A 54223-nucleotide genomic window follows, 5' to 3' on the forward strand; every position below is an offset into this window, starting at 1 on the left:
ATGGAGCCGTTTCCTGCAATCTGGACGGGGCAAAAGGACCTGTTCGACTGACGTGAACGGCCCTCAGCCGACGCTCACCCTGCTTGGCTTGCTGACCCACACTGAAAGCTAAGTTTAGCGAAAGTTTGAAAGGAGCTTGAAACCGCTTCCAGTCTTCGACCGCCACTTGATTGACGACATTACTATCTCTGGTTTAATCCCAAATCCAAAGCTGTCGAGAATTTCGAGATGGGTTGCCGTTTCGGTCACCGCTACGGCGCCCTTGGCTTGAGTGCCTAAAGCTGCGCTGATTGATCCAGAAGGCCTTCTCGGAGGGCAAACGCCAAAAGCTCCGCGACGGAATGGACGCCGAGCTTGGCCATCAGCCGAGTCCTGTGATTGTCCACGGTTTTCGCGCTGATCGAAAGGCGTTCTGCGATCGCGGCGTTTGAGCAGCCCTGAGCGATAAGGTGCAGAACTTGGCGCTCGCGGGCAGTCAGCACTTGGATTTCGGCTTCGCCTTCGAGGATGCCCGCCACGTCCCGGGCGATGAAGCGCCCGCCGCGCAGGATTGCCTCCAACCCGCGATGCATCACGTCCGGGTCACAGGATTTCAAGAACAGCCCGTCCACCCCGGCGTCGATCCATTCCGACAGGGTTCGCGCGGAGGTAAAACCCGTGACCACGGCAATCCGGGTGTCGGGCGACCATCGGCGCACCTCGCCATAGACCTCCATCCCGCGCGACCGCGGCATGCCCGCGTCCAGCGTCATAAGGTCGGGCCGGATCTGACGCCCCAGCGCGATCGCCTCGAACCCGTCCGCCGCCTCTCCCGCGATCTCAGCGCCATCGATGCGGGAAATAATATCTTTGAGACCCGACCGAACCAAGGCATGGTCGTCGGCGATTACGATTTTCCAGGGACCCGATGCAGGAACCAAATCCGAACTCCAAGGCGAAACGCACGGCGCGCGTGCTGGTACTGGCGACAATCGCCATCATGGCTGCGATCCTGACGTGGCACAATACGTTGCGGCCGCAAGCCAGCGAGCCGGTGCCCAGCGGTGACTTGGTGGAGCTTGTACCGGGTGAAGCCGTCGGCGACCTTTACCGCCGCATGGTGCGCGTTCCCGATATCAACACGCCCTGCCCGGGCCCCTTGGGCGTTGCGCTGCTGGAGACCGAGATTCTGCCCCCCGACGGTTGGGCCTGCCTCAGGTTGGTCAACCGCTCAGAGGATCCCGGCGTCTGGCGCATCGACATGAACGGCATCAGCACCGGTTACGTTGTTTTCCACATCGTGCGCAAAACGAGCGAACAGCAGGTCCTGACCCATCTGCCGGAGACCGCCATTTCCGATCGTGAGACCGGAACAAGAAGGCTCGCGTCCGCGCCGTTTGCCGTGGCCGGTGGCGAAATGATCGAGATCTGGGCAACCTTTCCCAATCCCGGCAATTTTCAAGTGACGACGCCAACGTTGCGGCCCGAGCTGGATTTCGACGCCGAGATGGTGGCGGACGCACACACTTACGGCGGTCTTATGGGCGCGTCCGGGTTGCTGGCGGCGTTCTTCATTGCGTTCGCGGCTCTGCTGCAATCCAGACCGGCGCGGGTGTATGCCCTGTATTTCGGCTTACTGCTCCTGTTGATCGCCGTGCAGACAGGCTATCTCGCGAGCGTGCTGTCATTGCCGCTGGGACTAGCGACCGGCCCGTGGACACTGCTCATTGGCATCATCATCGCGCTCGTTCATCTTCGGTTCGTCGCGGCGTTCGTTTTCGAAGCCTTGCCGGGCCATTATTTCGCACTGGTGGGCCGGCGGTTGCACCGCATCGCGCTTGTGCTTCTGGGCCTCAGCATCCTGATCATGCTCGCCGTGGCCGGGGTTGCCATTCTGACGCTGCTTGATGTGCTGACGTCGGTCGATCCGAATGTAGCGACACAGATTTTGTCAATTACCGTTCAGCTTTCCTCGTCCGCGGTTAGCGGCGGGTTCGCGCTGCTTGGCGCGCTCCATGCGATCTGGGCGGGGCGCGTGCTGATTGGCGAACGCGCTCCGGGTGCGGGCCTGTTTGCTCTGGGCGCCGTGATGCTTCTGGGCGCGTCCATCATGGTGGCGCTCGGTCCTGTCCTCTCACCCGTCATTGATATTCAGATCGCCTTCTCCGTCATGCTCTTTGCGGATGCGCTGGTGTTTGCCGCCGCCATAGTGTTGCAGACGTTCGGTCTGCGGAGCCAGCGCGACAACGCAATGGAGGCGGAGTTGGCCGCCTCGCAGGAGCAGCTCCGACTGTCCGAGACGCTGCTGGCGGCGCATCAGGACCTCGACCAGGCCCGACGCCTCGCGGAGACCCATCGCACCCGCCTTGCCCATACGAGCCACGACCTGCGACAGCCCCTTATGTCGCTACAGCTGGCCCTAACGGAAGCCGACACAGCGCCGTCGGCCCTGCGCGAGCGCCTTTCAAGTGGTCTCGACTATCTGCGCGAGGTGCTGAGCGAGAGCATGACCGACGGCCGACCGGACACCGCAGTCAGTGGGACCGGCACCGACGGGTCCGCCGAGCCAGTGCCCTTGTCCCTGCTCATGACGAACGCCGTGCGGATGTTCGGCGATGAAGCGCGGGCGAAAGGCCTGACCCTCCGCGCCGTTGACAGCGAACTGTCCGTTCGTGCCGATCCCGTAGCGTTGATCCGGATGCTGTCGAACCTGGTCTCGAATGCAGTGAAATATACCGACAAGGGCGCGGTGCTGATCGGGCCGCGGCGGAAGAATGGTTCGATTGCAATCGAAGTGCGAGATAGCGGGCCGGGAATGAGCGCCGAGGAAGTCGTGGCGATCCGCGAAAGCTACACACGCGGCGCACAGGCCCATGCCGCCGACGGGGAGGGGATCGGGCTGGCCAGCGTAGAGGCGCTGACGCGCGAGAACGGGCTGTCCCTCACAATTCGCAGCGCTCCGGGGCGAGGCACCTGCATGGCGATCGAGGGGCTTGCAGCGGTCGACGAGCAGGAGGAGCAGGACGCGGGCGCAGCGGTCCAAGCGCTCAGCACCTAGCGTTACGCGAGGTATCGGCTCAAAACGACTGCGGCGCGGAAGATCCGCGTCGCAGCGATAGTCTGAAATGTCTGGCGTGCCCGCCTCAGGTCAGCAGCGGTGCAGCCAGATCGTCCGGCTGCCGTCCTGCCAGGAGGCGTCCCCGTTCGAGAAGAACGAATAGATCGCGCCGGTTTCGCCGACATAGCGATGGGTGTTGCGGACGCGGTCGTAGTAAAGCGAATTGCCCGGGCGACCGGCGGGATGTGCCCGGAAGCCCTCGCTCATATCACCGACGAAGACGTTGATGCCGTCGTTCTCGTAAAAGCAATATGTCTGCGCCTGCTGTGCCTGGGCGGGATCGGAGGTCACGGCAAGGCCTGCACAGGCGAGACAAGCGGCGACAGCGATGTTGCGGATCATGTTAAGGGTGGTCATCTTGGTTTCTCCATTGATTGAATGTTGCGATGACACTTTTCTAAAGATCGCTCGCTGAGCAGGGTATAAGGTCAACACCCTAATCGATCGGGCTTTCCTGAGGGAGCCACCCCCGCCGTCGCCGCAATTCGAAGCCCATCCCGGCACCATCGCGCTTTGACGGGCCAGCCTTCGTGCCCTGCGCGTCGGGATGGGTCGTAAGCGGGGCGGGGCCACCATCTGATAGCCAAAGTGCACTCCAGAAAAACGGAGCACCGCATTCCGGTGTCGGATCAGGGTGCGCAATAACGCAACGATCCCACGGCAGTGCCGCGGGACCGGAACACAGGACGTTGGTGCGATATCAGGGCTGCTGCGCGATGATCTCGCCCGTTGTCCGGTTTACGGTGATGTCCAGGGGGCGGCGGACGAAGTCTCCTCCGCTCCCATTACCCGGCTGTTGCACGTCGATCCGTAGGATCACCTCCGAGGGCGACGAAAGATGCAGGTCGAGCGTGTCGAAATATAGGCCGGAGAAGCCGAAGTTCGGACCGAGCCCGACGATTCCGCAGGCCTCATGGCCAGACTCCCCTCCGATCTCCACGAGCCGGACCGTCACCATCACAAGCGCCCATCCGAGGGCCGGCTCCCCGATGTCCAAGCCGATGACCCGCACCCCCACATCGTCGAACGCGCTTTGGAACGCGGGGCCCATGGTATTCTGGGCGCTGGCGATCCGACCCTCGCAGGGCAGGACCACGGCGTCGTTGGCCGCAGCGGCGCACGGCAGCGCCAGAGCGGTTAGGATCGTGGCGAGAAAGCGTTTCATGGCAAATCCGTTTCGGTTGATGTGTTCGGTCCGGTCCCGCGATTTGACGGGGCGGATCCTGATGGGACAGGCGGGCCGCCGAAAGACAGGCGCGACCAGTATGATGTCAGTCGCAGTCCCTTGTTGCGAAACACCGGAGGGTGGCGGCGCTTTGCAAAGGCGTGCTGAGCGGGCGGATCGACCCACCGCAAAGGCCGCCATACCCGATCAGACCGTCTTCGCCCTCCCACAAGATGAACGTGCGCAGTTGGAAGCGCCTGGGTGCGTGACCGCAGTATCCACTCTCGCAGGTCACATCCACGGTCACATCGACAAGGGCAGGCGTGGTTAAGCCGCCGTCGCCGGTCCGAACCCCCAGAAGGCGGTAGGTGACCGCGTAGGTTTGCATGTAGGGACTTGGCGGCGCCTGGTCGGTAACGCGCGCCTCCCCCCAATTGACAATCGACACCGGTATTCCGGAGATGACCACCGGCTCAAACCCCGCCTCGAAGAGATCTCCGATCATCGCGGGTGCACCGTACATGCCGCAAATGGTGGCAAGAGCGGGCATCGGCGATAGAGCGAGTAGAAGGATCACTGCCTGTGCGGCTTTACGTAGCCCCATGGATTGGCTCCTGGTTTCGGCTCCGGGATGACCCGGGAGGGTTGCGATCGACTGCGACACGCGCAGGGCATTTCGAAGCAACGTCGCGGGCGGCATCGAGTTTAGCCCTTCGTACGACGGCACGATGTAAGATTACGGGGCCGGGCTCCGCCAAACGATGAGGCTGCTCCCTCATACTGGCGGCTCATTCACCAACTCGGTCCGTAGGCCTGCGCAACCGGAGTCAACAGCGGGAAATCTAGGACGCGGTACTCTTTGTTTCGGGCTCAATCCCGATTTACTACGCGGCGCGGCATCGCACCCGTAAAGGGCCGGTCTCCATGCCGACCCTCTCGAGGTCAGTGGTCCAGGTCGACAACCACTGGGTGATCGCATCCGGACTTGTCGTGACCTTGGACTCAGCCACGATTGCTCCATCATGGTCTACCACGCAAATTGCCGTCTCATCCTGCGACACGTCGAGCGCTGCAAATATTGCCATCGTAACCTCCGAGTTTGATGCCTCGGCACCGCACCGAAGCAATAATCCCATCCTGAACCAAAAGTCGCAGAAGGGTGGATATGGCGATTACACTAAGTGGTGTAATTCCGACGGTAGCGCGGGCTGAGCGGAGCCACGCGTAGCTCAGGCGAAGCCCGCGCGGGTTGCTGAGCGGCCATGGACGTTCTCCGGTAGGGATTGGGTTGCACATGGGAACCTCCTGTCTGACGGTGGGAAAGACCCCAATCGTCAGCCCAGAAAGGCTAGCCACAAAGAAGAACAACGAAATGCACCCTAACGCTGCGACTGGACGCCAATGCCGCGGAGCGGCTTAGTCCTCCCGCCCCTCGTGTCGAATGCTGCGTCGCAGAAATTCGATAAAGCCGCGTCATGGCCGTTGTTGAGATGTGTTCCGATTTCAGTTCCATTTGACCGAACGAGACTGGCATCGAAGTCAGTTTGGACAATCAAAAAAATTGTTCCAAAACAAAACTTTACAACCTGAACACCAAAAAGACGTAGTCATCAGCTTCAGAGAACATTGGCCAAGAGAGAACAATTAAACGCCATTCCCAGCATTGGCGGTGCTTAGCCCCTCCCGCATAACCCTCGAAAACAACGGAAAAATCCGGCCGCAGCCGGATCAAGAGAACACTTTCGCGAGGGCAAGTGGCGGAGGGAACGGAACTGGCGGCCAACCCTCTCTACCCATTAAGTAATTGTAATCGTTGATTCTTATTAAGTTCGAACCTCATCCGAGGTCGAACAACCCTCGCAGCGAACCAATCCACAAACGCTGTCACAACAACAAAAAAACCTTGTGCGTAGCGTGTACTGCCGATCTTGTTGCAGCGCTATGCAAATTGTAGTAATGAGGCTACATGTGTTTTGGAGGATGCGATGGGCGTACATACAGTCTCGAGCCGAGAGCTCAATCAGAATATCGGCCGAGCCAAGCGCGCAGCCGAAGAAGGACCCGTAGTTATTACCGACCGCGGGCGGCCGTCTTATGTTTTGCTCAGCTGGTCAGATTATCGTCGCATGAGCGGTGGCCCTCGCAACCTGGCAAAGGTTTTGGCAGCACCGGATCTGGCGGACATTCCGTTTGCGCCCGAAAAATCGGGGTTGAAGGCCCGCGAGGTTGACTTCAGCTGATGTATCTTCTCGACACGAACGTGATCTCCGAACTCAGAAAGGTCGGGGACGGCAAGGCTGACGCTGCCGTTTTGGCATGGGTCAGCGGGATTGATGCGGGTGAAATGTTCATCTCGGCTTTGACCTTGATGGAGTTGGAAATCGGCATTCTGCGTATGGAACGGCGAGATGCGACGCAGGGTGAGCGGCTCCGTGCATGGTTCGAAACCCAGGTCTGCCCCGAATTTAAAGATCGGACGCTTAGCATCGATGGTGCCATCGCCAGGCGCTGTGCCCAGTTGCATGTTCCCAACCCTAAATCCGAGCGGGACGCGTTGATTGCCGCGACGGCGTTGGAGCATGGCCTGACTGTCGTCACACGCAATATGGCGGATTTTGCAGCAACGGGGGTTTCCTTGATCAACCCGTGGCAGGATGTCACCGCATAAGCTTGGATCGCCAAGGCTGGCATTTTCCTCGGTCTTGAGGTCGCGCGGCAGTGTTTCAAAGAGTGAGCGAAATGAATGAAATGGTGAGTATCCCCAAAGACGAATACATCCGCCTAAGGGCGATCGAGGAGGATATGGCCGACTTGAATAGTGTGGCCAAAGTCTTGGCCCGCATCAAAGCGGGAACCGAGGAGTTGATCCCGTCCGCTGTCGTCGATCGGATACTGGACGGTGATGCGCCCCTTATGGTTTGGCGCGAGCACCGCGGGTTGTCTCAAGCTGAATTGGCGCGCCAGTCGGACGTTAACCGCATCCAGATCATCGACATCGAAGCAGGTCGCAAAACTGGGTCCGCCGCCACCCTCAAGAAACTGGCCACTGCGCTGCAAGTCGACATGGATGACCTGTTTGATGCCCAAGGCTAATGAGTTGAGCAAAGGCACCACTTCACTACTGCAAGGTAAGACCTAAAGCTCGATGGACACCCTTTTCTTCATCTTTTCCAAGCTGGTTGGCCTATGCTTTCAAATCGAAACTTGGCTTGCTGTCACCCTGGCAATTGCTGCTTTTGCCGGTTTACTGGGCCGCAAACGTCTTTCAGCTTCACTCTCAGCCGCAGCTTTTGTCGCCGTGACCTTTATCAGTATTTTTCCGGTTGGCGAAGTTCTCCTCGCTCCGCTTGAGGCGGAGTATGTGGCCCAAAACATTCCAGAGCACATCGATGGGATCATAGTTCTCGGTGGCGTGGAATCCCCACGAAAAACGCTCCGATGGAACCAGCCGCAACTGAATGATGCATCCGAGCGCTTGATAGCGACAGCGAGCTTGGCCATTGCTCATACCGAAGCCAGGATTGTCTATGCTGGCGGAAGCGGCAGATTGCTGGATACTGTTTCTGGGCGCGCACCTCTTCCACCAATCGCGATTGAAGTCTTCAGTTCGCTCGGGATCTATCCTGAGCGCATCATTTGGGAAGATCAGTCTCGGAATACAGCGGAAAATGCTCAGCTTTCATTCGACTTGGTCCAGCCGGCGCCAGGTGAAACTTGGATCCTGGTCACAAGCGCTTTTCACATGGGCAGAGCAATGGCGAGCTTCGAGGCCGCAGGCTGGCTTAACGTCGTTCCCTATCCCGTGGATTATAGAACAGGCAGTTTTACGGGCGGGATGGGTTGGGATTTCTCGTCCAACCTGGAAGACCTGAACACTGCCATCAAGGAATGGGTCGGCCGACTGGCCTATCAGTTGACGGGGCGCTGACGCTCAGACCAACCCGTCCCGTTGCGCCACGTGCATGATGGCCTGCAGGAACCCTTTGACAGACCCACAGTCAAAACGCTGGCCGTTGAGCGTCACGGCTTCAACTTGGCCAGCGGCGGCCTGCGTGTTGATGGCATCAGCCAGCTGGATCTCCCCACCCGCGCCGGGCGCTTGTCCACGTAGGATCTCGAAGATGTCGGGCGTCAGGACATAGCGACCGATAGATGCCAAGTTTGATGGTGCCTGCTCAAACGCGGGCTTTTCCACGAGGCCAGCGACGCTGCCAGCGGCTGCGCCAGGCTGTACCACACCGTATTTCGAGATATCGGGGCCAGTGACCTCCATGACCGAAAGCTGCGTCCGACCGGAGGCCTCATATCTTCCGCGTCAAGTCCAAGCGCCTGTAGGGCCCGGCTCTGGCCTGCCGTGGCGGCTTCGCCCTTTGTGAGCGCGGCCCCCATGTTGCGGAATGAGGTCGCAGCGACCTCGCTCTGCGCACCAGCCGCCAGCATCGCCGAAGCGAAGGCAGCTGTCTGCTCAGCCGTGAAGCCAAACATGGTCGCCTGCGCGCCCACACGCTGGACCACGTCCAGAATATCCGCCGCACTTGAGGCCTGGCTGTTGGACAGATGGTTCATCGCATCCGCCAGCGACACCGTCTCGTCGATGGTGAGCCCGAGCGCCGTCATCAGGTTGGCCATCGAGCCACCCGCCTGCCCGGCGCTGATATCAAACGCCACCCCGATCCGGGCTGCGGCATCCGTGAAGCGGATCAGGTCCTGCCCGGCAATCCCGGCCTGACCCGCCGCCGCGGCAATCTCCGCAAGGCCCGTCACCGCGATGGGAATGTCGCGCGACAGCGCAAAAAGATCCTGCTGGAACTGCGCAAAGGCCTCAGGGCTTGGAAAGTCCACCACCTTGGCCACATCGGCCATGGCGCTTTCAAAATCCGAGGCCGCCTGGATCGGCGCGCCGATCGCACCGCGCAGGGCATAAAAGCTGGCCACCGCATCCACCAGCCCACCACGCGCGTCAGCAAGCGCACGGTTGTTGCGCGTGATGGCCGCGTTCAGGCGATCCCCGAAGGTGATGGGCTGGCCATTGCTCTCGCGGACCGTGTTCGAGATGCCCGCCAGCGCATTGGCCGCCCGACGCGCCGGGCTGGTCACCCGGTCCAGCAGTTCGATGACCAGTTGGGATGTGAGCTGTGTCATCTGATCACCTCATCTTCGCCGCCCGCGCGAGACAGCCTCCACGGCGTCGCGTCACCTCATTTTCGCCGCCCGCGCGAGACGACGGGCCTCGGCGTGCCAGAGCACCACCTCGGACCAGTCCATCTCGTCAAAAGCCGTGAGCGGCGTGTTCAGCCAGTGGGCGACCTCGGCAACGACCGATCGCCAGGAGGCGAAGCCGTGCCCTTGGGGAAAAAATCCGCAATCACCTCCGACAGCGCGGTGAAATCATCGGTGTCCAAGTCCTCGATCATCTCGACCGGATAGCCCGTCAGCGCCGAGGCCATGACAATGCCCTGGTCCAGGCGATCAGTGATGCCGTCGAGCGCGGCATTCATCCGCTTGAGGTCTTTGACCTTGGGCTTGGCGATGCGGATCTCGGTGATTTCGCGGCCCTCAAAGGTCACCGGCACGGACAGGGAAACGGTTTTTTGTTTTGCTGCGTCAGTCATGGGTCACCTCAAAAGCCATTGGGAAGGCGCAAGATCGCGCGCTCATCTGCGTTTTGAGATGTGCCGTTGACGCGCCAATCGGTGGTGAAGAAGTCCCAGTAGTATTTCTCGGCCCCCTCGAAATAGAGTTCGTAATGCAGGATTTCGTTGATGGCGTAGTCAAAGCCCTGCAACTCACCACGCTGGAACGCCTCCGGATTGGCCGTGCCCAGACGCCCCTCCAGCACCGCCTTGGCCTCGATGGCCACGCCGTTGCGCTTATCGCGCACCGAACCGTAAGCGGTGAACTTCTTGCGCGCCGTGGCCCCAAGACCAAACTGCGTCAGCAGGTCCGGATCCCAGCCCGCCAGCTTGAAGCTGGCCTCGAGCTTCTGGATGCCGAGCGCGACCTCGATCTGCACGCGCGAGCCGCCGGGATGATGGTCCTGAAACATCTCCTGCAGGTTGGGCAGCTGCAACTCGGTCAGCGTCAGGTGCTTGGAGGCCGTGGGGTTCTCATCGCCGCAAAACAGGTTTGCGGCCTCCATGATGTAGATGTTGCTCATGGTATTTCCCTTTATCCAGTAACGGTGCCGACCTGCGCCAGCAGATCATCGAGCAGCGCATCAAGCGCCGGGCGGTAACGCGCAGACTGAATGCCGAGATAGCGCAGCACTGGCGCCTCCTCAGCGGCAAAGCTGACCGTGAAGCGGCCCTGGCGAAGTTCCTCGGGCGTGTTCTGATCGCGGGTGAACTTCATCTCGAAGCCAAGGATATCGCCATCGGCCTTGAGATTGCGCAGGCCGGTTTCCATCGTGTTCAGGATCGCCTGGATGGTTTGGCCCGTGATGTTGAAGCGCCCGAGATAGAACCGCAGGGTGCGCAGCAGCATCAGGTGGATGAAGTCACGCCCGCGGGTCACGTTGTAAAACCGCCAGAGATCATCCTCGCCCGCGTTATCTGTGCCCACGAAGATGAACCCACCCTGGCCGATGGCACTTTCCACGCCCATTTCACCGCGCAGGAGCACGCCGACATTGGCCGACAGCAAGCGCTGCGCTTCGGTCGCGCCATCGGTGAGCGAGAAGTTGATGGGACGTGAGGGGCCAACAATACCCTGCACCGGCTGGTTGGCCCAGCTGTGGAACGGGCGGCCCTGTTTTTCGTGGTCGCGGCGCACGCCGATGCCGATCACCGCAGGCGACAGCGGCTGAACGACACTCACCCCACCGTCAAACACCTTCACTGCAGGGTCGACTGGGATCAGGCGTTGCGAGGCAATCGTCTCACGCCAGTCGATGGCGTCCTGCTCGGTGGTGGCGGGGCCATCGACGACCGCATGCGCCAGAAGCTTTTCGCAGATCGCGGGCAGTGCCGCACAGACCGGGTTGGCCTCACCGACACCGCGCTGGCTGGTATAGCCCGGGGCACAGATGAGGCGCGGGATGATGCCCAGTTCGGGACCTGCGGCGATGAACGCCTGCAGGCCGGTAGCGACACCGTGGCCGACGATATTGGAAATGGTCGCGTCCGTATCAGCGCCCTCCTCAACGCGCACGACCACGACCTTGGCGGCCACCTGGAACTCGCTAAGCTGCGCGTTGATCAGCGTGAGCGCATCACGCAGCGTGCCCGTTACGCCAAGCGCTGCCAGCTTGGTCGCGTCGTCCGAATAGAGAAAGACCGGCGTGTCAGCTGGGAACACCGATGCATCGGCATCGGGCGCCGTGCCGATCAGGCCCACAACGGACATATCGCTCCAGACGGGCGGGCGCGGCTCAGTATCAATCCGCGTGATGGAAATCCCGAAGGTCGGGTCGGACATGAGAAGGTCTCCTTGAATAGCCAAAACCCCCACGCGGCCCTCAGGCGCGCATGAAGGTATATTGGATGCTTGGGATCGGCGGCTGGCCGAGGTTCAGAACGACAGCGTCGGTGTCGTGATATCGAGGTCAGTTTTCGTGTCGGACTGGATCTGGACCTCAAGGATCAGCACCGGGCCAGCAGATGCTGTGGGTTCCCCGAAGACCCGGATCGCGCGGACAAAGCCACCGGCACCGTCATCGACAACCTCACCCACCTGCACATCGCGCACATCGGTGATTCCCAGCTTGGTGCTAATCTGTGTCAGGTCGGATCGCATTTGCACCTCCTCCGTCAATACGTCCCGCCATCGACCAGATCGATCCGGCCTTGCAGCGCCGTCAGCGTTGATTGCAGGTTGGAGACCTGCGCAATCGTATGACCATGGCTGCTGGCCGCTTTGCTCGCGAGCTGCGCCGTGAGGTTCGGAATATCCCCGATCCCAAGCGCCACTTCCCCGGCTTGGCCATTCACGGACGACACCGGCCCATTGGCCAGCACGCTTTCGGCAATATCCGCCGCGGCGGCCGCATCCTGTGCCGCCTGCTGGGCCAGGGCCAGAGCGCTCGAAACTGCAGCGGCCGTCTCGATCACGGAAGCTGCAAGGCCCGCGCTGGCAGAAATCACCCAATCGCCGTGCACGGCCGCCCCAATATCACCGTTGACGGCCACCACTTCGCCCGCCAGTCCGCCATTGGCGCGGGTGTAGCTATCGACCCGAAACACCGCCCAATCATTCAGGCTATCGTCAACATCGCGCGTCAGCACGACATAGGGCGTAGGCGCAAAGAGCGCCCGCGCAGGCGTGTCGTCGATCTCGAAGGTGGTCTGCAGGCCCACCGACACAGTAAGCGGCGTCGAGGATGTCGCCACCAGAAAGCCGTTTTCCGCTGCAGCTTGAGCCGCCGCCAGAGCCGGTCCAAGAACCTCGTTGACCCGCAACAGCCCCAGCGTCACCAGATTGTCACTTGCCGCATTCAGCCGTGCCAGCTGGCCATCGAGATCGCCAAGGCTCTCGGCAATCAACCGATACCGCCGGTTGAAGAAGTCCCGATCAAGACTTTGCCTGTCATTGACCCGAAGGTCCTCGAACCTCAGCATGACGTCACCCCTTGTTCATCGGCTCTGCCGTGGCGATCGCCTCTGGGTGATCTGCCTTCAGCCCATCGTAGATTGCGGTCGTGACAACATAGCGCGCGCCCGGGCGGAACCGCGCCCCGGCAAATTCAAGGGGACGGTTGACCGTCACCCGGTAGTGGGTCGGTTTGGATGCCATGAGGCTGCCTCCAGAATTGGATGATACGTTGGTGACGTCATTGCGTGGCGGGATCAGGACTGCGCGTATTCGATCAGCTCTCCGACCAAAAACGGCACCGCAGCACTCACCGTCGAGCCCACGATCTTGACGGCATAGGTGCTGACCGAGGTCACGTTGAAGATCGAGGTCCGCCGCACCGAACCATCTGGCAGAACCATGTCCTCAACCACATCGGCCGCCTCCACGCCGTCCAGCGTGGCCCCGGTCAACAGTGTGACCGTGCAATCGTGGGTCACGTCATTAAAGTGCTGCAGGTCCGTGACCACCTTGACGCTGGTTGTGGGCGAGCCGAGCGTGCGCGCCTCCGACACCCAGGTAAAAGCCGTCTTGGGCCGCGTCACCACCGCTTGCGAGCCCGCAAGCCCAAAGCCGGGCATCAGGTCCGTGGTTCCGGTCAGGGTCATGCGCACCGGCAGCAGCGCTGGCAGGCCCGACAGGTTCGGGCCATTGCCCTCACCGTCCAGCGCGACCCAGGCCCCATTGACCTGAACCTCGATATCAATCCGGCACGCAGGCGGTGTCACGCCCGGATGCAGCACGTCAAGATCGAGGATACCGCCTGCGAGCTGGAACGCGGTCAGCTCGACAGAAACACGCGGGCGTTCAAACTTCGCAAAATAAAGACGCAACTTCAGGTCGTCGACAAGGTTGCCCGCAAAGAAAGCCCCGTCGGTTGAGACAAAGAAGGTGCCCTGAACCACCCCGTTGTCGGTATTGGTCATGGCGACATAGTGATCGCCAGTGGTAATCAGAACAATCGCGTAGCGCCGACCCGCCGTCAGGAAGGTCGGCGTGATCGCCAGCCGCGTCTCAACCAGCGAGGGCAGCCCCGCTTGGGTGGAAACCGCGCCCACCTGAATGTCCGTGGCCGGCAACGTTGTGCGCGAGATCACCCGCGACAGGTCTGGCATGCCAAAGGCGGTCTCGGTCACCAGAACCGTCACATCCCCAGCAGCGGCCTTGCGCGAGACGTAGAGCCCGATCTGGCTGAGCCAGCCGTCCTGGCTGTTAAGGAACGTCTGCGCGACCTGCTGGCCGTTGATCGTTTCGGTCGTTGTGACACGGTCCCAGTATTGCTCCTCATAGGTATCGATCCAGAATTGGCGCACCCGGATCCAATGCACATTGCCATTGGCCACCCGCGCGCCGTTGGGCATCTGGTCGGGCACGCCGTTGGTGACTTCCCAGGTCTCGCCTTCAGCGCGAAAGATGTTATTGGCCAAATCATACGTACCCTGCCGCCACCAGCGGGCATTGGTGCACACAATCTTGCTTTCGCCATAGCGGCGCCGGGTCCGGGCCCGGCTCAGTCGACGGATTTGCGTCGCTTCAAAGGTATATTGGGCAAGCCGTGTTTCGGACGCGTAACCGGTCAAATCAAGCCGGAGCGCATGAGTGTAGTTGGGCAGGACAAAGCCGTCATTTTTGCTGACATAGACGTTATTGGGGTTCAAAAGCGCCAGCTGAGACGTCTGCGCGCCTGCACGCGGAAACCGGATGCCCTCCTCGACCACCGCATCAAACTCCGGATGATCGATCTGCGAGCCCTCGGCGGTCAGAAAGTGGTTTGTGCCATAAAAAATATAGGCCCCCGGTGCGTAAAGCTCCTGGCGCACCTCTTCGAGCTGCTCGGTCAATTCGACGATTTCGGCCTTGGTCGCATACCCCGCCATCCGGTCGGCCAAGGCTGAGAGGTCGGTGCGCAGCGTGTCCACCTGACCGCTGATCTGCCCGCGCCAGCTTTCGAGTGCGATTGTACGCTGCGAGATGTTGCGCAGGTTTGGCAGCTGCGTCGCCTGCCACTGCTCGATCGCCACGATCCCGGTGGTATCGAGCAAGACATAGGCGATGACGGTGACATTGGCATCGGTCGCAGGATAGCCGGGATCGGGGCCTTCGGTGCCAGCCACGGTGGAAATCTCCGCGCGGCGCAGGCTTTCCATCGCGACTGATTGCGGCTCGGTGGTCCCGGTCTGTGCGTCGATCAGAAAGTCGCGCGGCTGGATATCGGTCTCGACCTCCTGGCCGAAGGTGACGATGGCCACACGCTTGCGCGTGACCAGGGGCAGCACATTGAACATATCCACGATGATGTCCTCGCCGCGCGCATAGACCGCACCACCCGCGTAGAGACGCCCCGAGGACAAGGTGATCTCGGTGGCCGCAGTCTTGGTGGCCGAAAAGCCGGAATAGGCCTTGCCGCTTTCAACCGCGTCCTTGACGATGTGATCCATGGCCGCGCGCATGAAGTCTTGCGTGTTGTTGAGATCGGCGGATTGGAGCTCCTGCCGGTCGCGGTAGATGACGGTGCTTTGCATGGCTCAGACCTCTGTAAATGTGCCGATTGTGATCTCGCCGACCACGCGGCGGTCGCCCGCGCGGGGCAATCGATATGTCTTGGTGTTGATCAGGATTTTATCCCGAAGGGATTTGGCGACCATCACGGCCTCACGTGCATCCGCGATGGGTGCTTTGCTGGCCGCAACGATGTATCCGTTCACAAAGGCCCCTGCCGTGCGGGGATATCGCCGTCCCTTGATCCGCGTCAGGACCTCGGCATGGTAGGGCGGCATGCCCAGCCGTGTGGTGCCCAGATGGGTGGAGCGCTTGCGCGCATCCAGGCTTCGCTCCGGGTCATGGATATGCCAGCGCTCAAAGAGATGCTGCCAGGACAATGTCTGCGGCAGGCAGGCGCCGAGAATGCGCTGGCCGTCTGCCCCGGGAAACACCGAGGCCGATTGTGCCGGGTGGGTCTCGGCGATCATTTGCGGGCGCACATCGATCAGATCGCCTTTTGGCCATACGGTTGTGTATTGCTCGCGGCCCAGCCGGTAGCTGTAGGTCGTGGCCCGCGGGATTCGGACAATGCGTTGGCGCACCCCCATATCATCGATGAGGAACGCGCGGGCTTTGGGCGCGGCATCAAGATGGATGGCTGCCGTGGGTTTTGGCGCAAGGACCACCTCGTCATAGGCAATCGCGTTGAAATCCCCAACGCGTTCTGGCGTTACCGAGCGGAGCGTCAGAGTCGTCTCGCGGCCGTGATCATGCAGCTTTGCAGTGCGCACATAGCGCGTGCCCTGCACTGAGACCGGATTGTTTGGCCCGGCAAAGGCCGTGCCCGGGCCGTCTGGGGCTGACAGATACCGGGTGTTCCGGCCGGAGACGCCGCGCTTGATGAAGGGATAGACCCGGAGTTGCGCGAAACGGTCGAGATAGGCGGCGCGTTCCTCATCCCTGAGCGCCTGTGTCATGAACGTCTTGGCAGGCGGCACGATGAACCGCCGCGCCTCGGCCCCCATGACGGCCAGAGCTTCCGCGAAGGCGGTCTGTGTGCCCTTGATCGCGTGAAACGGCAGTGATCGCGCGGTGCGCGCGCGTTTTGTCTCCTCCGGCCAGTCCTTGTCCCACAGATCGACCGAGAGGCCCCAGGCGAGCCAGGGCAAATGGCTGCTCGGGATCTGATGCGGTTGCACCAGCGGACGCAACCCGATGGGCAAATCGGCAATGCGCGCGCCGGTGAGATCGACAGCCTCCTCGAAGGCTGTGCGGTTGTCCGGCAGCAGGGTCTCGCGGCTCATGGGCAGGGATCCTATTCATCGCGCAGGGCCGCGATCGTCACGGTGATCGCCTCCACCGCGTAAACCTCGGTCGGCCCGAGGACGATATCAGCGGCGGGCGTAACAAGATCCACCGAATGCACGCCTTCGACATGCAACTTCGAGAAGATTGCCGAGCGGCGCAGGTTCATGCCAAGCATCCGATTGGTTTCCACCCAGTCAGATAAGGCTGACAGGGCGCGGTCGCGCACGACATTGCCATCAGGACCCGGATACAGCGTCAGCTTTGCCTCCACTGAGATCCGGTGGACCCGTGGCCCCAAGACCTCGACCATGTCGGTCAGCGGGCGCACGTCATTGTCGATCAGCGACAAGCGGATGGTTTCGCGTTCCGTAAGGCTGGGCACCGGATCAGGTCCCGCCCGCAGGATCGTGACGCGCACCCGACCGGGCGTCGTCATGATGGCCGTGGCATCGCGTGCCCAAGGGGCCGCGGTGAGCGCATGATAGACATACGCCCCTTCAGGTCCGGCCACGGAGAACGCCTCCGGGGCCAGCTGCACGCGACGGCGCAGGCGATCATCGTCCTCAAGCACCAGCACGCCGGTGTCGTCCTCGACCTGCATCCGCTGCGTGCCAAACAACGCCGCGAGGTGGTCGAGGTTCGAGCCATAGGCCGAAGCCAGTAAAACCGAACGGGCCGCATCATTGATCCGCGCGCGCAGCAGCATCTCGCGATAGGCAAAGGCCTCGATCAGCTTGCGCGCGGGCTCACTTTCGAGATCAATGACGCCTGCGATGGCCGGAAACCGAGCGACCAGATCATCGCACATTTCAGTGACGATCGCCTCGTAGTCCAGCGTCTCGATCACGTCGGGCGGCGTCAGACCGGAGAGGTTGATGGCGGTGAAACGGCTCATGGTTGGGCCTCGCGTTCCTCGATCAGCACCCCATCCGGGTTGGCATAGGCATTGATGCGGCGCGCGCCTTCAACCGTGAAGTCGCCATAGGTGGCCCGTGGCCGGTACTCGCCCTCGAGGAAGAATTGCAGCCGTCCGTCGCGTGTCACCTCAACGATCTGAATGCGGGTCACGCGGTAGCGCGGCTCGAATTGCTCGATCGCAGAGGTCACCGCGGCAAACCACGGCGTCACCTCATTGGGCGTGATGGTGCGCCCCAGCAGGTTCGGGACAAACGATCCGTACCATTCGCGCATGATCCGAGCCCCAAACCGCGTGGTGAAGATGTCCTGCAGGCTCTGGGCCACGTGTGGCCAGCCCTCAATCACACCGCCGGTGGCGGCGTTGAGACCGACGGACGGGTTTATGCTGCGCGTGGCCACCGGTTAGCCCGCATCATCAGCAGTGGCATGATCCGCACCAAGATCAGGTTCGATGCGCGATGGTTTCTTGGGCTTGCTTACCTTGGCCGCGGGCGTTTCTGCCAGCGCTTCATCTGTCTCTGGTTCGGCCGTCACCTGCGGCACATCGAGCCGACGCAGCGTGCCGAGGCGCAGCTCATGCTCCGCCTGCTTGGCAGTCAAGGTCAGGACTGTCCCGACCCCGGTGTTGTTCTGCCCGGCGACGAAGCGCCCGGCCTTCTCGGTGATAGCGTAACGCGGCATTAATCTTTCCCTTCTGTTCAGTTGGCGGGAACGCCTGTTGTAGATGGGCCCGAAATCACCCCGCCGTGTATGTGTGTGGCGCCGATGTTCTTCCCGTTGTGCGTAACCGTGCCGCCGGTGATCTCCACGCCAGCGCGAGAGACGCTGAAGGTCACGTCGCCAACCGTGATCTGCGCCTGTGCGCTGGTGAACTCAAAGGTCAGCCCGCCGACTTCGCTGCGAACAAGATCGTCTGCCAGCGTCATGATCACGTTCCCGTAGGTCATGACGTTCTGATCTGCCGCTTCCGACGGGCTCGGGTTGCTGGCGTGGTGGGTGAGTGGCACCGCCACGGCCTGCTGGAAGTCGCCGGTGGGCGACATGGCCGTCAGCTGCTGGCCGACGGTCGGCGGCGTGTGAACCTTTAAGGCTCCAGAAAACTGCGCGTAGGGCACCCACGGGGAAAGGAACTGCCCGTCCCGGCCATGTGCCAGGCCAAAATTCAGCCGGACCCGTTGCCGGGCAGGATCGACCTCGGCAACGGTGCCGTGGCGCATCATACCGGCAAGACGGCGTTCCAGATCGGTGACCCGCGCGACAAGCTCGACGATTTCGCGGATTGCCATGGCTATGATCCTTGCGGCTCAAAGACGACTGTCTGGTCAAAATCCAGAAACGTGATGTCCACGAGCGGTTGCGGATCCGCATCGAGGTCCTCGACCGGCCCGATGCCGATCTGGTTTGCCACTTCCAGCGGGACACCAAGGGTTTCCGCAGCCAAGCGCCAATCGGCAAGTGGTGTGCCATCCATCTCCGCGCGCAGTAGGCTTGCGATATTTGCCAGTATGGGATCGGCCTCCATAAGAGCCAGCGCATCCCCCCACGCGCTGTTCGACGTCACAGCCCCGCCAGAAACCGGCGTTTCCACCAGATCGCAGGTCAGCACCAGCTGCCGCGCAGCAAAGCGCACGCCGTTTTCGGCCGATGCGCCGCGCCGGGAGAGGCTGCGCGTGATCCGGGGGACCAGTTTCATCCAGGCGCGCGACCAGGCGGTGTCATCGCGGGTCAGGGCGCGGACCACCTGATGCTCCATGATGTCGAGCGTTAGCTCCATCCCTTCGTCCGTGTGCGGAATGGCAATGGTGATTTGACCGCCGTCCCCATCAGACGCGGGCACTTCGACCCGGGATGCAATGGCGATCTCGATTACCAGCTCGCAGCGATGGTTGCCGCTGCCGAGATCGCGCCCCGTCACCTCAAGCTCGTGCTCGTCGGTGGTGAGCACGATCAGCGGCTGGCGCTGTTCAGCGATGGTCTGGTCAATCGGGTCGACCGCGCTGTCGAAAACCCGCGGCCCGGCCAGGGTCCGGTCGAGCAGCGCACGGGCGGCCGCGAGGCGCATGGCAAGGCGGGTCAGGCTCATGACGGCAGGTCCTCCCAAACGAGAATAAGGTTCAGGTCGCCCATATCCGTGTGCTGGACTGAGGAGACCGCATAGGTCGGGCTGCCAGCCCGGCTGGTGAGTCTGATTGTATCGCCCTTGGCCGGAAGAGCGGTCAGCGCATCGACCTCGGCCTTGGCGATCCAGAACTCGGCGCTGGCCGATGCCACACGCGTCGTCCCCGAGAATTCGGAGCCCCGGGCGATCCCCTTCAGCCCGTCATCTGCAGGGCCAGCGGAAAACACCCCATGGATGAGATGCTGCGGCCGCTCCGGGTCGACTGCACGCTCGGTGTATTGGGCCGAAACGCGCAGGCGTGAGTTTAGGTAATCTTTACAACCACTTCAGCGGAAAACACGCCGTTTTGGCAGAAGTCGCTACCCTGGAGCGCGAAGAGTTGCAGCCGTTCATCTCCGAGTTGAGGAACGATGTGGCACCATTGGAGGTTCTTGAAGATTTTGTGCGCAACTATCTCATCCACCTATCCGCACCAGAGAACGTGATTCTCAGCCTTGAGATCGCTAGCGAGGCAGTGCGGAAGCCTGACATCGCCAAAATGTTCTTGGAGAACCAAAATGCGTTGCTTGATGCATTGGCTGCCCTTTTGACGCGCGGAGTAAAAGAGGGTTGCTTCCGTTCGTTGCCTAACACGCGAGAGGCAGCGAGTTTGATCCTGGACGCGATGGAAGGCAAGGCGCTAAGGGCAACCTTGCAGACCAATAAAACTACAATTGATCACGCAGAGCTGTGGAACTTCATCAAAAGTGCCGTGATTAATCCGCGTGACTCACCGAATTGAGCTTTCCAAGCTGCAGCGTTTTTGTCGTTTGATCCGGTTCATAGTGCATTGAACTTTTTTTGAGCTAGTGAAGCGGAGTTTTGTTGACGTTGCAGCATCATGTATTTTGGGCTCTTCTGAGTCCTTCGCCGTGCTCTGCACGAACGACTGCGACGCGCTAGCGTAGGATTCCACACTCTCCCGCAAACGACCCCAGGTACCTCCCCTTATTGGGGCAACAACGAGGTTGAACCTGATCGGGCCATTATTTCAAGACAAGCGGGCAAATTAGCCAAACTTGATAGATTCGCCACAGCCGCACGCCTCGGTGACGTTGGGATTGCGGAACTTGAACCCGGATTCTAGCAGTGATGTCTCATAGTCGATTTCCGTGCCAAACAGGGACATCTGCGCCATCGGCGCGATCAGAACCCGTGCACCGTCTTGTTCAATGACTTCGTCATTGGCATCCGGTCCGTTCACGTATTCCATTGTGTATTCCATACCCGCGCATCCGCCCTTTTTGATTCCAATGCGAAGTCCCGTATGACCCGCTGAGGCCATCAGCTTGCTGATATGCTGGGCGGCTTTAGATGTGATGGTAACGGCTTGCTTTCCTGGGGTCGTAAACATTATTGATACTCCTCTTGCTGGAAAGATAGGCGTTGGCCAGCATTTCTCAAGCATTGGCGTCAGAATAAGTTTGCAGGAAGTCAGGGGCGTTCTGTCACAAATTTTGTAGCAGGCTGAGACTACTTGATCAGCAGCTAAGGCGATGCAGCGAGCGCTGCAAATTGCTGAAACGTGCAAGGATATTTCGCCGCAAACTTGCCCTTTCGGATCATGTGGGTAACCTCGATCCCAACAATGGTTGCTGTGGCAAAAATGGAAGACTTTGAAGCCCATTATTGGGCGGATGATACGTTTGATGAACCGATTTGAGCTGCTTCGCAGTGCATACGATCGCAGCATCGCTTCTTTAACAGGGACCGGAACGTAAGCGCGACAAGACCAGACTTCATAACGAGACAATGAACTGATGGCCGAAGCAGCACATGACGCGTTTTGATCACCGCCGTGCGCCACCACCCAGGCAAGGGGGCGATGCGGGTGCTTCTTGTGAAATGGACCATTCCTCTTTGGTCATCGTGTGCAACGCCAGCGCATGAATATGGGTGGAAAGGGTTTTTGCGAGAATGCCGTTGAGCAGCCGGTGGCGTGCCACCAGCTTCTTGCCTTCAAAGGCAGAGCTCACGATCACCACCTTGAAATGTGATTCTGCCCCCTCCGGCACATTGTGCTTGTGGCTTTCATTGATGACTTCCAGATGTTCAATCGACAATCCGAGACCGAGTTTGTCGATGATGTCCTGCCGTATTGTCATGCTTCCTCCGAAAAATTGTTCTTTTACAGCGTGCCCTCATACGTCGATCCGTACAACAACGCCCCTGAGCTCAGCCGCCGGTATGGCTCATGTGGCGGATGACCTGCCCGTCGACCTTCTGTCGTGAATAGTCGAAATCATGCCCTTTTGGTTTGCGGAGGATCGCGTCGCGGATCGCCTGCTGCAACATGGCATCATCAGCATGATCGCGCATCGGTTTGCGCAGATCTGCCATGTCTTCCTGCCCAAGGCACATGTACAATTCTCCGGTGCAGGTGAGTCGCACGCGGTTGCAGCTTTCGCAGAAATTATGCGTCAGCGGCGTGATAAAGCCGATTTTCTGGCCGGTCTCGTTGATCCGGACATAGCGGGCCGGGCCGCCTGTCTGCTCTGACAGGTCAGTGGTGGTAAAGCGCGTTTCAAGCTGCGCACGCAGGTCCTTCAGCGACCAATACTGGCCGATACGGTCCTCGTTCCCGAGATCGCCCATCGGCATCACCTCGATAAACGTCAGATCCATGCCTTCCTCGGCGCACCAATGTGCCAGCGTGAACAGCTCGTCCTCGTTGAAGTCCTTAAGTGCCACGGTATTGATCTTGACCCGCAAGCCCGCCTTTTGCGCGGCGCGGATGCCCGCTAGCACTTGTGGCAGACGGCCCCAGCGTGTGATCTCGGCGAATTTCTTCTCGTCCAGCGTATCCAGCGAGACATTGATACGCTGCACGCCACAAGCCGCCAGATCGCTCGCAAATTTCTCCAGTTGCGATCCGTTTGTTGTGACGGTCAACTCTTTCAGTGCGCCGCTTTCAAGATGCCGCGTCATACCCTTGAAAAAGGTCATGACATCGCGACGCACCAAAGGCTCGCCCCCCGTTATCCGCAGCTTTTCCACTCCAAGACCGACAAAGGTAGTGCACATACGGTCCAGCTCTTCCAGCGTCAGCAGTTCCTTCTTGGGCAGGAATGTCATGTTTTCGGACATACAATAGACACAGCGGAAATCGCATCTATCAGTGACAGATACGCGCAGGTAAGAAATCGCGCGGCGAAACGGGTCGATCAATTTTGGTTCCATAGATAGTATCTCCTATGATAGTCAAACGGCCGTTTTCTGAACAACTTTGCATTCAGTGGTGCCATTTTTTAGGCATGTAATTGCGCTCTGCGACAGAACATGGCTGTCTGCCTTTAGATGAAGTACTCCAGCTCCAGATCTCGTTGCCCCATGGTGGTTCTCAGCCTCTCAAACCCGCGTTCGCGCAGCTGCCGCACGCGTTCCTTTGAGATTCCGAAGTGAATTCCGAGAGTTGTCAAAGTAGCCGGTGGGTCTTGGAGCTGCGTCGCTACTATGATCTCGCGCTCACGGTCGGGCAGAGCGCCAATCATCTCGACAAGAAGAGCGCGCAGCGTCTTGATATCGTGGCGGTTCATAGTATCTGCATCTTCCATGCTGACTGGATCGACGAGCCGCGCTATCCGGTCCTCTCCGTCATCACCGACCGATGGTACGTTCAGCGAGAAGTCAGCACCGGAAACCTGCTCACGCAGATCGTTCAGCCTTCGGGGGCTAACGCCAAGCGCCCTGGCAACGCACGTATCGGCGTCGGCCCTACTGATAGTTGGATTGTTTAAAACGGTCTCGTCAAGCCGCGATAGGTTGGCGATGGATTTTCGGAGATCGACCGAATTTGGGCGCCGTACAATCGATCTGTTTGCCAGCTTGTAGTCCTGAATTTCTGCACGGACCCACCAGACGGCATAGGTTGAAAAACGGTAGCCTCGGTCAAGATCAAAGCGGTCTGCCGCCTTCATCAGTCCAATATTTGCCTGCTGCACAAGATCGAATTCAGCCGTCTGCGACCCTGCCAATGCCCGTTTTGCCATTGCGCCGGCCATCGGGCTGAAGGCTGTGATTACCTTGTCGCGTGCGCGCTTGTCACCACGTTGTTGCCACGCCCGCAAAAGATGCAACTCGTCGCCGGCTCTGAGCATGTTCGGAGTGCGCTTGCGGCGCGGCTGTGTCCCCCAGTTTGATATTGGTTTGTTCATTGCACCGCTCAACTTAGTTTCGAAACAAAACTAACTTACTTCAGGCCATCTTGTCAAATTGATTTCGTTTCGATACTAAATATTATGAACCATGGGTTGCCGTAAGGGGCAGGATAACGCAGCAAGAAATTCCAACCTTGCGGAAATCCACCCCACGAACAATCTGCTCAGGCGACTACTCTGAAGCAGTTTCCTGAATTTTTTCGAGCGTGGATGAGACTTCACCTAGAAGCCGTTCGTGAAAAGCACGGTCAGTTTCGCCATCCATGGGTCCACGTTCCAACGTCTGCGCCAGTTCAAAAAAGCCCTTGCCGGGGAGTTCATCCCCGCCGCGGCTGACGGCCCGCGCTGCGATGAAGGGTGTCGCTAACGCAGCATCCACGCGCATTGTGGCCTCGAGTGCGGAAGTCACTTTGGCGATCGAACCCGGTGCCCAATATCCAAGCGCGCGTGCAAGTTTTCCGTAGGTAATTGGCACTTTGTCTTCGGGCAGGTTCTGGAGGTATCGTCGAACTTGGTCAGCCAGCGTTTCCCCGACGGTGGCTTGAATTGGCCTTGCACGCGGCGGCGGAGCTTCGCGGGCTGTGCCATCAGCAAACACTTCTGCCGCCCAGGCTCTGACGGGGGTTCGCACTGTGATGCGTGTCTTTCCTGCGTGCTCTTCAGTCCCGGTTTCGGAGCTGCTGACGATGTCACCGTTGCGCATGCCTGCGCGCAAGGTGTCTGGCGTCAGCCCAAGTTTCGGTGCGAGGTATTCGGGATCTATGATGATCTGTCCGTCTTCCCAGTCGATCGTCCCAGGTGGCAGTGGCCGGTTTAGAGTTGGCGTATTTCCCGGTGTGCCAGTGTAGAAAGGGTTGGCTCCGGCTTCGTGGTCTGTCAGGTCGATGATTTCGCGAATTGCGGGAAGACCGGCGCGCAGCATGGTCTCAATACCCTGACGCAACGTGGCGGATGACGCGGCACATCCCTGACAGCCCCCAGACATGCGCAGATAGACATCACCGTTCTCAACGCGCTCTACGGCGACGCTACCGCCGTGGCTGGCGATCGCTGGGTTCGCCTCGCGGTCGAGCAGATCAGCGACGGCCAGCAAAAGAAGCGCGTCTTCACCCTTAGGCGCTTCGCTCCGTTGTCCCAATGGTAAGGCTTCGCGATCCAGAACATCCCGAATTGCAGCCGCAATTGGGGCTTTCAATGCGGACCAATCCACATCCGTGCTGCGACTTACATAGATCGAAGCGCCGTCAACCTCGACACGCTGCACACCCGAGATGGCAAATAGTGCCCGCGCCAGCGGGGCATCCGTGCTTGCATCGTCGTAGCAAACTGATGCGCTGTCTTGGACGGGTGCCTCGAGAATAAAGCGCATGGTTTGCGGGTCTTTTACCGTGGGCTGCACCCGAATGCGGCGGCGCGTTGCAGCTTCAGACATCCTCAACCTCTACGCTTTGCATGGCGCGAAGGGCTTTGAATGTGTAGATTCCAGTGCTGTGGCCGTCACTGAAAGCCAGCCCAAGCGCATAATTCCCAAGGCTCCATATCCGCGTCGGTTTGATAGATTGCGGTACGTTGGAGGGATCAAGTATTGCCGCACCGCTCATCTCATCGCGACAAGCTGCACAGCGACAATTCAGCCGAAGATCGCGCGACCCGATCAATTGTTCATGGCCGTCCTGCCAGCAGATTGTCAGCCCGATCTCATCATGATCAAGCGCTATGGCCACGTCAGCAGCACCACCGTAGCTGAAAGGTGCCGCGTCAGCAGGTTTGCCCGTGCCCTCGGACACATGCCAATCGAAGGGCAACGCAAGGCCGCCTTTCTCGGAACCGCCGCCAACAAGCGCCTCAGCAATCTTGACATAGACCTGCGCGGCGGGGCTGTCTGGATGGGCACTTACCATGGGTGTGCCCGCATCGCCTGTGTCAACAATTGCCGGCTCGATTGGAACCGCGCCCAAAAACGGTACGCCGATTTCGCGCGCAATAGCTTCACCGCCCCCTTTGCTGAAGATATGCGTAATTTCACCGCAGGACCCGCATGCAAAGCCGCTCATGTTCTCGACGATCCCAAGAATCGGAACGTTGACCTGTTGCATCATGCGCAAGCCGCGCCGCGCGATTTTCAGGCTGACATCCTGCGGCGTGCTGACGACGACTGCGCCAGTCAGCGGAAAGGCCTGTGCAAGCGTCAGCTGGATATCGCCAGTTCCCGGGGGAAGATCCAAAAGCAACACATCCAACTCGCCCCACTCCACCTGAGCGACAAACATCTGCAAGTATTTGGTCACCATCGGGCCGCGCAGGATGGCAGGACTGTCATCATCCGACAGCATAGCCATCGACATCACCTTTATGCCAAACGCCTGCGCAGGGATCACTTTTTTGTCCGGTGACATGACAGGCGGCTGATTACCCTTGATGCCCAACATGCCCGGGATGGAAGGCCCATAAATATCGGCATCCACAACGCCGACCCGCAGCCCCATGCCCGCCATTGCAACCGCGATATTGGCTGTTACGGTTGATTTCCCGACACCACCCTTGCCACTGCTGATAGCGAATAGCTTGCGTTCGTTATGACTGGAATTTGCAGCGTTTGCATGGGCGTCTTGTTGTGTCATTGCGCGCTACCTTTGCTCATTTCATCCGATAGAATTAGTGGGCGTGGCAGCACACCGCCACTGCTGAAATTCACACAAAGCTTGCCTAAGTCGATGGGCATGAGTTCTGCCGCGATACAGGCGCAATAGCCCCTACCGTCCGATGATGTGTAATGAGTACAGGCTTCGCACGTGCCGAACGCCTGCGCGCCCTTCAGTCCCGCAAGGGTTTCGGACAGGCGCGACAGCGTCGCCAAGAATGCCGCACGTTCTTTCGGATTGATGACGTCTATCAGAGACATTAAATCTGCCAGCGGGTCCGCGTTAAGGGCTTCCTGCCCCTGCTCGGTGATCTCGAGGCGAACGCTCCTGCCATCATGATCAGAACGAAACCGCGCAAGAAGCCCTTTCTCCTCGAGGGTTTTGATCGTCTGGGAGGCCGTTCCACGCGTGGTAACCTGAAAACTAGCGAACGCGGATGGTGTGCGCGACACGCGGTTGGCGCGCGCAAAAAACCGCAGGCAAGTCCATTGTGCCGCAGTCAGGGGGGACGCCAAGTCCTCACCACGCGAAGAGCGCCCAATATGAATAAGGAGTTCGGCGATTTCGTCAGAGCCGCTTGATGTATATGTCATGGTCTTTTGATAGCGAAGTCGAACTACTTATGCAATGCAAGGTCACTTTTTCTTTTGATGGGCTCTGGCCCTAGTTCCCAGATATGAGAACCCCGGTAATCTTTTGCGGCATTGAAAGCGTTTGTCTGCACAGGAGGATCGCTGACAGACGAGTACGGGCAGATGCTCGCCGTCCTTGTCGTTGCTGAATGGAGCCATTTGACCTGGGCTGAGCACTACAAAAATTGCGATCCTAATTTACCCTTCTGGTATTCAGAATGGATTGATCTGTATACCGCAGCAGATTTTGAATCAGTTTGTATTCTACCTGCGCGATCAACTGGATGCTATTTAGGGGTAGATTCCGGTAGGGGGCAGGATGACACCCTAAGGCCCTTGGTCACTGTTTTTCGCCGCCTGTATTTGCCTGTTGAGCGCGGTGTGAGCCCGCCCAGGGCGTCACACTGGACGGATGCCTGCAACAGCCTGCGAAGTTGGCAAGATATAGGGGGTGATTACTTCACATGCCAGTACGGGGCAGGATTGTCTCACAAGGCGGCCACGGTGCGCTTTGTCCACCTGTATTCGCCTGTGAGGAGGATGTGGGCTCATCCGAGAGGCGAGATGTGCCCCAGAAGCTCGTCAGAGTCATCGAGTCCGACGCGTTTTCGTGCCGCCACTGCCTGCCCGAGGCGTTTGGTGTTCCAGTAGATGATTATGGCCGCCAGCAGGTTCAGCCCGGCCATTCGGTAGTGCTGACCTTCGACGGTCCGATCGCGGATTTCGCCCTGCCGCCCGATGCGCAGGGCGTTTTTCAGGGCGTGATGGGCCTCGCCCTTGTTGAGACCAATCTGGGCACGGCGCTGCATGTCGGCATCAAGCAGCCAGTCGACAATGAAGAGCGTGCGCTCGATGCGGCCGATTTCACGCAGGGCAAGTGCCAGCTCGTGCTGGCGTGGATAGGCTGCGAACTTTTTGAGCAACTGACTGGGCGGCATGATGCCCGCTGCCATCGTGGCCACGGCGCGTAGGATATCCGGCCAGTTCTGGATGATCAGGCCCTCTCTGATCTTACCGCCGATCAGACTGCGCAGCTCCTTCGGCGCGGCGGCTGGGTCGAAGAGATACAGCCGTTTCGAGGGGAGGTCCCGTATGCGCGGAATAAACCGGAAGGCCAGCAGCGAGGTGACGGCAAAGACGTGGTCGGTGAAGCCACCGGTGTCGGCATACTGCTCTTTGATCTTTCGGCCCGCTTCGTTCATCAGGAGCCCGTCCAAGATGTAGGGTGCTTCGCTCACGGTGGCTGGAATGACCGCCGGGCAAGCCGCAAAACAACTGGGTATCGCAAGATCAACAGCTTACAGATTGATCAAGCAAACAGCGGAAACATAAAAGTTCCCACATTGTTCCGCCTTAACGGGATCCTACGCACAAACCTTCCGATGGGGCCTGCTGCACACATCGCGCCAGAGGCGCGTCTTCGACACGACGGGTCGGCTCTCACGCATCACCCTCACGTCCACATGATCGTGCCGGGTGGAGGCTTATCACACCCAACGGCACCCGTTGGGTCGCATGCAAGCCGGGGTTCTTCCTGCATGCGTGGGTTCTGTCTCGGCTCTTCCGCCGCCTGTTTATCGAAGGGTTGATAGCTCTGCACCGCGAAGGTGAACTCACCTTCTTCGGTGATCTAACTGGGCTGTCAGAGCCACAGGCCTTCGAAGCATATCTCGCCCCATTGCGCAAAACAGAATGGGTGGTCTATGCCAAACCACCCTTCGATGGCCCTGAGGCAGTGCTGGCTTATCTCAGTCGCTACACGCACCGGGTGGCAATCTCGAACAGCCGAACCGCACACTCGCGGAACTCACCTTCTCGTGCATTTTCAATGCACTGTCAGGCAACGGGTGAATACGGCTTCGAGGTCTTCTTCTTTTGTGTCTGTTCCATAACGGGCAATTCTCCGAGAGTTTTGCCCTCCGGTAAACCCGGGGCGGTTCAATGTTCCAGAAAGTGGTACGATGTGAGCGCGCGTTCTTTGACGCAGCACTTACGTCGTGATGGTATTGCCATGTGTTTTCCAACGCATTACATTTTGCTCGCAGATACCTTGGCAAATGCCAATTTAGCCATCTGCATACAGGCCAAACACTCATATAATTCCAAGGTTGCATACATGAATTTCTCCGGCTGGAACGCCCGCATCCAGACGCTTCTGCCTGGTGTGCTTGTGGCGGTTATGATCGCGCTGGCGAGCAAGTTCGTCTCAGAACAGTATGGCGCACCGTCGATGTTGCTGGCCCTTCTGTTCGGGATCAGCCTGAACTTTCTGTCCCGTGATGCGCGTTGTGGGCCGGGTATCGCGTTGAGTGCTCGGACGCTTTTGCTACTGGGCGTGGCGCTTTTGGGGCTTCGGATCAACTTTGATATGGTCGGGGCTATTGGTTGGCCCATCGTGGCGATGGTTGTGCTGATGGTGCCTGCAACAATTGGCTTTGGCCTTGCGACCTCGCGTTTATTCGGGTTCCGCTATCGCTTTGCCTTCTTGTCGGCAGGGGCTGTTGCAATTTGCGGAGCGTCAGCCGCGCTCGCGATTGCTGCGATCTTGCCAAAGGACGATAAGTCTGACGACAGGCTGGTGTTCACGGTTGTTGGCGTCACCATTCTGTCGACCATCGCCATGATCGTCTATCCGATCCTAAGCCAGGCCCTTGGCTTTGACGATGTAACGGCGGGCATTTACCTTGGCGCAACGATCCATGATGTGGCCCAGGTGGTCGGTGCGGGGTTTTCAATCTCTGAGGAGGCGGGCGAAACCGCTACCCTTGTAAAGCTTCTGCGCGTCGCGATGCTGGCTCCGGTGGTTATCATAGCGTCGGTCTTTTTGCGCAGCGTTTCGACCTCAGACCCCTCCGGCACACGGCCACCCATTATCCCGGGTTTCGTATTGGCATTCATTCTGCTGGCGACGCTGAATTCCGCGGCGACCCTGCCTGCCCCACTGCTTGCGATTGCGGTCGACGGATCAGGCTGGTTGCTGCTGACCGCAATCGCGGCGGTCGGCCTCAAGACATGCCCCGCCGAGATCCTGAAGGTTGGAAAACTGGCGGCAGCCCTGCTAGTTGCCGAAACGCTTTTTCTGGCGGCGATGGTCGCACTTGCGCTGACGCAATTGCCTATTATCCCCACTTGATCCCTGCAACAACGCCTCGCATGTCTGCCTTTTGTCAAAAGTTGAAAACGACCATCTTTTATTGTGCTCAGCCTGACGGAACGCCCGCCACAATGGCCCTCAGCATGACCGCGTTGTGCCTCGCATTCGGTAGTCTCAAATCATCATTCTCCTGGCCCGGCCCAGCCTCGACGGGTATCATGTACAGAAGCGGCTGAGGCGGGCGCAATTACACTGGAACAGATACGGTTAGCCGGCTTGGCACCGCAAAACAACTTGGCCCTGTACCCCGTGCAGACCACAGCACATTTTGATGCCGGTCGAAGGCGGCGTGCGCGCCATCAGATCACATCAAGACCAGGTCATTTCAAGCCCCAGCTGCTAGTGATTTTCGTCGCCAGTTGATAAGGCCGCCTTCCAGAATCACAGCAATCTGCTTCTCGGTGAGGCTGGGATCGGTGATAATAGAGTCCTTGCCCTGGATATCTAGAATGACATCGCCGTCATTTGCCAGCGTTTGATGCAGATCCCGCGCGATGAGGACATCACCTGTTTCAAGGCGTTCATAGTCCTTCGGCTCGGCAAATACGAGTGGCAGAACACCGTAATTGACCAGGTTCTGCCGATGGATGCGCGCAAAGCCTTTGGCCAGTACGAGCCTCAAACCGAGGTTGCGTGGTGCGACGGCCGCATGTTCGCGTGACGAGCCCTGGCCGTAATTGTCACCAGCGATCACGGAATGACCGGTTGTGCTACGCACGGAGCGCGCGTGCTCGACATAGCTCGTGTCGATACGCTCGAACGAGAAATCATCGATCTTCTGGATGTTCGAACGGAAAGGCAGCACCTTTGCGCCCGGTGGCATGATCTCGTCAGTCGAGATGTCATCGCCCATCTTGAGGATTACCGGCAGCTCTAACGTGTCAGGCAACGGGTCGAAATCGGGAAGCGATTTAATATTAGGACCCTTTACCACCACGACAGAACGCGACTCGTCCGGGTGGGGTGGTGCATCAATCATCGTCTCTGTCACGACAGTTTTCTCTGGGTATCTAAGCTGCGGGCAAGGCATATCGAGAGAGCGGGGATCGGTTATTTTGCCCGTAAGTGCAGACGCAGCGGCGGTCTCGGGAGAGCAGAGAAAAACAGAATCTTCCCTGGTCCCCGACCGGCCCGGAAAGTTGCGCGGCACTGTTCGCAGCGAATTCCGTCCGATCGCGGGGGCTTGCCCCATACCGATGCACCCGTTGCAGCCAGCCTGATGTATCCGTGCCCCGGCGGCCACCATGGCACCAAGCCGACCGTCCGCGATCAGAGTTTCGAGAGTTTGGCGGGAGGACGGGTTGATGTCGAAGGAAACCGTCGGGGGGACCACCTGTCCTCGCACGATATCGGATACCACTGCAAAGTCACGCCAGCCCGGATTGGCCGACGATCCGATATAGGCTTGATAGATTTCTTCTCCCTCGACCTCACTAACAGGCACGACGTTACCTGGGCTCGATGGCTTGGCAATCAGTGGCACGAGAGTGGAGAGGTCGATCTCGTCGTGATGGTCGTAGGCGCAGCCGTCGTCGGCGGTGAGTTCGACCCAGTCCTCGGCTCTTCCCTTGCTCTCGAGAAAGCGCTTGACCTCTTCATCAGACGGAAAAACTGTCGTTGTCGCGCCCAATTCCGCGCCCATATTGGCGATGACATGACGATCCATTGCGGTTAGGTCAGCCAGGCCGGGACCATAGTATTCGATGATCTTGTCGATACCGCCCGAAACCCCGTGCCGACGCAGCATCTCGAGGATCACATCCTTGGCGCTGACCCAGTCGGGAAGTTTGCCTACGAGTTTGACGCCGAAAATCTCGGGCATGGCCATCGCAAAAGTTTCACCCGACATGGCAAGCGCCACGTCGAGGCCGCCTGCCCCGATTGCCAGCATGCCAAGCGCGCCGGCCGCCGGCGTGTGGCTGTCAGCACCCAGGAGAGACGCACCGGTCCTCCCGAAGCGCTCCATATGCACCATATGGCTGATGCCGTTGCCTGGCCGCGAATACCAGACGCCAAGACGCCGGCAGATGCTTTCGAGGAACAAGTGATCGTCCGGATTCAGATTATCGATTTGAAGCAGGTTGTGATCGACATACTGGACGCTGACTTCGGTTTTTACACGGTCGAGCCCGATTGCCTCCAGGGACAGCATGGCAAGGGTTCCTGTGGCGTCCTGGGTCAGCGTCTGGTCGATCCTGAGCTCAATTGGGGCACCCGGCGTCATCTCGCCAGCGACCAGATGCGATCGGATCAGTTTTTGTGCGGCATTGAAATTTTTGGCATTCTCCATGTCTTCTACTCCCCTCCCGGTTGTTTCGGCAGTGTCAGCAACAGGATGCATCCTCCACCAGATTTTCTGCGCTAACGCTTTTCCAAGGTCAGTGTTCACACAATTGGCTCTGTTGCGGAGCACTTAACTTATTCAATCAAAATCCTGCTATTTCTTTAGCCTAATTGGGAACCCAGCTTAGTTGAAAAATATTCCTCCCTCGCCCTGGCGGCAAATTCGAAGCGTGCGTCCATGATGATGGCGCCCGCTCGATAACGTTCCTGGCAGCAACCGTGTTGATGCATTTCGTCATATCCACATCGTAATGGTTGAATGGCGATGACAAGTGCCAAACGTGCGGCCTCGTACAGTCTGCAGGCGACACAATGCCCTGCACCATCCGCATACTACCGAAGAGCAGGCTCATCATTGAACCATGGATTCAAGAGATCCGTCTCGCTTGGCCGGTTGAGCATTGCTCCGGGCATCAAAAAGAAGTGCTTCGCGCGCGACCCGCAAGCGGGCGAAATCTTTGCCAGCATGGTAAGAGGAACGCGTCAGAGGCGAGGCCGAGACCGTGAGGAAGCCCTTAGAGTAGGCCATAGACTCAAAGCGTTTGAACTCGTCCGGTGTGACAAAACGATCGACGACATGATGCTTGGGCGTTGGCTGTAGATACTGCCCAATGGTCAGGAAATCGACATCGGCAGCACGCAGGTCATCCATGACTTGGAGCACTTCTTCGCCGCTCTCTCCCAAGCCGACCATGATGCCAGACTTGGTGAACATTGAGGGGTCCAATTTCTTGACCTGGTCGAGCAATCGGAGGGAGTTGAAGTAGCGCGCGCCTGGCCGAACCTCGGCGTAGAGCCTTGGCACAGTCTCCAGGTTGTGATTGAAGACATCCGGTTTGGCTGCAACGACGGTGCCTTCCGCACCATCTTTGCGCAAAAAGTCCGGGGTGAGCACCTCGATCGTCGTGTCCGGTGTTGTCTTTCGGATGGCTCGAATAACCGCCGCAAAATGCTCCGCGCCACCATCGGCCAGATCGTCCCGATCGACCGATGTAATCACGACATGCGCAAGCCCGAGACGCGCCACGGCTCTGGCGACATTGGTTGGTTCGAAGGGGTCAAGATGGCCCGGCTTCCCGGTCGCAACATTACAAAATGTGCACGCCCGAGTGCAGACCTCGCCCATGATCATCATGGTCGCGTGCTTCTTGGACCAGCATTCCCCGATGTTGGGACAGGCGGCTTCCTCGCACACCGTCTTGAGATTGTGTTCACGAACGATCTTGCGGGTTTCGTGATAGGTGTCCGAAGTAGGTGCCTTGACCCGGATCCAGGGGGGCTTGGGCTGAGTTGGATTGTCCGGTTTGTGAGCCTTTTCCGGATGACGCAGGCGGCCATCGGTCTCTAGTGTCATTGGAACCCCCTCAACCCTTTCTCCGCCTGCGTAGCAGCAGTATGCTACCCGCTTTCTTTGGCCAACCTTCCATCACTTCGCTTCCTTCGCTGTAACGTTTTGTCTTTTTCTGTCCGGGAACACTGAAATTACACCGAAAGGGTTGGCGAGAGAGAGAAACTGTCGCGCCGCTATCTGGCCCGAGGTAATCCACACTAGGCGGTTGATCAGTTCGATGGCCTCGCGCCCCTAAGTGTCCAGTTCCTCTCTAAAAATGATATCGTTTCCATACTACATTGACAAGACCATAGTTTCGAATCTATATACATGTAGTTTCGTTTCGATACCATATATCAGCAGAAAAGGAAGTGGGGAAAAATGCAAAATAGCAGCAATGCCAATATGGGTTTCGAGACCCCGGACTGCCACCGTCCATGCAAGCAACATCCTCGGCAATCGCGCCTATGCCATCACAACTTAAAGCAATAAAAAGGAGCTCCGCGAGGGAATCAAGGTATTTACTGACTGGCCCACGATCCCGCAATTGTATGTAAAAGGAGAGTTTTTTGGCGGCTTCGACATCGTTTGCGAGGCTTATGAAAGCGGCGAGTTGGAACAGTTTCTGAAGGACAAGGGCCAGCTGTCACAAGACTAGCGAGAAAGGACATGCTGATGACACCTGATACATCAACGATCAGTAAAAACACTGCAAATGACGGGTATGCTGGATGGCCGCCCCTGGCCTCATGGCACTTGTCAAAACCCGCCAATCCGGTGGTGAAAATCGCGGAGCAGGTCGTTTATGTCTGTTTTCCTGTTATTCTTCCGGGAGAAGACGGTCGCGTCATTCCCTTCGGCAGATATCATCTTGTAGCGCGTAACCAAAGCAGACCTCAACTCGGGCGGCCCCATCAGGCTATGCTAGTGAATGGAGACAACGGGGCGCGCATTGATCTATCTGCTCAGCAGTTAAACGCCATTGTTCAAGACCCCGATGTGGAGTTTTACTAGGATGGTCCAGCTTCGCCTGCCAGCCAATTCACGGATGACCACTGGCCACATTTGGCCGAAACCGGTCGACGCCGTGAGAACGAAGTCTTTCAAGGTATACCGCTGGAACCCGGACGACGAAGAGAACCCCCGCATAGACTCCTATGAAGTGGATCTCGACACCTGCGGCCCGATGGTTTTGGACGCTCTCATCAAGATCAAGAACGAGATCGACCCAACGCTGACTTTCCGGCGGTCCTGCCGGGAGGGCATTTGCGGCTCCTGTGCGATGAACATCGACGGCATCAACACGCTGGCGTGCATACAATCAATCAGTGACATCAGGAGTGACGTGAAAGTTTATCCGTTGCCGCATATGGAAGTCGTCAAGGACCTGGTGCCGGATCTGACACACGCTTACGCGCAATATGCGTCAATCGAGCCCTGGCTTAAGACCGATACGCCGACGCCCGACCGGGAGCGCATACAGAGCCCAGCAGACCGCGATAAGCTAGAGGGTTTGGACAACTGCATTCTCTGCTTCTGCTGCACCGCTTCTTGCCCCAGCTACTGGTGGAACGGTGATAAAGACGGCACTGAGGAATTTCTGGGGCCAGCAGTGCTTCTGCAATCTTATCGCTGGATATCCGACAGCCGCGATGAGGCGATGGACGAACGGCTGGATGATCTTGAAGACCCGTTCAAGCTCTATCGCTGCCACACGATTATGAATTGTGTCGCTACCTGTCCCAAGGGCCTTAATCCGGCAAAAGCAATCGCTGAAATCAAGAAGCTTATGGTCAAGCGCAAGATGTAAAACCCAATGCAACCGCTATGAAACTTCAGCGCGTCGCTTTGCTGATTGCACACGTCTTACTTCTCCGTGAACGGTCAAAGCCTCATTTCGGAGCCGACTCGCGCCAATTTTCGGAAGGTGCACCGCGTCTAGCACTTATGATAGCGACCATCGCCCCCGGAAGCGAGAAAATGCTCATGGATCTTGTAACGATCAGGGCAAAGGCGCGCATCCCGTTGGTTGCCAAAACAATCTGGACTACGGCGCTCGGTCTGACGATCTTGTTCCTGCTCGTCTGCAATCGCCGAAAGCCATTAACGACATCATGAAGTTGAAAGCGAAACGCCCGAAGTCAATGTCGAAAGGACCCTCTCAGATGATAAGCCCAAAAATGCCTCAGCGCGCTTTGGCAAGAGCGCTTCCGCCACAAATGAACGACCTCAGATGACCTATGTGGTAACGGAATCCTGCATCAAGTGCAAATATACGGACTGTGTTGAGGTCTGCCCCGTCGATTGCTTTTACGAAGGCGAAAACATGCTCGTCATTCATCCGGACGAATGCATCGATTGCGGCGTCTGCGAACCGGAATGTCCCGCAGACGCTATCCTGGCGGACACCGATCAAGGTGCCGAGGCTTGGCTTGAGCTCAACCGCGACTTTTCCGCCAAATGGCCAAACATCATCCAGCAAGGCGAGGCTCCGGCAGATGCTGCCGAGTATGACGGCATGGAGAACAAGTTCGACAAGTATTTCAGCCCGAAGCCCAGATGAGGTGGTCCCGGACAATTGGACAGTGGCTGGACTTACAACAACGACCGCCCGAACATGGGCATCGGCGGCATCACACCCGCCCAGAAACTGAGAATGGCTGCGTAAGTTCTACGACCATGTCCCGTTAAAAACAGGAGGATTACCTTCTTTCGCAACCTTACGACGATCAGCCTGATTTCGCGTCGTACCGCGATCCACCAAAGCCAAGCGGGCACATTTTTCAGACGCTTTGCGAAATATGATGCCGGTTGTTTTTCAGTTTCGGGCAGCTTTGAGTAACCAATATATGAAGTAGCGCTACCAATCGAAATTAGCCGAAAACGCGCTCTAATCCCACCCTCTTGACTAAGGGCTGATCCGGGAGTCCATTGCTAAGTGTAAACTTGGACGGCAGATCGTGTTGGTAGAAGATTTACGCACCAAATGCACGAAATTGGCCGTTAGGCCTGCGCAGATTGCGGGAAAGTTGATGTTTCTATCCATTGATATTGTCTGAAAATACGCAGCCCGGCGGATCGGCCTCACGCGGTTTGAGCTGGGGATCATAGCTAAACAAGGTCGCACAATAGGGACAGAGTATCGTGTCCGCCGCACCCATATTGAGATAGATATGCGGGTGATCCTGGGGCGCTGAAACGCCTGCGCATTTGAACTCTTTCACGCCAATTCGGATTTCGGGGACGCCCAGATCGTTCTTGAACTTTGCATAACTGTCACGCGTCATCGCGTCCGGCCAACTCATTCTCGATAATCCCCATTTCTGTAAGCTGATGCTCCAACGAACGATCTGTCAGCATACCACTGTCAACAAGCTTCTGAAGCTCGGCAAGCTTCATTTTAAGTTCAGCCGCAGTGAATACTGCCCAAGCATTCCAGTCTTTTGTCGCTGCGCCCATTTCGCCTTTGATGTACTGTTTTGACGTCATACCGCTCGCACTTCGATCACTTCCGGGATGTAATGCCGCAACATATTCTCGATGCCCCCTTTCAACGTTGCCGTCGAACTCGGGCAGCCCGAGCAGGCGCCTTGCAGTTGCAGGTAGACGACGCCCCGCTCGAAACCGTGAAACAGGATGTCGCCGCCATCTTGGGCGACAGCCGGGCGGACGCGCGTGTCCAGAAGCTCTTTGATCTGGGTTACCAGTTCGTCCTCATCATCCGATTCGGCATGGCTTGACGTACTTGCATCTGAGTTCAGCAGGGGTTGCCCGGACGTAAAATGTTCCATAATCGTGCCCAAGATTGCGGGTTTGATCGTCGTCCAGTTGATGTCATGGGTTTTGGTGACGGTAATAAAGTCACCGCCAAAGAACACGCCATCGACGCCGTTCACTTCGAAAAGTTGGCGGGCCAAAGGTGAGCGGGCGGCCTCTTCCCGCGTCGGGAAGCTTGCTGTTCCCTTGTCCATTACCTCGACGCCAGGAATGAACTTGAGCGTTGCCGGATTGGGCGTTTGTTCGGTTTGTATAAACATGTTTCAACTCTCTTGTTTTGTTGGTTGCTCAGGCTGTAAACGGGGGAATCGCGGGATGGCCATGGAGCAAGCCGCCCGTAACACTCATATGTCGTGAAATTGCCGGTGTTTTTGTATGACGGTCGATAACAAAGTCATGGCCTTTCGGTTTGCGGGTGATCGGCTCACACGCTGACGCCAGCGGCGCAAAGATTGTTGGCGTAGCGTGCAAGTTGCGAGCCGTTGGTAGCAGAGTGAGTTCGTCGAGCGCACCGCTCTCCGTAAGCGCCGTCCCCGTCCCATTGATTTCCACGGTTCCGTTACGCTGATGGAGCAGCGAGTTTCCTTCTGAGATTTCAGAAGGAGATGGCAATGGCGGACGGCGGGGATGGGTTTGATGGCTGCATTGAGGTTTTGCCGCGAACGCGGGGATATCGACGCTGGCCGGATGAGGTGAAAGCCCGGATCGTGGCAGAGAGCTTTCAGCCTGGCGTGCGGGTCGTGGATATTGCCCGGCGGCATGGTCTGGTCGCGCATCAGCTGTCGGATTGGCGGCGGCAGGCTCGCTTGGGTAAGTTGGTTCTGTCGGCGGACGCCATGTCCGGAGTGTTGTCAGGTGTTTTACCGGCCTTCGTGCCGTTGTCTGTAGAGGATGAGAGTGTCGGTTTGTCAGTGGATGCCGGACCGATGTGCGGGATCATCACTATCGAGATGGGTGGCGACTTCGTGCTGCGGGTGCCGGGGGATGTTCCGGCAGAGCGGGCCGCAGCGGTGGCGCACGCATTGCGGGGGCTGGCATGATCGTCGCGGGACAGCGTCAGCCGATCCTGATTGCGACACGTCCGGTGGACTTCCGCTGCGGGCATCGGGCGCTGGCACTGATTGTGCAGACCGAGCTGAAGCTGGATCCGCATTCCGGGGTGACGATCGTGTTCCGTTCGAAACGCGGCGACAGATTGAAGATTTTGGTTTGGGACGGAACAGGTCTCGTGATGGTCTACAAAGTTTTGGAACAAGGCAACTTTGCCTGGCCGAAGGTTCAGGACGGGACAATGCGGCTGTCGCGCGCCCAGTATGAGGCTTTGTTCGAAGGTCTGGACTGGCGCCGGATCGTTGCGCAGCGGGTCGCTCCACCCAGTGCAGCGGGATGATTTAATCAGCTGTTCTGGCGTTGTTTTATTGGCCTTTCCAGTCCGGATCGGCTATGAATCTGCATGTCGCAGCCCTTCGATCTCAGCCAGTTTCCAGACCTTCCATCCCAAGTGATGAAGGCCTTTGCCGCACAGTCTGCGGCACTGGATGCAGCACGGTTTGAAGCCTCTGTCGAGCGTGCGGCCCGCCTGCATGAACAGGCTGTGGGGGTTGAGAAAGACGCCTTCATCACCGAACTGACGGCACTGGTCGAAAAGCTGGAAGGTCAGGTCGGACAATACCGACATGCGAAGTTCGGGCCGAAATCGGAAAAGCTGGACCCCGCGCAACTCGAGCTGGCGCTGGAGGATCTGGAAGCCGCCATCGCGGAAACCCAGGAACAGATTGCCGCGGTCGAGGAGAAAATTGCGGCCAGCGAGACCGATCCCGAGAAGAAGGCGCCGCGCAAGAAGCGCAAGGCGCGCGCCTTGCCGGAACACCTGACGCGCGTCGAGCGCGTCATAGAGCCCGACAGCATCGTTTGCCCATGCGGTTGTGGGGACATGGTGCGGATCGGTGAGGATCGGGTCGATCGGCTGGATTACATCCCGGCGCGCTATCAGGTCATCGTCACGATCCGCCCGAAATACGCCTGCCCCAAGGGGCGCACGGGTGTGGTGCAGGCGAAAGCCCCGGCGCATCTTCTGGAGAGCAGCTGGCCCACCGAGGCGCTGCTGGCGCAGATCGCCGTGTCCAAGTATTCCGAACACATGCCGTTGAACCGGCAGGCGGTCGTTATGGCGCGGCTTGGTGTGCCGATCGACCGGTCGGTGCTGGCTGACTGGATGGGTCGGACGGGTGCATTGATCGCGCCGGTGGTCGACCACATGGCAGTGGCGCTGAAGCAGGGCAGCACGCGGCTCTATGTTGACGAGACGACCGCCCCGGTGCTGGACCCCGGGCGCGGAAAGACCAAGACCGGCTATCTGTGGGCGGTGTTGCGCGACGACCGCGGCTGGGGCGGCACCGCGCCGCCCGGCGTCGTGTTCCACTATCGACCCGGTCGAAAGGGTGAATACGCCGATGAGATCCTGGCCGACTTCAACGGCACGATCCAGGTTGATGCCTATGGTGCCTATACCCACCTTGCCACGCCAAAACGCACGGGTGGCGATCCGTTACGGCTGGCTTTCTGCTGGGCCCACGGACGGCGCAAGCTGATCAAGGCCAAACCGAAGAAGGGCTCACCCATCGTCGATGAGGCGCTGGTGCGCATCGCAGCACTCTACAAGGTCGAAGACGCGATCCGCGGATCAGCCCCCGATCATCGTCGTGCGGTGCGTCAGCAGGTCTCCCGCCCTCTCGTGGATCAGTTCTTCGCCTGGCTGGCCGCACAGGCTGCGCGCGTCTCGCGCAAGTCAGAGCTTGGGGAGGCTATGGCCTACATGCTGCGTCGCGAAGAGGGCTTCCGGTTATTCCTCGAAGATGGCCGGGTCGACATCGATTCAAACCTCGTCGAAAACGCAATCCGCAGCCCGGCCATGAACCGCCGCAACGCGCTTTTTGCCGGCCACGATGAGGGTGGCCGTTCCTGGGCGCGCTTCGCCAGCCTGATCGGATCCTGCAAGATGAACGGCGTCGAACCCTATGCCTACCTGCGCGACCTCTTCACCAAGCTCGCCAATGGCCATCTCGACAAGAATATCGATGATCTGATGCCATGGGCCTATGCGGTGGATGCCAAACCCTCACAATGAGCTCATCCGGGACTCCTCAGTGAGCTCATTGTGAGCAATCACGAGGGCGAAAATGTTAGCCGACATCGGCGCAAATCCAGCCTGCAAGCAAAATCCCAATGGGGCGGGAACGGCGCTTACCGCTCTCCAGAAACCGCCCAAGACGCTGGGACGGCCACAGGACGTTCTTGCAAACGAGAGGCTTGCCGCCGTTGAGTGGCAGCTTGCGCACCCTCCCGGCGGATGACGGCGGTACACAGCCAATCGAGTTCTTCGCTCCGTAAATCGAACGGTTATCAGGCACCAATTGGGTTGTATCGAAAGGAGTCATCGTTTTGCCTACTTGTTTGCGGTTCTCAGGGGTTGCGCCATCATTGGCCTTCAATATGGAGAACGATTTCGCGGGCTCGCGGTGTCTGCCGATGCTCGAACAGGAAGATACCCTGGTAACGGCCCAAAAGCAGGTCGCCATCGCAGACCGGGATGGCAAGGTGCGTCTGCGTCAGCGCGCCTTTGATGTGGGCCGGCATGTCGTCAGCGCCTTCAGCGATGTGCCGGTAAAGCGTAGTGTCTTCCGGTGCCTGCGCTGCGAAGAAATCTTCCAAATCGCGCAGCACGTCCAGGTCATAGTTTTCCTGAATGAGAAGGGAGGCGGAGGTATGGCGCAGATAAAGAGTCAACAGTCCGGTCGTCACTTTCTGTGACTCGATCCAGGTCAGGATATCTCCTGTGATTTCGCAGAGACCTTGACGCGGTGCAGTCACAGTGTGGCGGCCTTGCGTTAACTTTTTGACGTAAAGCGGAGCGGCTGAAATATCCATTTTTGTCCTCCTTAATAGCGTGGCATGTCCGGCTCGATCAGCCGGGACCAGGCATCAATCCCGCCAGCCAGGTTCCAGGCATTTTCAAAGCCATTGTTGCGCAGGAATTCCGTCACCATGGCGCTGCGCACGCCGTGACGACACTGCACAATAAGCGGGGACCCACGGGACAAGGCATCTATGTGTTGAGGAATGCTCTGCATGGGAATCCACTGGCTGCCCTCGATGGCGCAGGTCTCCACCTCAATTTGTTCGCGGATGTCGAGGACGGTGTGGGCGATCTCATCGGCACGCATCCCAGCCAGAGCGTGAACATCAATATCGTAAACTTGCATTTTCATATGGTCGGTACCGTCTATTCAGGAGAGCTGGCGATGCTCTCGATTTCTTGGTACGAAGCCGCTCCGACAATGAAGGAACGCATCCTCCTGCGCTGTGAAGTTCGCCGTTCAAATTTCCGCAACCAATCGACGAGGCTACAATCTGAAATGAGTCGGAATCTGGGTTGCTTTGGTTTGAATGAACACACCTCAACTCTCGTTCTGCGATCAGTCTCTGCGACATCGGCAACAGGGCTGTTTCCCATATCTTCTTTCAAGGATTCGACGGAAAGGCTCAGTTTTGGTGCCCGCGCCTCGGCGTTGATCACGGCATCACGATCAACAATACTTGCAACTTCCGTGAAGGGATGGGTCATCGCAAGCCGACCCCAGCTTTGGGCGCAGGCTTTTCCGGAGTGAAATCGATGCAGAGCCTGCCCAGATCTTCTTCCATGAGCGGTTCCTGCTGGAACGTGCATAGATGGATGGGCCGACCTTCCTCACAGCCGCCGCCGTCAGCGAAATGCGCACAGCTTTCGCAAACGCCAAAATGCGGCTTACCCGTCGCAAGGGCGACGCGCCCCAACATGCGCTGTAGAATACTGGAAAAGCCTCCCCGGACGCCTGGAGGTAAAGCCTCCACCGCCTCGACCAGGACTTCGATTGGATCGTTGACCACCAAGGCTCTGGCCTTATTCGTCAAGCCCAATCGCACACTGCGTCCGTCGGCCTTGGATCGGGCCTGATGCAAATAACCCTGTGTCACCATGCTCTTGATAGCCTGGGAGGCCGAGCCGCGGGTTATGCCGTGAAACGCAGCAAACGCAGATGGAGTCTGCGAAAAACGATTTGCGTGGGCGAAATATCTCAGAATAGCCCACTGGCCCGGCGTCAACCCCTCCACAAGGCCATCACCTGACACAATTCGCCCGAGGTGCATCAGTTGTTCGGTGATAGTGCGGCTGTCCATTTGAGACTCTTTCCTCCCGTATACATTAATGGAAATATATAGCGTTTGCCCGCCGTATTGACAAGTATATAGTTTTGAATCCATACTATATTGGCTTTACTTTGATACTAAACCACTACCGACTTGCGTCGGTAGGATTAGCGATGTGATTTTGCAGGTACTGAAGTACGACGTCTTCGGTGATGGTGGCACGGCCCGCTGTTCCGATGGCGATCCAGCAATATAGTCGCGTCCCGGGCGAATGATTGATTTCCGCCTGGTAAGTCGAGCTGTTATTCGCTGTGTCATAGGAACCGGTCATCGTTCTCAATCCGACCACTCGCCGCACATCCGTTTAATAACTGTTTTCATTCACAGTGCGCTACCAACGGTGGCGCAACGCAGCTCCTGACCTGGCCCCCGAAAATTCCCTCAAATCACTAAGATCCTCAAAAACAGCCTCAACAAAAGCTGCTTTATGCGATCGCGTCCCAGCGAAGGTCACCAGACAAGGACGGAATTATGCCCCCTATTCAACCAATATAGACAGCCCTAAAGCACTTCCAAAAGGGCCTTCACGGATGGCAACCGCTCCATCGCTGCGTCCAAGTGAGCGCGCCAATGCGACGCAATCTTGCGGGCATCGCCGACAGACCGGTAAAGCACCCCAAGTTGGCCCTAAACGGCATACATGGACTTTTCGCAGAATGTTCAGCAAACATAACTTCACTCTGAAGCACCCCGAAACGCGGGGTAGTTGAGGTGGATGTTCACTCGATCACATTTGGAAAATACATTCACACACACAAAAATTGGTGGAAATGGCGCAACGATACTTAGGCAAAGTTACGACCAGCTCAAGAAAAGAGCAGTAGCGCGTCAGAAGAGTGTTTGACTTTCAAATTGCTGACGGCTAGCCATCAGATATCCGTTGGGGTGCCGTCATGGCTGAGAGGTGAAAACCGACCCATCGAACCTGATCCGGGTCATTCCGGCGTAGGGAACGGAGTGTCGCTGTGACCAATACAGCCGTAAACCCTCCGTTTCTCAATGCGTCTGACCCTTTTTATTAATGGGGGGCACGTGTGGCTTTTCAGGCGTTGACAATTGCAGGCTCCGACAGTGGCGGCGGCGCTGGAATTCAGGCTGATCTTAAAACTTTCAGCGCGCTCGGCGTCTATGGTGCCAGTGTCCTGACCGCGATTACTGCGCAAAATACCCGTGCCGTTACCGCCGTAACGATGCTGTCCCCCGAGATCATCCGCGCCCAGATGGATGCGGTTTTCGACGATCTGGCAATTGGTGCGATCAAGACCGGAATGCTCGGTGGGCCGGACGCGATTGGTGCCGTTGCAGAAGGGCTGGCGGCTTGCGCAGTGCCAGCACCAGTGGTTCTTGATCCGGTTATGGTTTCCAAATCAGGGGATGCGCTGTTGGCGGATGATGCAGTCGCCGTTTTGCGTGCACGGATGTTGCCATTGGCATATCTGCTGACCCCGAATCTTCCGGAGGCTGCGCGCCTGCTGGACACCTCCGAGGCAACAGACGAAACCCAGATGCGCGAACAAGGCCGCGCGCTTCTGGCGCTGGGTCCACGCGCCGTTTTGATGAAAGGCGGCCACGCAAGCGGTGCCGTTTGCATTGATCTGCTGGTCACGCAAGACGAAGCGTTGCGGTTGTCAGCCCGCCGCCACCCCACGCGCAACACGCATGGTACGGGTTGCACCCTGTCGGCTGCCATCGCCGCAGGACTGGCGCGCAAGATGCCACTGCCCACCGCGGTGGGCATGGCTCATACCTACCTGCAAGGGGCCATAGAGGCAGCTGACCGTCTGGATATCGGCCGCGGACATGGCCCCGTCCACCATTTCCATAAGGTCTGGCCCAATGGTTGATGTGACCATCATCGGTGCAGGTGTTGGTGGTCTTTGGGCCGCGCGGTCCTGCCTCGCACGGGGCCTGCGCCCGCGTCTGGTGGACCGGTCCGGACCACCGGGGCCGCATACCTGTTCGTGGTGGGCGGGTGGCATGCTGGCCCCCGAATGCGAAGGTGCCACAGCAGAGCCCTCCGTCATCACCCACGGGCGCAAGGCCGCTGCTTTATGGGGTGATGTCACCACCGTGAGCTCTCGAGGTACGCTGGTGCTTGCACCCGAGCGGGACCGCGCTGAACTGAACCGCTTTGCCGCGCGCGCCACCGCGCATGTCGCCTGCGATGATGACGCGATCGCTGTACTTGAACCCGACCTGGGGGCACGGCACAAACGTGGACTGTTCTTTGCCAAAGAGGCCCATCTGGACCCCCGTCAGGCCTTGAACGATCTGGTGCGCAGCCTTGCCGCCTTGGGCGTTGTCATCGAACAGGCGGAGATCACACCGGATAACGTGCAAGGTCCAGTGATAGACTGTCGCGGTCTGGCCGCACAGGGTGATTTGCAGGGCCTGCGCGGGGTGCGCGGTGAAATGATTGTACTGCACTCTGACGAGATCATGCTGACCCGCCCCATCCGTCTGCTGCACCCGCGCCACCCGCTTTATGTTGTGCCGCGTGCGGACGGGGTGTTCATGCTGGGTGCAACCCAGATCGAAAGCGCGGCGCGCGGCCCTATGACAGCACGCTCGGCGCTTGAGCTTTTGTCGGCGGCCTATGCGCTGGATCCGCGCTTTGCCGAGGCGGCGATAGTCGAAATGGGTGCAGATCTGCGCCCGGCCTTTGCCGATAACGTGCCGCGCGTCGTGCAGCGGGGGCACGTGCTGCACCTCAATGGTTTGTTCCGCCATGGGTTCTTGATGGCACCGGCATTGGCCGAACAAGCGGCCGCGTTTCTTTCAACAAGCAAGACAGGGGATCTATTTCTTGAAAATTGAAGTGAACGGAGAGCCGCGCGAGATCAACACCACCGTTCTCAGCCGTGCCTTGACGGAATTAGGCTGGGGTGACGCGCGGGTCGCCACCGCGCTCAATGGGGTCTTTGTGCCTGCAGCTCTGCGTGATGAAACACCTCTTTCAGCCGGTGACCATATCGAAGTTTTAACCGCGATGCAGGGGGGGTAAGCCATGCGTGATTTCTATGGGGTGGACTTGCAAACGCCCATGATGCTGGGCACTGCGCGCTACCCCTCGCCCGCCGTGATGGAGAACGCGTTCCGCGACAGTGGAGCGTCGGTTGCGACTGTATCGCTGCGCCGTGAGCGTGGCGCGGGACAGGCATTTTGGGACATGGTACGCGGGCTAGGTGTCAATTTGCTGCCCAATACAGCAGGATGCCATTCAGCGCGCGAGGCGATCACGACGGCGCAGATGGCACGTGAGTATTTCCAGACTGACTGGATCAAACTTGAGGTGATCGGCAATTCCGACACGCTGCAGCCTGACCCGTTTGGTCTGGTCAAGGCCGCCGAGGTACTGTGTGCTGATGGCTTCAGGGTGTTCCCTTACACCACCGAAGATCAGGTGCTGGCCGCGCGGCTGGTAGACGCGGGCTGCCGTGTGCTGATGCCTTGGGGCGCGCCCATTGGGTCTGGTATGGGGCTGAACAACATCCACGGGCTGCGCACCCTGCGCGCAGCATTTCCCGATGTGGCGATGGTGATTGATGCGGGTCTTGGCCTGCCAAGCCATGCGGCGCAAGCGATGGAGATGGGGTTCGATGCGATCCTTCTCAATACAGCCGTGGCCGAAGCGGATGATCCCGCGACCATGGCCCGCGCGTTTGCATTGGCCACTGAGGCCGGTGCGCTGGCAGCAACTTCTGGCCCCATGGGTATGCGCGACATGGCCGTCCCATCCACCCCCCTCATTGGAAAGGCCTGGCTATGATATTGCCGCGATTCTACCCCGTCTTCGACAGTGCTGATTGGATTGCCCGCGCAGTCCCGCTTGGCGTGCGGCTGGTGCAACTGCGCATGAAAGACCGCGCCAATGACGCCTTGCACACAGAGATTGTCACCGCTCAGGCGCTGTGCCGACACCACGGTGCCGCGCTGGTAATCAATGATCACTGGCAACTGGCGATTGATCTGGGGGCAGATTGGCTGCATCTGGGGCAAGAGGATCTGGACACTGCCGATATCGCAGCGATCCGTCGTGCTGGGATCAAGCTGGGTGTCTCAACCCATGACCTTGCCGAGCTAGACCGCGCGTTGGCGCTGGGTCCTGATTATATCGCCTTGGGCCCCGTCTATCCAACCATTCTCAAGCAAATGAAATGGACCGAACAAGGCCTTGACAGGCTGACAGAATGGAAAGCCCTGATCGGGGATATCCCGCTGTGTGCCATTGGTGGCATGTCGGTGGAACGCTCCACAGGGGCCTTTGCCGCAGGTGCGGATACGGTGGTGGCCGTGACAGACATCACCTTGCATGCTGATCCCAAAGCCCGCATTCACGCTTGGCTAGAGGCGACCGCATGAGCCGCTACGCGCGTCAGATTGCGCTACCCGAAGTCGGAACCAAAGGTCAGCAACGTTTGCGCGCAGCCCATGTTCTGGTGGCCGGGGCGGGCGGTCTCGGGGTGCCGGTGCTCCAATATCTTGTGGGGGCTGGCGTGGGTACGATCACACTGATTGACGGCGACGCGGTGGCACAAAGTAACCTGCATCGCCAACCGCTTTACCGTATGGCAGACGTGGGCCGCGCCAAGGCGCAGGCCGCGGCCGATGCCATGGCCTCTCTGAACCCCGATGTTGCCCTGCACCCCATTGTTGACTGGCTCACACCAGCCAACGCACCCGCTTTGGTGGCGCAAGCGGATGTCGTGCTCGATTGCGCTGATACGTTCGCCGCAAGTTTTACCCTGTCTGATGCCGCCCTTGCTGCAGGCAAACCGCTGATTGCAGCCTCTGCATTGGGACGAACAGGCTATGTGGGGGGATTTTGCGCAACGGCACCCTCTTTGCGCGCCGTGTTCCCCGACCTGCCACGTCGTGCCGCAACCTGTGCAACTGCGGGGGTACTTGGCCCTGTGGTGGCCACGATGGGCACGATGCAAGCACAGATGACTTTGAGCGTGTTGCTCGGGCTGACCCCCTCACCTTTGGGTCAGATGATGATCTTTGACGCCACAAACTGGCGCATGTCTGGATTTCGCTTTGACGCAGCACCAGAGCCTGCACGCCCCGCCCTTTTCATTGCCGAAAACCAGATCACGCCAACCGATCTTGTCATTGATCTGCGCGACGAGGCCCCTGCCCCGTTTCGCGATACCGCATTGCATCTGCAGACTGGTTCCATGCCCGATCTGGCATTGCCTCCGTCCGGTACCCGTATCGTATTGGCCTGCCGTACGGGTTTGCGCGCGCATCATGCCTGCACCACATTACGCGACCGGTGGGCGGGCGATATCGCCCTGCTCGCCCTGCCTGAACAATAACTCACGCCTCAATCCACCTGACGGAGACATTCATGAAACGTATTATTGCAACTCTCGCCCTCACGCTTATCACCACGCCTGTGCTTTCACAGGACCGCATGACCATCATGCTGGACTGGTTCGTCAATCCAAATCACGGACCGATCATTCTGGCCCAAGAGCTGGGATATTTCGCCGATGCAGGTCTCGAGGTTGAGATAATCACTCCTGCCGATCCCAACGATCCGCCGCGCATGGTCGCAGCAGGGCGCGTTGATCTGGCGGTCAGTTACCAGCCAGAACTACATCTCAACAGCCGCAACGGGCTGGGACTTGTGCGCGTCGGCACTTTGATTGAGACACCAATGACCTGTCTTGTGGTGCGCGCTGATGGCCCCGTGCAATCGGTGGCCGATCTGGAAGGGCGCAAGGTGGGCTTTGCTGTTGCAGGGTTGCAAGAGATGCTGCTGGACGCGATGCTGACCCATAACGGCGTGTCCCCCGATGATGTGGAACAGATCAATATCGGCTGGTCTATCTCGCCTGCTTTAATGTCCGGTCAGGTTGATGGCGTGATCGGCGCGTTCCGTAACTTTGAACTCAATCAGATGGACATTGAAGGCATCGCAGGGCGTTGTTTTTATCCTGAAGCCGAAGGCGTGCCTTCCTATGACGAACTGATTTACGTGGCCCGCGCTGAAGGCCTCGACCGTGACAAGATTGCACGTTTTTTGCTAGCAACCGAACGCGCCACCGCCGATATTTTGAATGACCCGACAGGCATGGGCGAGGTCTTCTTTGCCACCAGCGCCGAGTTGCGCAACGAGCTGAACACCCGTGCATGGGGCGATACATGGGCGCGGTTTGCCAGCCGCCCAGCTGCCGTGGATCATGGCCGCTACGCCCGTTTCGAGACATTTTTGGTCAATCAAGGTGCCGTTGATGTTGTAATACCTGCAGCCGATCTGGTTGTCGACGTGACGGCGCAGGTGGCTGAATGATCGCACCTGATTACGGGCATGCCTTTAGCCTGTGGCGTGCAGGTGCGGGACAGGATTGGATAGACTACACGCACCATGCCTTTGTCGAAGGACTGCGGGACGGGTCACTGGAGCAAGCCAGCTACCTGCACTATATGAGACAGGATTATGTGTTTTTAATCCACTTTGCCCGCGCGTGGGCGCTGGCGGCGGCCAAGGCTGAAACTTACGGCGAAATGGCGGCGGCCAGTGCGACAGTTCATGCGTTGGTGCATGTCGAGATGCCGTTGCATGTGGAAACCTGCGCGGCCCACGGCATTGACCGCACCGCCCTTGAAGCAACGCCAGAAGCCGCCGGCAACCTCGCCTACACCCGCTATGTGCTGGAGGCAGGGTATTCCGGGGATTTTCTAGATATTCTAGCGGCACTGGCCCCATGCGTGCTGGGGTATGGTGAAATCGGGCGGCGGCTGGCGGGCAACACAGGCCCCTATGCACGTTGGTGTGATGCCTACGCAGGACCCGAATACCAAGCGCTTTGCCATAGTGTCGGCGTGCTGTTAGACGGTGCGTTACTGCGACGGTTAGGGCCAGATTGGCACAGCCTGCCGCGTGCCCGCACCCTTCAATCAAGATTCAACACCGCCACACAGCTGGAGATTGGGTTCTGGGACATGGCGCAAAATCCGGGCGGCACATGACCGCACCCGCCATTCAAATAAAGGGAGCTTTGCGCGCGGAGCAAACGCCCCTGATCGACAGCTTTGATCTGACCCTGCTTGCCGCGCGGTGGAGCGCACTTCTTGGACCCTCAGGCGTTGGCAAAACATCGCTGCTACGGTTGGTTGCCGGTTTGCCGTGTGCGGCGCATCTGGACGGACAGATTATTGCCGATGATGGCGTTCTCATCGCGCCGCGCGTGGCGATGATGGCCCAGGATGATCAACTTCTGCCGTGGGCCAGCGCTCAGAACAACATTACGATCTGCGCACGCTTGCGGGGCGAACGCGCGCACTCCGATCGCGCACGCGCCTTATTGGAAGATGTTGGTCTTGCAGGTTTTGAAGAGCGCAAGCCTGCCCAAATGTCCGCCGGACAACGCCAGCGCGTAACCCTCGCACGCACCCTCTATGAGGACCGCGCGATCGTTCTGCTGGATGAGCCGTTCTCGGCCCTTGATGCAATGACGCGGCACACGGTGCAGGATCTTGCGGTGCGGCTTCTGGCAGGGCGAACCGTTGTTCTTATCACCCACGACCCCGCCGAGGCAGTCCGGCTGGCGGATGATGCGTGGATGATCACCCGTGCAGGCATCACACCTTGCGCTCTGCCGCCGACACTGCCTCCACGTGCATCTGACGTCGTTGAAAACCTTGCTGCACAGGCAGCGCTGTTGCAGCGCATGCGCCGCAACCAAGGGGACCACGCCGTTGCCACAGAGGCGAAGCCGGTCCACCCGGTGGGCCAGCCCATCAGAGCCTCGACGAACAGCGGGTTCAAGGTCCGGCGCGCATCGGAGGTATCGGTCCCAGCCACCTGCGTCACCAGGACCTGGCGGCCAAGCAGGCCGTTGACCGGCGTGTTCGCCAATGTCGTCGCGCCATCCTTGTGATCGCGCGCCGTCGGCGTCATCCACATGCGGCTGGCGTGTGTCAGGTCTGCTGTCTTGCGGTTCCCCGCGCTCGGTTTGCAGCCATCGTTCGCCATTGGCGCGAGCTTCGAGACGAACTTTTAACTATGGCGGCTGGCAAAAGAGCCTTGACCGAATCGCGTCGTGTCGATCATCATTAAAAAGAATCAAACCAACATTCCCCAAGTGGCCTGCGGTCTGGCAGCAGGTTCGCCTGAGTTTGCCATCTGATCAAGTGTTTTGCGCCCTGAGCGGCGCTTGAGTGCGCCAAGACGCCCGAATGTGGGCGGATCGGACTGCCAACCCGCATCACTCCGGCACAGTGGCGGCGTTTTTCAGCGCGTCGGACAGACCTGTCCTGCCACTTTCGTTCGGGTGGGCAGTTTCAGCATCATGCGCATGACGGCGGCGCCCGTAATCGGTGGATCGCGGCAAGGATGGCCTTGACCATGGCACCGGTGACGGCCACCTCGGCAAGTTGGAAGGTGATGGCACGGGCATGGCGCACGACGCGGGCCCCCATCTTGATCAGTTTCAATTGCAGGCTGGTCAGCGACCAGTCGGCCATCGCCTCGGGCAGGTCGACGCAGCGCAGGAATGTTGCCAGGTTGTAGGCCAGTGCGTGCAGTTGCAGCCGGACCTCGTTATCGCGGAACCGTTTGCATGACAGCCGCGTCCAGCGGAAGGCGTATTTGCCTTCCTTGATATGCTGCTCGGCGGTGCCACGCTGGTTGTAGAAGCGGACCACCCAGTCCGGGTCCATCGGCATATTGGTGACGATGAAGCCGACTTTTGGGAACAGCTCGCCCGGATGCCATTCGATCTTGGCGATCACCCGGCGTGGCTTGTCCCAGCTTTGCGCCTGATACTCGAAGTCCTCGTAGAGACGCTTGACCTTGGTTAGCGACGGACGCCCCACGGGCCGGGTCATTCGGTGCGCTATCCTCGAACGCAGGACGGCATTGGAGGGCAACCGGATGGCGTAGAAATAGTCCGCTTCCTCCAGCCGCTCGTAGATCGCGGGGATCGCATAGGCGGCGTCGGCGCGGAAGAAGCGGCCACCAAGGTTGCGGCCAGCATAACGGGCGATGACGGGATCGAGGACATCCCGCCAGCCGTCGGCGCTGTGGACATTGCCGCGGCGCAGGGCGCAGCGTTCCAGCATGCCGAACTGGTTGAACAGGAAGTTCGGGTGGTAGCAGGTGCAGTCGAAATGCCCGTTCCAGGCTGTGCCTTCCTGATCACCATGGGTCGGGCTGACCGAGCTGTCCATGTCCAGCACGATGTACTTCAGCCCGCGGCGATCGTGAAAGCGGTCAATCCACGTGCCGTTCAGATCGGCAAGCGCCTCCTGGTTCTCTGGCATGGCCAGCGTCTCGGTCTCGAACCGCCCCATCTGCGAGGCCGAGGCTGCCTGCGCATCGACTGCGCGTCCGCCCACCACCTGGCACATGACGGGATCAAGAGCCAGTCGGTCAGCGTCGTTGACGTCCTCGTAACCCGCAAGCCGACCATAGACCGATTGTCGAAAAAGCCCGTCAAGCCGGTGAACGGTGTTCTTGCCCAGACGGTTGTCAGATAGCGCAGCTGACGCAAGATCAGACAGCCCGAGCACGTCATCCAACTCGCGCATCACCAGCAGACCGCCGTCCGAACTGAGCTGCGTGCCACGAAATTCCAGCCGCACCCGGCGATCAAAACTAAGCCGCCCATCACCCGTTTCGCTTGCACCCTCCGGGTGATCCATAATCCGCCACCTTCAGCCCAATTAACATGCTGAAATATAACACGTTACCGGCTTCCAGAGGTGCGAAAACGTCAAGTTACTTGGGAAATGCGGGTCAAATGGGATGGGAGATCGTTGAATGAGCGTTGCAGTTATGCCGGTGCAGTGGAGCGACTTTGATGATATCGATGATGTCGAGCCGCTTAATGTTAACGATGCTGATTGCCTAGCAGAAATAAGAGACGTTCTAAAAAAATATGGAATGGATCATCGTTTCGGCGTTGCGCTCCTGCATAAGCATTTTGATCTCGAAAGCGACGAGATCATGCTTGAAACGAGCGATCACGATGCGCGCAAGTTAGTCTTAGAGCCTACGAAAGTTTCCCAGGCTGGGGAAAATAACGTTGGAACTATCTTTGCGCTCCGGGACGGAGAGTTCGAGGTGATGAGTCACTGCCATCAATATTGTAAGCGCGGCATCATGGGAAATCACTTCGGTGCTCATCGAAAGATGAAGTAAACGTGAGAGTCACTTCGACTCGAGCCAAGTGAGCCTGTTTCAACTTCACCGACAATGCGCGCGACATGCGGCCAGAGATGGCGCGGATCGTCAGTACCAAGGCGCTTGCCCGCGACCGAAAATGGCTGGCACGGATAGCCCGCACTGACGATATCCACAGCGCCGCGCCACGGTCGACCGTCAAAGGTTCCAACGTCGTCCCAGACAACAGCCTGATCCAGGGACGCGTCTTCCATCCGCGCCACGAGAGTGGCTGCGGCGAAGGTTTCCCGTTCGACATGGCCCACAGCACGATATCCGGGGATGGCGATGGTGAGCCCGAGATCAAGCCCACCGGCACCGGAACAGAGTGAGAGGCCGAACAGGCATGCGTCTTCGGTTCCGGAAGCGCGTCCGGAGGGATGTAAAGCCAGGTCATGCATGTCACGCGGCGGATTTGGGTTTGCGGGCGGGTTCTGGGTCGGCTTCGCTGTCGGGCGTATCCGTGTCCATGGGCACGGCATCCCCGTCGCCCAGCCGCTCAATCCTTACTTGCGTAAAAGTTCGACCGTCGCCGTCAAGGATCGCGTCGCGACCGGTTTCGGCCTGCCAACGTTCAGCGGCGACGTCGATGTATGCTGGGCTGATTTCCATCGCGAACACCCGCCGCCCGTTGGCTTCGCCGGCCATGATCTGCGAACCCGAACCACAGAACGGCTCATAGCAAAGCCCGCCCCGTGCCACATGCTGGCGCATCGGGATCCCGAACGCATCGAGCGGTTTCGGCGTCGGGTGGTCGGGCCGCTCATCTTTGGTGAAGCTCGGCAGAGCCCATGTGGACGGCAGGGTTTCCTCGGCCACCTTCGGCGGGCGGTTTGGGCGGCGCCAGCCCATGAAGCAGGGCTCGTGCTTCCAGAGGTAATGCGATCGGGTCAGGACGCCGCGGTCTTTCACCCAGATGATTTGCTGGTGGACGAAGGCCCCGGCTTTTTCCCAGCAAGCCTCCAGCATCGCCTGACGGCGCGAGGCGTGCCAGCAGTACCAGGCAGCGTCCTCGGTGATGGCCTCGGCCACGGCGGCGGAGATGAAGCCGTCGTAGAGTTCCGCGCCC

At 58.9% G+C, this 54223-nt stretch carries 64 protein-coding genes, 3 pseudogenes and 1 riboswitch (1 of these 68 cut by a window edge); of the genes and pseudogenes, 26 read left to right on the forward strand and 41 right to left on the reverse strand.

Translation table 11 applies throughout. The annotated features are described in order from the left end of the window. Positions 1-275: 275 nt before the first annotated feature. On the reverse strand, positions 276-920 hold the full coding sequence (locus tag CHB90_RS14710; RefSeq protein WP_085880647.1) for a LuxR C-terminal-related transcriptional regulator: 645 nt from the start codon (positions 918-920) through the stop codon (positions 276-278). On the opposite strand from CHB90_RS14710, the gene CHB90_RS14715 reads away from it, so the two are divergent. After that, complete coding sequence (locus CHB90_RS14715; protein WP_089278635.1) at positions 908-3037, forward strand: sensor histidine kinase; 2130 nt, start codon at positions 908-910, stop codon at positions 3035-3037. The two genes, CHB90_RS14710 and CHB90_RS14715, sit on opposite strands and share 13 nt — an antisense overlap. A 90-nt stretch (positions 3038-3127) precedes the next feature. Here the strand turns inward: CHB90_RS14715 and CHB90_RS14720 are convergent, their stop codons facing one another. The 4 genes from CHB90_RS14720 to CHB90_RS14735 all read right to left on the reverse strand — a co-directional run bounded on the left by CHB90_RS14720 (position 3128) and on the right by CHB90_RS14735 (position 5347). Then, on the reverse strand, positions 3128-3454 hold the full coding sequence (locus CHB90_RS14720) for a hypothetical protein (RefSeq protein WP_141135888.1): 327 nt from the start codon (positions 3452-3454) through the stop codon (positions 3128-3130). A gap of 343 nt (positions 3455-3797) precedes the next feature. Continuing rightward, complete coding sequence (locus tag CHB90_RS14725) at positions 3798-4262, reverse strand: hypothetical protein (protein ID WP_085880650.1); 465 nt, start codon at positions 4260-4262, stop codon at positions 3798-3800. 106 nt (positions 4263-4368) lie between these two features. After that, positions 4369-4866, reverse strand: coding sequence for a hypothetical protein (locus tag CHB90_RS14730; RefSeq protein WP_085880651.1), 498 nt, complete (start codon positions 4864-4866; stop codon positions 4369-4371). Positions 4867-5146: 280 nt separating this feature from the next. Then, a complete protein-coding gene (locus tag CHB90_RS14735; RefSeq protein WP_212591605.1) occupies positions 5147-5347 on the reverse strand; it encodes a hypothetical protein in 201 nt (66 codons plus the stop codon). A gap of 900 nt (positions 5348-6247) precedes the next feature. Between CHB90_RS14735 and CHB90_RS14740 the strand changes: the two genes are divergently transcribed. The 4 genes from CHB90_RS14740 to CHB90_RS14755 all read left to right on the forward strand — a co-directional run bounded on the left by CHB90_RS14740 (position 6248) and on the right by CHB90_RS14755 (position 8190). Continuing rightward, positions 6248-6502 (forward strand): type II toxin-antitoxin system Phd/YefM family antitoxin, encoded by a 255-nt coding sequence (locus tag CHB90_RS14740; RefSeq protein ID WP_089278637.1) that lies wholly within the window; start codon positions 6248-6250, stop codon positions 6500-6502. Then, positions 6502-6930 carry a type II toxin-antitoxin system VapC family toxin gene (locus tag CHB90_RS14745; protein WP_089278638.1) on the forward strand — a complete coding sequence of 143 codons (429 nt, stop codon included), beginning with the start codon at positions 6502-6504 and terminating at the stop codon, positions 6928-6930. Before CHB90_RS14740 ends, CHB90_RS14745 begins: the two co-directional genes overlap by 1 nt. Positions 6931-7001: 71 nt before the next feature. Then, positions 7002-7355 carry a helix-turn-helix transcriptional regulator gene (locus CHB90_RS14750; protein ID WP_089278639.1) on the forward strand — a complete coding sequence of 118 codons (354 nt, stop codon included), beginning with the start codon at positions 7002-7004 and terminating at the stop codon, positions 7353-7355. A gap of 52 nt (positions 7356-7407) precedes the next feature. Next, a complete protein-coding gene (locus tag CHB90_RS14755; protein WP_089278640.1) occupies positions 7408-8190 on the forward strand; it encodes a YdcF family protein in 783 nt (260 codons plus the stop codon). A gap of 3 nt (positions 8191-8193) precedes the next feature. Here the strand turns inward: CHB90_RS14755 and CHB90_RS14760 are convergent, their stop codons facing one another. The 16 genes from CHB90_RS14760 to CHB90_RS14830 all read right to left on the reverse strand — a co-directional run bounded on the left by CHB90_RS14760 (position 8194) and on the right by CHB90_RS14830 (position 19808). Beyond that, positions 8194-8499, reverse strand: a complete 306-nt coding sequence (locus CHB90_RS14760; protein WP_089278641.1) for a sugar phosphate nucleotidyltransferase — start codon at positions 8497-8499, stop codon at positions 8194-8196. Continuing rightward, entirely contained in the window at positions 8394-9404 is a 1011-nt protein-coding gene (locus CHB90_RS27005; protein WP_089278642.1) for a phage tail tape measure protein, read from the reverse strand. The genes CHB90_RS14760 and CHB90_RS27005 overlap by 106 nt, the downstream gene beginning before the upstream one ends. A gap of 149 nt (positions 9405-9553) precedes the next feature. After that, positions 9554-9874 (reverse strand): phage tail assembly protein, encoded by a 321-nt coding sequence (locus tag CHB90_RS14770; protein WP_089278643.1) that lies wholly within the window; start codon positions 9872-9874, stop codon positions 9554-9556. Positions 9875-9882: 8 nt separating this feature from the next. Further along, entirely contained in the window at positions 9883-10419 is a 537-nt protein-coding gene (locus CHB90_RS14775; RefSeq protein ID WP_089278644.1) for a phage major tail tube protein, read from the reverse strand. A gap of 11 nt (positions 10420-10430) precedes the next feature. Beyond that, on the reverse strand, positions 10431-11678 hold the full coding sequence (locus tag CHB90_RS14780; RefSeq protein ID WP_089278645.1) for a phage tail sheath family protein: 1248 nt from the start codon (positions 11676-11678) through the stop codon (positions 10431-10433). 93 nt (positions 11679-11771) lie between these two features. Continuing rightward, entirely contained in the window at positions 11772-11996 is a 225-nt protein-coding gene (locus CHB90_RS14785) for a hypothetical protein (RefSeq protein WP_089278646.1), read from the reverse strand. A gap of 14 nt (positions 11997-12010) precedes the next feature. After that, a complete protein-coding gene (locus tag CHB90_RS14790; RefSeq protein ID WP_089278647.1) occupies positions 12011-12817 on the reverse strand; it encodes a phage tail fiber repeat family protein in 807 nt (268 codons plus the stop codon). A gap of 4 nt (positions 12818-12821) precedes the next feature. Continuing rightward, the gene (locus CHB90_RS26575) at positions 12822-12992 is read right to left on the reverse strand and encodes a hypothetical protein (RefSeq protein WP_170941075.1); all 171 of its coding nucleotides are present in this window, start codon (positions 12990-12992) and stop codon (positions 12822-12824) included. 53 nt (positions 12993-13045) lie between these two features. After that, positions 13046-15352, reverse strand: a complete 2307-nt coding sequence (locus CHB90_RS14795; protein WP_089278648.1) for a hypothetical protein — start codon at positions 15350-15352, stop codon at positions 13046-13048. A gap of 3 nt (positions 15353-15355) precedes the next feature. Continuing rightward, positions 15356-16615: a phage tail protein I gene (locus CHB90_RS14800; RefSeq protein ID WP_089278649.1), complete on the reverse strand. Its 1260-nt coding sequence runs from the start codon at positions 16613-16615 to the stop codon at positions 15356-15358. An 11-nt stretch (positions 16616-16626) separates the two neighbouring features. Then, entirely contained in the window at positions 16627-17514 is an 888-nt protein-coding gene (locus CHB90_RS14805) for a baseplate assembly protein (protein WP_089278650.1), read from the reverse strand. Next, the gene (locus CHB90_RS14810) at positions 17511-17936 is read right to left on the reverse strand and encodes a GPW/gp25 family protein (protein WP_089278651.1); all 426 of its coding nucleotides are present in this window, start codon (positions 17934-17936) and stop codon (positions 17511-17513) included. The genes CHB90_RS14805 and CHB90_RS14810 overlap by 4 nt, the downstream gene beginning before the upstream one ends. A gap of 3 nt (positions 17937-17939) precedes the next feature. After that, positions 17940-18218: a hypothetical protein gene (locus CHB90_RS14815; protein ID WP_089278652.1), complete on the reverse strand. Its 279-nt coding sequence runs from the start codon at positions 18216-18218 to the stop codon at positions 17940-17942. Between the two features lie 17 nt (positions 18219-18235). After that, entirely contained in the window at positions 18236-18823 is a 588-nt protein-coding gene (locus CHB90_RS14820; RefSeq protein ID WP_212591606.1) for a phage baseplate assembly protein V, read from the reverse strand. A gap of 2 nt (positions 18824-18825) precedes the next feature. Then, a complete protein-coding gene (locus CHB90_RS14825) occupies positions 18826-19620 on the reverse strand; it encodes a hypothetical protein (protein ID WP_089278653.1) in 795 nt (264 codons plus the stop codon). After that, on the reverse strand, positions 19617-19808 hold the full coding sequence (locus CHB90_RS14830) for a hypothetical protein (RefSeq protein ID WP_141135890.1): 192 nt from the start codon (positions 19806-19808) through the stop codon (positions 19617-19619). The genes CHB90_RS14825 and CHB90_RS14830 overlap by 4 nt, the downstream gene beginning before the upstream one ends. A 146-nt stretch (positions 19809-19954) precedes the next feature. Here CHB90_RS14830 and CHB90_RS14835 point away from each other — a divergent pair, with 146 nt between their 5' ends. Further along, entirely contained in the window at positions 19955-20437 is a 483-nt protein-coding gene (locus tag CHB90_RS14835; protein ID WP_245823258.1) for a TetR/AcrR family transcriptional regulator, read from the forward strand. Between the two features lie 267 nt (positions 20438-20704). Here CHB90_RS14835 and CHB90_RS14840 read toward each other — a convergent pair whose 3' ends face one another. The 8 genes and pseudogenes from CHB90_RS14840 to CHB90_RS14875 all read right to left on the reverse strand — a co-directional run. Beyond that, positions 20705-21049 (reverse strand): HesB/IscA family protein, encoded by a 345-nt coding sequence (locus CHB90_RS14840; RefSeq protein WP_089278656.1) that lies wholly within the window; start codon positions 21047-21049, stop codon positions 20705-20707. A gap of 436 nt (positions 21050-21485) precedes the next feature. Then, on the reverse strand, positions 21486-21800 hold the full coding sequence (locus tag CHB90_RS14845; RefSeq protein ID WP_089278657.1) for a BolA/IbaG family iron-sulfur metabolism protein: 315 nt from the start codon (positions 21798-21800) through the stop codon (positions 21486-21488). A 70-nt stretch (positions 21801-21870) separates the two neighbouring features. Beyond that, positions 21871-22875 (reverse strand): GTP 3',8-cyclase MoaA, encoded by a 1005-nt coding sequence (gene moaA, locus CHB90_RS14850; RefSeq protein WP_089278658.1) that lies wholly within the window; start codon positions 22873-22875, stop codon positions 21871-21873. A gap of 113 nt (positions 22876-22988) precedes the next feature. Beyond that, the gene (locus CHB90_RS14855) at positions 22989-23849 is read right to left on the reverse strand and encodes a sigma-70 family RNA polymerase sigma factor (protein WP_089278659.1); all 861 of its coding nucleotides are present in this window, start codon (positions 23847-23849) and stop codon (positions 22989-22991) included. A 175-nt stretch (positions 23850-24024) separates the two neighbouring features. Beyond that, a complete protein-coding gene (locus tag CHB90_RS14860; RefSeq protein WP_089278660.1) occupies positions 24025-25284 on the reverse strand; it encodes a DUF6522 family protein in 1260 nt (419 codons plus the stop codon). Further along, entirely contained in the window at positions 25277-26473 is a 1197-nt protein-coding gene (locus CHB90_RS14865; protein ID WP_089278661.1) for a P-loop NTPase, read from the reverse strand. The genes CHB90_RS14860 and CHB90_RS14865 overlap by 8 nt, the downstream gene beginning before the upstream one ends. After that, a complete protein-coding gene (locus CHB90_RS14870) occupies positions 26470-27087 on the reverse strand; it encodes a MarR family winged helix-turn-helix transcriptional regulator (RefSeq protein WP_089278662.1) in 618 nt (205 codons plus the stop codon). The genes CHB90_RS14865 and CHB90_RS14870 overlap by 4 nt, the downstream gene beginning before the upstream one ends. A 587-nt stretch (positions 27088-27674) precedes the next feature. Then, positions 27675-28376 (reverse strand): annotated as a pseudogene (locus tag CHB90_RS14875) (Tn3 family transposase); the annotation flags it as partial. Here CHB90_RS14875 and CHB90_RS27560 point away from each other — a divergent pair. The 3 genes and pseudogenes from CHB90_RS27560 (at position 28375) to CHB90_RS14885 (ending at position 30259) form a co-directional block, all read left to right on the forward strand. Next, complete coding sequence (locus CHB90_RS27560) at positions 28375-28458, forward strand: hypothetical protein (protein ID WP_425426630.1); 84 nt, start codon at positions 28375-28377, stop codon at positions 28456-28458. The pseudogene CHB90_RS14875 and the gene CHB90_RS27560 overlap by 2 nt on opposite strands. Positions 28459-28544: 86 nt before the next feature. Next, positions 28545-28915 (forward strand): annotated as a pseudogene (locus CHB90_RS14880) (transposase); the annotation flags it as partial. Between the two features lie 222 nt (positions 28916-29137). Beyond that, positions 29138-30259, forward strand: a complete 1122-nt coding sequence (locus tag CHB90_RS14885) for a YeiH family protein (protein WP_342744962.1) — start codon at positions 29138-29140, stop codon at positions 30257-30259. A 346-nt stretch (positions 30260-30605) separates the two neighbouring features. Here the strand turns inward: CHB90_RS14885 and CHB90_RS14890 are convergent, their stop codons facing one another. Further along, positions 30606-32570: an aconitate hydratase gene (locus CHB90_RS14890; RefSeq protein WP_089278663.1), complete on the reverse strand. Its 1965-nt coding sequence runs from the start codon at positions 32568-32570 to the stop codon at positions 30606-30608. Positions 32571-32975: 405 nt separating this feature from the next. Continuing rightward, a complete protein-coding gene (gene lipA / locus CHB90_RS14895) occupies positions 32976-33977 on the reverse strand; it encodes a lipoyl synthase (RefSeq protein WP_089278664.1) in 1002 nt (333 codons plus the stop codon). 472 nt (positions 33978-34449) lie between these two features. Here lipA and CHB90_RS27015 point away from each other — a divergent pair. From CHB90_RS27015 to fdxA, 4 genes and pseudogenes are all read left to right on the forward strand, one after another. Further along, positions 34450-34611, forward strand: a pseudogene (locus CHB90_RS27015) (glutaredoxin domain-containing protein); the annotation flags it as partial. A gap of 17 nt (positions 34612-34628) precedes the next feature. Next, positions 34629-34967, forward strand: coding sequence for a hypothetical protein (locus CHB90_RS26200; protein ID WP_141135891.1), 339 nt, complete (start codon positions 34629-34631; stop codon positions 34965-34967). A gap of 1 nt (position 34968) precedes the next feature. Beyond that, positions 34969-35763, forward strand: coding sequence for a succinate dehydrogenase iron-sulfur subunit (locus tag CHB90_RS14905; RefSeq protein WP_050663551.1), 795 nt, complete (start codon positions 34969-34971; stop codon positions 35761-35763). A gap of 423 nt (positions 35764-36186) precedes the next feature. After that, on the forward strand, positions 36187-36516 hold the full coding sequence (fdxA, locus tag CHB90_RS14915) for a ferredoxin FdxA (RefSeq protein ID WP_089278666.1): 330 nt from the start codon (positions 36187-36189) through the stop codon (positions 36514-36516). Between the two features lie 475 nt (positions 36517-36991). Here fdxA and CHB90_RS14920 read toward each other — a convergent pair whose 3' ends face one another. Genes CHB90_RS14920 through CHB90_RS14930 form a run of 3 tightly spaced genes read right to left on the reverse strand, consistent with a single transcriptional unit; the run spans position 36992 to position 37990 of the window. Then, positions 36992-37258 (reverse strand): zinc-finger domain-containing protein, encoded by a 267-nt coding sequence (locus tag CHB90_RS14920; protein ID WP_235575863.1) that lies wholly within the window; start codon positions 37256-37258, stop codon positions 36992-36994. Further along, positions 37230-37442, reverse strand: coding sequence for a hypothetical protein (locus CHB90_RS14925; protein ID WP_089278667.1), 213 nt, complete (start codon positions 37440-37442; stop codon positions 37230-37232). Before CHB90_RS14925 ends, CHB90_RS14920 begins: the two co-directional genes overlap by 29 nt. After that, positions 37439-37990, reverse strand: a complete 552-nt coding sequence (locus tag CHB90_RS14930; protein ID WP_089278668.1) for a NifU family protein — start codon at positions 37988-37990, stop codon at positions 37439-37441. The genes CHB90_RS14925 and CHB90_RS14930 overlap by 4 nt, the downstream gene beginning before the upstream one ends. Before the next feature lie 351 nt (positions 37991-38341). Here CHB90_RS14930 and tnpA point away from each other — a divergent pair, with 351 nt between their 5' ends. The 3 genes from tnpA (at position 38342) to tnpC (ending at position 40857) form a co-directional block, all read left to right on the forward strand. Continuing rightward, entirely contained in the window at positions 38342-38770 is a 429-nt protein-coding gene (gene tnpA / locus CHB90_RS14940; protein WP_089278670.1) for an IS66-like element accessory protein TnpA, read from the forward strand. Continuing rightward, positions 38767-39120: an IS66 family insertion sequence element accessory protein TnpB gene (tnpB, locus tag CHB90_RS14945; protein WP_089278671.1), complete on the forward strand. Its 354-nt coding sequence runs from the start codon at positions 38767-38769 to the stop codon at positions 39118-39120. Before tnpA ends, tnpB begins: the two co-directional genes overlap by 4 nt. 63 nt (positions 39121-39183) lie before the next feature. Then, positions 39184-40857, forward strand: coding sequence for an IS66 family transposase (tnpC, locus tag CHB90_RS14950; protein ID WP_089278672.1), 1674 nt, complete (start codon positions 39184-39186; stop codon positions 40855-40857). Between the two features lie 350 nt (positions 40858-41207). Here the strand turns inward: tnpC and CHB90_RS14955 are convergent, their stop codons facing one another. From CHB90_RS14955 to CHB90_RS14965, 4 genes are read right to left on the reverse strand one after another with little or no spacing between them, the layout of a single operon-like run. Next, positions 41208-41657 (reverse strand): secondary thiamine-phosphate synthase enzyme YjbQ, encoded by a 450-nt coding sequence (locus tag CHB90_RS14955; protein WP_089278673.1) that lies wholly within the window; start codon positions 41655-41657, stop codon positions 41208-41210. A gap of 11 nt (positions 41658-41668) precedes the next feature. Then, a complete protein-coding gene (locus CHB90_RS14960) occupies positions 41669-41998 on the reverse strand; it encodes a rhodanese-like domain-containing protein (protein ID WP_089278674.1) in 330 nt (109 codons plus the stop codon). Between the two features lie 14 nt (positions 41999-42012). Continuing rightward, the gene (locus CHB90_RS26205) at positions 42013-42354 is read right to left on the reverse strand and encodes a hypothetical protein (protein WP_141135892.1); all 342 of its coding nucleotides are present in this window, start codon (positions 42352-42354) and stop codon (positions 42013-42015) included. After that, positions 42351-42947 carry a MarR family winged helix-turn-helix transcriptional regulator gene (locus tag CHB90_RS14965; RefSeq protein WP_245823259.1) on the reverse strand — a complete coding sequence of 199 codons (597 nt, stop codon included), beginning with the start codon at positions 42945-42947 and terminating at the stop codon, positions 42351-42353. The genes CHB90_RS26205 and CHB90_RS14965 overlap by 4 nt, the downstream gene beginning before the upstream one ends. Before the next feature lie 901 nt (positions 42948-43848). Beyond that, a riboswitch (TPP riboswitch) is annotated at positions 43849-43946 on the forward strand. 65 nt (positions 43947-44011) lie between these two features. Between CHB90_RS14965 and thiD the strand changes: the two genes are divergently transcribed. From thiD to CHB90_RS15010, 9 genes are read left to right on the forward strand one after another with little or no spacing between them, the layout of a single operon-like run. Beyond that, positions 44012-44821 (forward strand): bifunctional hydroxymethylpyrimidine kinase/phosphomethylpyrimidine kinase, encoded by an 810-nt coding sequence (thiD, locus tag CHB90_RS14970; protein WP_089278675.1) that lies wholly within the window; start codon positions 44012-44014, stop codon positions 44819-44821. Further along, positions 44814-45794 carry an FAD-dependent oxidoreductase gene (locus tag CHB90_RS14975; protein ID WP_089278676.1) on the forward strand — a complete coding sequence of 327 codons (981 nt, stop codon included), beginning with the start codon at positions 44814-44816 and terminating at the stop codon, positions 45792-45794. The genes thiD and CHB90_RS14975 overlap by 8 nt, the downstream gene beginning before the upstream one ends. After that, a complete protein-coding gene (thiS, locus tag CHB90_RS14980) occupies positions 45784-45981 on the forward strand; it encodes a sulfur carrier protein ThiS (RefSeq protein WP_089278677.1) in 198 nt (65 codons plus the stop codon). The genes CHB90_RS14975 and thiS overlap by 11 nt, the downstream gene beginning before the upstream one ends. 3 nt (positions 45982-45984) lie before the next feature. Next, positions 45985-46746, forward strand: a complete 762-nt coding sequence (locus CHB90_RS14985) for a thiazole synthase (protein ID WP_089278678.1) — start codon at positions 45985-45987, stop codon at positions 46744-46746. After that, complete coding sequence (locus tag CHB90_RS14990; protein WP_089278679.1) at positions 46743-47339, forward strand: thiamine phosphate synthase; 597 nt, start codon at positions 46743-46745, stop codon at positions 47337-47339. Before CHB90_RS14985 ends, CHB90_RS14990 begins: the two co-directional genes overlap by 4 nt. Then, positions 47336-48298, forward strand: a complete 963-nt coding sequence (locus tag CHB90_RS14995) for a HesA/MoeB/ThiF family protein (RefSeq protein WP_089278680.1) — start codon at positions 47336-47338, stop codon at positions 48296-48298. Before CHB90_RS14990 ends, CHB90_RS14995 begins: the two co-directional genes overlap by 4 nt. Before the next feature lie 32 nt (positions 48299-48330). Then, entirely contained in the window at positions 48331-49278 is a 948-nt protein-coding gene (locus CHB90_RS15000; RefSeq protein WP_089278681.1) for an ABC transporter substrate-binding protein, read from the forward strand. Beyond that, on the forward strand, positions 49275-49958 hold the full coding sequence (locus tag CHB90_RS15005; protein WP_089278682.1) for a TenA family protein: 684 nt from the start codon (positions 49275-49277) through the stop codon (positions 49956-49958). The genes CHB90_RS15000 and CHB90_RS15005 overlap by 4 nt, the downstream gene beginning before the upstream one ends. Then, positions 49955-50869 carry an ABC transporter ATP-binding protein gene (locus CHB90_RS15010; RefSeq protein ID WP_245823260.1) on the forward strand — a complete coding sequence of 305 codons (915 nt, stop codon included), beginning with the start codon at positions 49955-49957 and terminating at the stop codon, positions 50867-50869. The genes CHB90_RS15005 and CHB90_RS15010 overlap by 4 nt, the downstream gene beginning before the upstream one ends. Positions 50870-51278: 409 nt before the next feature. On the opposite strand, the gene CHB90_RS15020 is transcribed toward CHB90_RS15010, so the two are convergent. Beyond that, positions 51279-52634: an IS1380 family transposase gene (locus CHB90_RS15020; protein ID WP_089278683.1), complete on the reverse strand. Its 1356-nt coding sequence runs from the start codon at positions 52632-52634 to the stop codon at positions 51279-51281. 118 nt (positions 52635-52752) lie between these two features. Between CHB90_RS15020 and CHB90_RS15025 the strand changes: the two genes are divergently transcribed. Further along, a complete protein-coding gene (locus CHB90_RS15025; protein ID WP_141135893.1) occupies positions 52753-53133 on the forward strand; it encodes a hypothetical protein in 381 nt (126 codons plus the stop codon). Here the strand turns inward: CHB90_RS15025 and CHB90_RS15030 are convergent. Next, entirely contained in the window at positions 53115-53636 is a 522-nt protein-coding gene (locus tag CHB90_RS15030) for a DNA cytosine methyltransferase (RefSeq protein ID WP_342744961.1), read from the reverse strand. The genes CHB90_RS15025 and CHB90_RS15030 overlap by 19 nt on opposite strands. After that, positions 53557-54223: the 3' portion of a site-specific DNA-methyltransferase gene (locus tag CHB90_RS15035; RefSeq protein ID WP_089278685.1), read on the reverse strand. Its footprint extends 719 nt past the window's final position; 667 of the gene's 1386 nt are visible here — the last part of the coding sequence; the start codon falls outside the window, past its right edge; it ends in the stop codon at positions 53557-53559. Before CHB90_RS15035 ends, CHB90_RS15030 begins: the two co-directional genes overlap by 80 nt.

This window comes from Antarctobacter heliothermus, from assembly GCF_900188425.1.
Taxonomy (GTDB): Bacteria; Pseudomonadota; Alphaproteobacteria; order Rhodobacterales; family Rhodobacteraceae; genus Antarctobacter; species Antarctobacter heliothermus.

Coding starts and splice junctions, on each gene's coding strand:
- CHB90_RS14715 (WP_089278635.1), top strand. CDS start 908: ATGCAGGAACCAAATCCGAACTCCAAGGCGAAACGCACGGCGCGCGTG.
- CHB90_RS14720 (WP_141135888.1), bottom strand. CDS start 3,454: ATGACCACCCTTAACATGATCCGCAACATCGCTGTCGCCGCTTGTCTC.
- CHB90_RS14725 (WP_085880650.1), bottom strand. CDS start 4,262: ATGAAACGCTTTCTCGCCACGATCCTAACCGCTCTGGCGCTGCCGTGC.
- CHB90_RS14730 (WP_085880651.1), bottom strand. CDS start 4,866: ATGGGGCTACGTAAAGCCGCACAGGCAGTGATCCTTCTACTCGCTCTA.
- CHB90_RS14735 (WP_212591605.1), bottom strand. CDS start 5,347: ATGGCAATATTTGCAGCGCTCGACGTGTCGCAGGATGAGACGGCAATT.
- CHB90_RS14740 (WP_089278637.1), top strand. CDS start 6,248: ATGGGCGTACATACAGTCTCGAGCCGAGAGCTCAATCAGAATATCGGC.
- CHB90_RS14745 (WP_089278638.1), top strand. CDS start 6,502: ATGTATCTTCTCGACACGAACGTGATCTCCGAACTCAGAAAGGTCGGG.
- CHB90_RS14750 (WP_089278639.1), top strand. CDS start 7,002: ATGAATGAAATGGTGAGTATCCCCAAAGACGAATACATCCGCCTAAGG.
- CHB90_RS14755 (WP_089278640.1), top strand. CDS start 7,408: ATGGACACCCTTTTCTTCATCTTTTCCAAGCTGGTTGGCCTATGCTTT.
- CHB90_RS27005 (WP_089278642.1), bottom strand. CDS start 9,404: ATGACACAGCTCACATCCCAACTGGTCATCGAACTGCTGGACCGGGTG.
- CHB90_RS14770 (WP_089278643.1), bottom strand. CDS start 9,874: ATGACTGACGCAGCAAAACAAAAAACCGTTTCCCTGTCCGTGCCGGTG.
- CHB90_RS14775 (WP_089278644.1), bottom strand. CDS start 10,419: ATGAGCAACATCTACATCATGGAGGCCGCAAACCTGTTTTGCGGCGAT.
- CHB90_RS14780 (WP_089278645.1), bottom strand. CDS start 11,678: ATGTCCGACCCGACCTTCGGGATTTCCATCACGCGGATTGATACTGAG.
- CHB90_RS14785 (WP_089278646.1), bottom strand. CDS start 11,996: ATGCGATCCGACCTGACACAGATTAGCACCAAGCTGGGAATCACCGAT.
- CHB90_RS14790 (WP_089278647.1), bottom strand. CDS start 12,817: ATGCTGAGGTTCGAGGACCTTCGGGTCAATGACAGGCAAAGTCTTGAT.
- CHB90_RS26575 (WP_170941075.1), bottom strand. CDS start 12,992: ATGGCATCCAAACCGACCCACTACCGGGTGACGGTCAACCGTCCCCTT.
- CHB90_RS14795 (WP_089278648.1), bottom strand. CDS start 15,352: ATGCAAAGCACCGTCATCTACCGCGACCGGCAGGAGCTCCAATCCGCC.
- CHB90_RS14800 (WP_089278649.1), bottom strand. CDS start 16,615: ATGAGCCGCGAGACCCTGCTGCCGGACAACCGCACAGCCTTCGAGGAG.
- CHB90_RS14805 (WP_089278650.1), bottom strand. CDS start 17,514: ATGAGCCGTTTCACCGCCATCAACCTCTCCGGTCTGACGCCGCCCGAC.
- CHB90_RS14815 (WP_089278652.1), bottom strand. CDS start 18,218: ATGCCGCGTTACGCTATCACCGAGAAGGCCGGGCGCTTCGTCGCCGGG.
- CHB90_RS14820 (WP_212591606.1), bottom strand. CDS start 18,823: ATGGCAATCCGCGAAATCGTCGAGCTTGTCGCGCGGGTCACCGATCTG.
- CHB90_RS14825 (WP_089278653.1), bottom strand. CDS start 19,620: ATGAGCCTGACCCGCCTTGCCATGCGCCTCGCGGCCGCCCGTGCGCTG.
- CHB90_RS14840 (WP_089278656.1), bottom strand. CDS start 21,049: ATGTTTACGACCCCAGGAAAGCAAGCCGTTACCATCACATCTAAAGCC.
- CHB90_RS14845 (WP_089278657.1), bottom strand. CDS start 21,800: ATGACAATACGGCAGGACATCATCGACAAACTCGGTCTCGGATTGTCG.
- moaA (WP_089278658.1), bottom strand. CDS start 22,875: ATGGAACCAAAATTGATCGACCCGTTTCGCCGCGCGATTTCTTACCTG.
- CHB90_RS14855 (WP_089278659.1), bottom strand. CDS start 23,849: ATGAACAAACCAATATCAAACTGGGGGACACAGCCGCGCCGCAAGCGC.
- CHB90_RS14860 (WP_089278660.1), bottom strand. CDS start 25,284: ATGTCTGAAGCTGCAACGCGCCGCCGCATTCGGGTGCAGCCCACGGTA.
- CHB90_RS14865 (WP_089278661.1), bottom strand. CDS start 26,473: ATGACACAACAAGACGCCCATGCAAACGCTGCAAATTCCAGTCATAAC.
- CHB90_RS14870 (WP_089278662.1), bottom strand. CDS start 27,087: ATGACATATACATCAAGCGGCTCTGACGAAATCGCCGAACTCCTTATT.
- CHB90_RS27560 (WP_425426630.1), top strand. CDS start 28,375: ATGACCGCCGGGCAAGCCGCAAAACAACTGGGTATCGCAAGATCAACA.
- CHB90_RS14885 (WP_342744962.1), top strand. CDS start 29,138: ATGTGTTTTCCAACGCATTACATTTTGCTCGCAGATACCTTGGCAAAT.
- CHB90_RS14890 (WP_089278663.1), bottom strand. CDS start 32,570: ATGGAGAATGCCAAAAATTTCAATGCCGCACAAAAACTGATCCGATCG.
- lipA (WP_089278664.1), bottom strand. CDS start 33,977: ATGACACTAGAGACCGATGGCCGCCTGCGTCATCCGGAAAAGGCTCAC.
- CHB90_RS26200 (WP_141135891.1), top strand. CDS start 34,629: ATGACACCTGATACATCAACGATCAGTAAAAACACTGCAAATGACGGG.
- CHB90_RS14905 (WP_050663551.1), top strand. CDS start 34,969: ATGGTCCAGCTTCGCCTGCCAGCCAATTCACGGATGACCACTGGCCAC.
- fdxA (WP_089278666.1), top strand. CDS start 36,187: ATGACCTATGTGGTAACGGAATCCTGCATCAAGTGCAAATATACGGAC.
- CHB90_RS14920 (WP_235575863.1), bottom strand. CDS start 37,258: ATGAGTTGGCCGGACGCGATGACGCGTGACAGTTATGCAAAGTTCAAG.
- CHB90_RS14925 (WP_089278667.1), bottom strand. CDS start 37,442: ATGACGTCAAAACAGTACATCAAAGGCGAAATGGGCGCAGCGACAAAA.
- CHB90_RS14930 (WP_089278668.1), bottom strand. CDS start 37,990: ATGTTTATACAAACCGAACAAACGCCCAATCCGGCAACGCTCAAGTTC.
- tnpA (WP_089278670.1), top strand. CDS start 38,342: ATGGCGGACGGCGGGGATGGGTTTGATGGCTGCATTGAGGTTTTGCCG.
- tnpB (WP_089278671.1), top strand. CDS start 38,767: ATGATCGTCGCGGGACAGCGTCAGCCGATCCTGATTGCGACACGTCCG.
- tnpC (WP_089278672.1), top strand. CDS start 39,184: ATGTCGCAGCCCTTCGATCTCAGCCAGTTTCCAGACCTTCCATCCCAA.
- CHB90_RS14955 (WP_089278673.1), bottom strand. CDS start 41,657: ATGGATATTTCAGCCGCTCCGCTTTACGTCAAAAAGTTAACGCAAGGC.
- CHB90_RS14960 (WP_089278674.1), bottom strand. CDS start 41,998: ATGAAAATGCAAGTTTACGATATTGATGTTCACGCTCTGGCTGGGATG.
- CHB90_RS26205 (WP_141135892.1), bottom strand. CDS start 42,354: ATGACCCATCCCTTCACGGAAGTTGCAAGTATTGTTGATCGTGATGCC.
- CHB90_RS14965 (WP_245823259.1), bottom strand. CDS start 42,947: ATGGACAGCCGCACTATCACCGAACAACTGATGCACCTCGGGCGAATT.
- CHB90_RS14975 (WP_089278676.1), top strand. CDS start 44,814: ATGGTTGATGTGACCATCATCGGTGCAGGTGTTGGTGGTCTTTGGGCC.
- CHB90_RS14985 (WP_089278678.1), top strand. CDS start 45,985: ATGCGTGATTTCTATGGGGTGGACTTGCAAACGCCCATGATGCTGGGC.
- CHB90_RS14990 (WP_089278679.1), top strand. CDS start 46,743: ATGATATTGCCGCGATTCTACCCCGTCTTCGACAGTGCTGATTGGATT.
- CHB90_RS14995 (WP_089278680.1), top strand. CDS start 47,336: ATGAGCCGCTACGCGCGTCAGATTGCGCTACCCGAAGTCGGAACCAAA.
- CHB90_RS15000 (WP_089278681.1), top strand. CDS start 48,331: ATGAAACGTATTATTGCAACTCTCGCCCTCACGCTTATCACCACGCCT.
- CHB90_RS15005 (WP_089278682.1), top strand. CDS start 49,275: ATGATCGCACCTGATTACGGGCATGCCTTTAGCCTGTGGCGTGCAGGT.
- CHB90_RS15010 (WP_245823260.1), top strand. CDS start 49,955: ATGACCGCACCCGCCATTCAAATAAAGGGAGCTTTGCGCGCGGAGCAA.
- CHB90_RS15020 (WP_089278683.1), bottom strand. CDS start 52,634: ATGGATCACCCGGAGGGTGCAAGCGAAACGGGTGATGGGCGGCTTAGT.
- CHB90_RS15025 (WP_141135893.1), top strand. CDS start 52,753: ATGAGCGTTGCAGTTATGCCGGTGCAGTGGAGCGACTTTGATGATATC.
- CHB90_RS15030 (WP_342744961.1), bottom strand. CDS start 53,636: ATGCCGTGCCCATGGACACGGATACGCCCGACAGCGAAGCCGACCCAG.